Origin of the sequence: Pedobacter sp. KBW01 (genome assembly GCF_003852395.1) — a bacterium.
GTDB lineage: Bacteria > Bacteroidota > Bacteroidia > Sphingobacteriales > Sphingobacteriaceae > Pedobacter.
In genome coordinates this window covers 1-57,671 of record NZ_QAJQ01000010.1, presented here as the reverse complement: position 1 = coordinate 57,671, position 57,671 = coordinate 1, and the positions used below count along the sequence as shown (strand labels likewise).

General features: G+C 41.5%; 41 protein-coding genes and 1 tRNA gene (1 of these 42 running past the window's edge). 14 read left to right on the top strand and 28 right to left on the bottom strand.

The genetic code is table 11. The features are described from left to right. From ccoN to DBR40_RS10925, 6 genes are all read left to right on the top strand, one after another. A protein-coding gene (gene ccoN, locus DBR40_RS10945; protein ID WP_124559787.1) for a cytochrome-c oxidase, cbb3-type subunit I crosses the window boundary here: on the top strand, positions 1-15 show its 3' portion. The gene continues 2,127 nt to the left of window position 1, outside the view; the window shows 15 of its 2,142 coding nt (coding positions 2,128-2,142); its start codon lies off the left edge, out of view; its stop codon occupies positions 13-15. A 2-nt stretch (positions 16-17) separates the two neighbouring features. Continuing rightward, on the top strand, positions 18-173 hold the full coding sequence (locus tag DBR40_RS26865; RefSeq protein WP_166212025.1) for a hypothetical protein: 156 nt from the start codon (positions 18-20) through the stop codon (positions 171-173). Between the two features lie 81 nt (positions 174-254). After that, on the top strand, positions 255-1,166 hold the full coding sequence (locus tag DBR40_RS10940) for a cbb3-type cytochrome c oxidase N-terminal domain-containing protein (RefSeq protein WP_233603856.1): 912 nt from the start codon (positions 255-257) through the stop codon (positions 1,164-1,166). A gap of 5 nt (positions 1,167-1,171) precedes the next feature. Then, positions 1,172-2,539 (top strand): cytochrome c oxidase accessory protein CcoG, encoded by a 1,368-nt coding sequence (gene ccoG, locus DBR40_RS10935; RefSeq protein WP_124559786.1) that lies wholly within the window; start codon positions 1,172-1,174, stop codon positions 2,537-2,539. 11 nt (positions 2,540-2,550) lie between these two features. Then, a complete protein-coding gene (locus tag DBR40_RS10930) occupies positions 2,551-2,979 on the top strand; it encodes a FixH family protein (RefSeq protein ID WP_124559785.1) in 429 nt (142 codons plus the stop codon). Continuing rightward, positions 2,979-3,677, top strand: a complete 699-nt coding sequence (locus DBR40_RS10925; RefSeq protein ID WP_124559784.1) for a sulfite exporter TauE/SafE family protein — start codon at positions 2,979-2,981, stop codon at positions 3,675-3,677. The genes DBR40_RS10930 and DBR40_RS10925 overlap by 1 nt, the downstream gene beginning before the upstream one ends. 101 nt (positions 3,678-3,778) lie before the next feature. On the opposite strand, the gene DBR40_RS10920 is transcribed toward DBR40_RS10925, so the two are convergent. The 5 genes from DBR40_RS10920 to DBR40_RS10900 all read right to left on the bottom strand — a co-directional run bounded on the left by DBR40_RS10920 (position 3,779) and on the right by DBR40_RS10900 (position 7,059). Continuing rightward, entirely contained in the window at positions 3,779-4,282 is a 504-nt protein-coding gene (locus tag DBR40_RS10920) for a DinB family protein (protein WP_124559783.1), read from the bottom strand. Between the two features lie 123 nt (positions 4,283-4,405). After that, positions 4,406-4,774 (bottom strand): nuclear transport factor 2 family protein, encoded by a 369-nt coding sequence (locus DBR40_RS10915; RefSeq protein WP_124559782.1) that lies wholly within the window; start codon positions 4,772-4,774, stop codon positions 4,406-4,408. A gap of 781 nt (positions 4,775-5,555) precedes the next feature. Next, positions 5,556-5,924, bottom strand: coding sequence for a hypothetical protein (locus tag DBR40_RS10910; RefSeq protein WP_124559781.1), 369 nt, complete (start codon positions 5,922-5,924; stop codon positions 5,556-5,558). Positions 5,925-6,037: 113 nt separating this feature from the next. Next, positions 6,038-6,111, bottom strand: a tRNA-Pro gene (locus DBR40_RS10905). A gap of 84 nt (positions 6,112-6,195) precedes the next feature. After that, the gene (locus DBR40_RS10900; RefSeq protein ID WP_124559780.1) at positions 6,196-7,059 is read right to left on the bottom strand and encodes an AraC family transcriptional regulator; all 864 of its coding nucleotides are present in this window, start codon (positions 7,057-7,059) and stop codon (positions 6,196-6,198) included. A gap of 216 nt (positions 7,060-7,275) precedes the next feature. On the opposite strand from DBR40_RS10900, the gene DBR40_RS10895 reads away from it, so the two are divergent. Genes DBR40_RS10895 through DBR40_RS10885 form a run of 3 tightly spaced genes read left to right on the top strand, consistent with a single transcriptional unit; the run spans position 7,276 to position 12,773 of the window. Next, positions 7,276-10,317, top strand: coding sequence for a SusC/RagA family TonB-linked outer membrane protein (locus DBR40_RS10895; protein WP_124559779.1), 3,042 nt, complete (start codon positions 7,276-7,278; stop codon positions 10,315-10,317). 12 nt (positions 10,318-10,329) lie between these two features. After that, the gene (locus DBR40_RS10890; protein ID WP_124559778.1) at positions 10,330-12,198 is read left to right on the top strand and encodes a RagB/SusD family nutrient uptake outer membrane protein; all 1,869 of its coding nucleotides are present in this window, start codon (positions 10,330-10,332) and stop codon (positions 12,196-12,198) included. A gap of 26 nt (positions 12,199-12,224) precedes the next feature. Then, positions 12,225-12,773, top strand: a complete 549-nt coding sequence (locus DBR40_RS10885) for a DUF5018-related domain-containing protein (RefSeq protein WP_199748318.1) — start codon at positions 12,225-12,227, stop codon at positions 12,771-12,773. Between the two features lie 381 nt (positions 12,774-13,154). On the opposite strand, the gene DBR40_RS10880 is transcribed toward DBR40_RS10885, so the two are convergent. The 12 genes from DBR40_RS10880 to DBR40_RS10825 form a co-directional block, all read right to left on the bottom strand. After that, a complete protein-coding gene (locus DBR40_RS10880) occupies positions 13,155-14,807 on the bottom strand; it encodes a sodium:solute symporter family protein (protein WP_124559777.1) in 1,653 nt (550 codons plus the stop codon). 53 nt (positions 14,808-14,860) lie between these two features. After that, a complete protein-coding gene (locus DBR40_RS10875; protein WP_124559776.1) occupies positions 14,861-15,742 on the bottom strand; it encodes an SMP-30/gluconolactonase/LRE family protein in 882 nt (293 codons plus the stop codon). 61 nt (positions 15,743-15,803) lie between these two features. Beyond that, complete coding sequence (locus DBR40_RS10870; protein WP_124559775.1) at positions 15,804-16,592, bottom strand: SDR family NAD(P)-dependent oxidoreductase; 789 nt, start codon at positions 16,590-16,592, stop codon at positions 15,804-15,806. An 8-nt stretch (positions 16,593-16,600) separates the two neighbouring features. Beyond that, complete coding sequence (locus DBR40_RS10865; RefSeq protein ID WP_124559774.1) at positions 16,601-17,767, bottom strand: mandelate racemase/muconate lactonizing enzyme family protein; 1,167 nt, start codon at positions 17,765-17,767, stop codon at positions 16,601-16,603. Between the two features lie 358 nt (positions 17,768-18,125). After that, entirely contained in the window at positions 18,126-21,053 is a 2,928-nt protein-coding gene (locus tag DBR40_RS10860; protein WP_124559773.1) for a glycoside hydrolase family 2 TIM barrel-domain containing protein, read from the bottom strand. A gap of 137 nt (positions 21,054-21,190) precedes the next feature. Next, positions 21,191-24,109 carry a glycoside hydrolase family 2 TIM barrel-domain containing protein gene (locus tag DBR40_RS10855; protein ID WP_124559772.1) on the bottom strand — a complete coding sequence of 973 codons (2,919 nt, stop codon included), beginning with the start codon at positions 24,107-24,109 and terminating at the stop codon, positions 21,191-21,193. Between the two features lie 30 nt (positions 24,110-24,139). Then, the gene (locus tag DBR40_RS10850; RefSeq protein ID WP_199748317.1) at positions 24,140-24,838 is read right to left on the bottom strand and encodes an RraA family protein; all 699 of its coding nucleotides are present in this window, start codon (positions 24,836-24,838) and stop codon (positions 24,140-24,142) included. A 279-nt stretch (positions 24,839-25,117) separates the two neighbouring features. Then, entirely contained in the window at positions 25,118-26,770 is a 1,653-nt protein-coding gene (locus DBR40_RS10845) for a RagB/SusD family nutrient uptake outer membrane protein (protein ID WP_158674026.1), read from the bottom strand. 13 nt (positions 26,771-26,783) lie between these two features. After that, complete coding sequence (locus tag DBR40_RS10840; protein ID WP_124559769.1) at positions 26,784-30,248, bottom strand: TonB-dependent receptor; 3,465 nt, start codon at positions 30,246-30,248, stop codon at positions 26,784-26,786. 163 nt (positions 30,249-30,411) lie between these two features. After that, a complete protein-coding gene (locus tag DBR40_RS10835; protein ID WP_124559768.1) occupies positions 30,412-31,557 on the bottom strand; it encodes a FecR family protein in 1,146 nt (381 codons plus the stop codon). 667 nt (positions 31,558-32,224) lie between these two features. Continuing rightward, positions 32,225-32,815, bottom strand: coding sequence for an RNA polymerase sigma-70 factor (locus tag DBR40_RS10830; RefSeq protein WP_124559767.1), 591 nt, complete (start codon positions 32,813-32,815; stop codon positions 32,225-32,227). 181 nt (positions 32,816-32,996) lie between these two features. Further along, entirely contained in the window at positions 32,997-36,113 is a 3,117-nt protein-coding gene (locus DBR40_RS10825) for a DUF5107 domain-containing protein (protein ID WP_124559766.1), read from the bottom strand. 505 nt (positions 36,114-36,618) lie between these two features. Here DBR40_RS10825 and DBR40_RS10820 point away from each other — a divergent pair. Beyond that, positions 36,619-36,891 carry a DUF4242 domain-containing protein gene (locus DBR40_RS10820; RefSeq protein WP_124559765.1) on the top strand — a complete coding sequence of 91 codons (273 nt, stop codon included), beginning with the start codon at positions 36,619-36,621 and terminating at the stop codon, positions 36,889-36,891. Positions 36,892-37,132: 241 nt separating this feature from the next. Here the strand turns inward: DBR40_RS10820 and DBR40_RS10815 are convergent, their stop codons facing one another. The 4 genes from DBR40_RS10815 to DBR40_RS10800 form a co-directional block, all read right to left on the bottom strand. Continuing rightward, positions 37,133-39,454, bottom strand: coding sequence for an FdhF/YdeP family oxidoreductase (locus DBR40_RS10815; protein ID WP_124559764.1), 2,322 nt, complete (start codon positions 39,452-39,454; stop codon positions 37,133-37,135). Beyond that, positions 39,451-39,807 carry a DUF7009 family protein gene (locus DBR40_RS10810; RefSeq protein ID WP_124559763.1) on the bottom strand — a complete coding sequence of 119 codons (357 nt, stop codon included), beginning with the start codon at positions 39,805-39,807 and terminating at the stop codon, positions 39,451-39,453. The genes DBR40_RS10815 and DBR40_RS10810 overlap by 4 nt, the downstream gene beginning before the upstream one ends. Before the next feature lie 7 nt (positions 39,808-39,814). Next, a complete protein-coding gene (gene fdhD, locus DBR40_RS10805) occupies positions 39,815-40,690 on the bottom strand; it encodes a formate dehydrogenase accessory sulfurtransferase FdhD (protein WP_124559762.1) in 876 nt (291 codons plus the stop codon). 283 nt (positions 40,691-40,973) lie between these two features. Next, complete coding sequence (locus tag DBR40_RS10800; protein ID WP_124559761.1) at positions 40,974-41,399, bottom strand: DUF1801 domain-containing protein; 426 nt, start codon at positions 41,397-41,399, stop codon at positions 40,974-40,976. A gap of 553 nt (positions 41,400-41,952) precedes the next feature. Here DBR40_RS10800 and DBR40_RS10795 point away from each other — a divergent pair. The 3 genes from DBR40_RS10795 (at position 41,953) to DBR40_RS10785 (ending at position 46,019) form a co-directional block, all read left to right on the top strand. Then, entirely contained in the window at positions 41,953-43,140 is a 1,188-nt protein-coding gene (locus DBR40_RS10795) for an FAD-dependent oxidoreductase (RefSeq protein WP_124559760.1), read from the top strand. A gap of 12 nt (positions 43,141-43,152) precedes the next feature. Continuing rightward, entirely contained in the window at positions 43,153-44,916 is a 1,764-nt protein-coding gene (locus DBR40_RS10790; protein WP_124559759.1) for a flavin monoamine oxidase family protein, read from the top strand. A 602-nt stretch (positions 44,917-45,518) separates the two neighbouring features. Then, on the top strand, positions 45,519-46,019 hold the full coding sequence (locus DBR40_RS10785; RefSeq protein WP_124559758.1) for a CinA family protein: 501 nt from the start codon (positions 45,519-45,521) through the stop codon (positions 46,017-46,019). A 234-nt stretch (positions 46,020-46,253) separates the two neighbouring features. Here the strand turns inward: DBR40_RS10785 and DBR40_RS10780 are convergent, their stop codons facing one another. The 4 genes from DBR40_RS10780 to DBR40_RS10765 all read right to left on the bottom strand — a co-directional run bounded on the left by DBR40_RS10780 (position 46,254) and on the right by DBR40_RS10765 (position 49,460). Next, positions 46,254-47,240, bottom strand: coding sequence for an arginase (locus DBR40_RS10780; RefSeq protein WP_124559757.1), 987 nt, complete (start codon positions 47,238-47,240; stop codon positions 46,254-46,256). A 279-nt stretch (positions 47,241-47,519) separates the two neighbouring features. Then, complete coding sequence (locus tag DBR40_RS10775; RefSeq protein ID WP_124559756.1) at positions 47,520-48,023, bottom strand: GNAT family N-acetyltransferase; 504 nt, start codon at positions 48,021-48,023, stop codon at positions 47,520-47,522. A gap of 1 nt (position 48,024) precedes the next feature. Further along, on the bottom strand, positions 48,025-48,939 hold the full coding sequence (locus DBR40_RS10770; protein WP_124559755.1) for a DMT family transporter: 915 nt from the start codon (positions 48,937-48,939) through the stop codon (positions 48,025-48,027). Between the two features lie 2 nt (positions 48,940-48,941). Continuing rightward, positions 48,942-49,460 carry a GNAT family N-acetyltransferase gene (locus DBR40_RS10765; RefSeq protein WP_124559754.1) on the bottom strand — a complete coding sequence of 173 codons (519 nt, stop codon included), beginning with the start codon at positions 49,458-49,460 and terminating at the stop codon, positions 48,942-48,944. A gap of 108 nt (positions 49,461-49,568) precedes the next feature. Between DBR40_RS10765 and DBR40_RS10760 the strand changes: the two genes are divergently transcribed. Then, entirely contained in the window at positions 49,569-50,456 is an 888-nt protein-coding gene (locus tag DBR40_RS10760; RefSeq protein ID WP_124559753.1) for a LysR family transcriptional regulator, read from the top strand. Between the two features lie 513 nt (positions 50,457-50,969). Here DBR40_RS10760 and DBR40_RS10755 read toward each other — a convergent pair. From DBR40_RS10755 to DBR40_RS10745, 3 genes are all read right to left on the bottom strand, one after another. Next, a complete protein-coding gene (locus DBR40_RS10755; RefSeq protein WP_124559752.1) occupies positions 50,970-51,482 on the bottom strand; it encodes a hypothetical protein in 513 nt (170 codons plus the stop codon). A gap of 57 nt (positions 51,483-51,539) precedes the next feature. After that, a complete protein-coding gene (locus DBR40_RS10750; protein ID WP_124559751.1) occupies positions 51,540-52,427 on the bottom strand; it encodes a PorP/SprF family type IX secretion system membrane protein in 888 nt (295 codons plus the stop codon). Between the two features lie 57 nt (positions 52,428-52,484). Next, a partial coding sequence (locus tag DBR40_RS10745; RefSeq protein WP_148090177.1) for a YDG domain-containing protein occupies positions 52,485-57,671 on the bottom strand: 5,187 nt, incomplete at its 5' end.

The following is a 57,671-nucleotide window of genomic DNA, read 5'->3' as shown; positions in this document are numbered from 1 at the left end:
CCTTCAAACCAATAGCCATGTTCGAACAACTTAAAAACCTATCAGGCCGCGAATATTACCTGATCAGTTCGCTGCTATTATTTATGGTCTTTTTTATCATCGTGAGTATTTACCTCATTAAGCTGAGCAAGAAACACATCAGCAACATGAGCCAGCTACCTTTAAACGATTAGGAGCCCGATTATTAGCCATTATTACCGGAGGTTACACCACAAAAGCCTGTAACCTTCGCAACATAAATACAAAACATACGGATGAAAAAATTTAACATCACCCTCCTATTGATATTACCCGCAATAACGGCGCTGGCAGCTGATGAGCAAGTGGCGCCGGTTGAAGTGAGTTCGGGTCCAAATTTATTAGGCCTCAGTCAGGCCGAAACACTGCTGCTGATTATGCTTTTATTTGTATTGGTATTGCTCGTTGTATCCATTACCTTATTAAATGCTTTTAAGGTGATGTACCGTGAGCAGCTTAACCCTACTCCTTACCATGCCCCTGTAAAAGAAGCTGCGCTCGATTACGACAGTTGGCTGAAAACCAAAAAGCACAAGCCTTCTATATGGAGCAAAATACTGGGTTTAAAACCCATCGAAGAAGAAAAACATATCGTTATCGAACATGCCTACGATGGTATTCATGAGCTTAACAACCCTGTTCCGGCCTGGTTTAACTTTTTGTTTTACGGCACCATTTTGTTTGGTATTGGCTATCTTTTCTACTATTACATTGGGGGTTATGGTTTAAACCAGGATCAGCTGTATCAGGCAGAAATGACCCGTTCGACTGAAGAAAAAGCCATTTACCTTCAAAAATCGGCCAATGCTGTTGATGAAAACTCGGTAAAAGCCGACAACTCAGCGCCTGTAATCGAATCGGGTAAAACCATTTTCACTGCAAATTGTGCAGTTTGCCATGGTCCGGCCGGAGGTGGCTTAATTGGCCCTAACCTAACCGACGAATTCTGGCTGCATGGTGGTGGAATCAACAATGTTTTTAAAACCATCAAATACGGTGTTCCGGCAAAAGGAATGATAAGCTGGGAAAAAACGCTTACACCGAAACAGATCAGCGAAGTAGCCAATTATATTTTATCGCTCGAAGGCAGCAAACCGGCAGGAGCCAAAGCAGCCCAAGGTGAAAAATATGAACCCGCAACGAAATAAGAAAGATGCCGCAAAAAAACAAGACCGATCAGCAAGGCAAAGGCCGTAATTTTCTTTATCCAAAGAAACCTTCGGGCAAGTTATACACCTACCGTAAGTGGGTAAGTTATGTACTCTTGCTTTGCCTGTTCAGTTTTCCGTTTTTACAGTTTAAAGGCGAACAGCTGGTGCTGCTCAACTTCATTACCCGCAAATTTGTATTCTTCGGCCTCATTTTCACCCCACAGGATTTTTATCTCTTCGCCTTTGCGATGCTGATTTTTATTCTTTTTGTGATCTGCTTTACCGTTGTACTGGGCAGGCTTTGGTGCGGCTGGGCTTGTCCGCAAACCATATTTATGGAGATGGTTTTCCGCCGTATCGAATACTGGGTTGAAGGCGATGCCATACGCCAGAAAAAACTGGATGCACAAGCCTGGAATGCAGAAAAGGTTTTCAAAAAATCAGTCAAGCACCTGTTGTTTCTGCTTATTTCTTTTGCCATTGCCAATACCTTTCTGGCCTACCTTATCGGGAGCAATGTGCTGTATAAAATTATTACCGAACCGGTATCGGCACATATTTCGGGTTTCATTTCCATCTGTTTGTTTACTGCCATTTTCTACATCGTTTTTGCTTATGTGCGCGAAATTGTTTGTACAGTTATTTGTCCTTATGGCCGTTTGCAAGGTGTTTTGCTCGATAACCAGAGCTTAATTGTAGCATACGATGAAACACGCGGCGAACCCCGTGGCAAGCTGTTAAAGGATAACAGTAATTTAAAAGGCGATTGTGTAGATTGTAGCCTCTGTGTACAGGTTTGTCCTACTGGCATCGATATTCGCAAGGGTACACAACTCGAATGTATCAATTGCACGGCCTGTATTGATGCCTGCGATGAGGTAATGATCAAAATTAACAAACCCAAACGCCTTATTGGCTTTTACAACAGCGATTTCATTAAAACACGCACACCTTTCAAAGCTGGTTTAAAAGCTTATGGTTATGCCGCTGTACTGTTTGTAGCCGTGATCTTGTTTTCATCGCTCATTTACAACAGGCAAAATGTAGAAACCACGGTATTAAGGGCAAGCGGTACTTTGTATCAAACCCGTGCCGATGGCAGCATCAGCAATCTTTACAATGCCGAATTGATTAACAAAACCAACCGCGATATCAGCTTTAGCTTTAAATCGGCCAATAAAACCGATAGTATTTTGTTTATCCAAAGCGAAACCCTACTGCCTAAAGAAGGAACGGTACAATTAACTTTTTTCCTGATCAGAAAACCGGGACAGATTAAAAGCTACAAAACTGAGGTGGCTTTTGAGGTAGTAGCCGATAAAAAAACAATCAGCACCGCAGCTACCAGCTTTTTTGCCAATCCAAATTAAACAAAAACGATATGAACTGGGGAAATAAAATTATGCTCACCATGGCCGCATTTATAGTTTTTATACTGGCTTTGGGTGCTTACATGCTCAGCAAACAGGGGAATGATACACTGGTAGAAAGCAACTATTACGAAAAAGGGCTCCGTTACGAAGAAGAATACCGTTTAAAAGCGAACACCTTTTCCGATCATGCCGAACCAGTAATCACTGTAAATCCCAGTCAGGTAATTATCCGGTTAAAAGACAGTGCCAGCTACGCACTGGTATTAATGCGGCCCTCCAACGCTAAAGCCGATAAAAAACAGGTGGGCAATACCATTGGTAATGATCACCTCATTTTACTGGAACGGAAACCTGCGGATAAGGGCCTGTGGTACCTCGATTTAAAATGGGAAAGCAAGCACAAACATTACCAGTATAAAAAAAGTATCGCCCTGTAATGAACAACCTGCCACTTGCATTTTTAATGGGCTTACTCGGAAGCCTGCATTGTGCCGTAATGTGCGGCCCGCTGATGCTTTCTATGCCCCTCGAAAAGAAAAGCAGCTGGCAAGCGGCCTGGGGCTTGTTGCTATACCAATTAGGCAGGTTTTTTACCTATTCAGTGATGGGAGCTATTGCTGGCTGGCTCGGCAGCACCTTTAATCTGGTAGCTAACCAAAAAGCACTCAGCATTAGCATCGGTTTGCTATTAATTGTGTTTACCCTTTTGCAAATGCGGGCAGCTTACAGCCAAAAGCTCAGCGCAGTTCAGTTTAAACTAATTCATCCCATTGCCAAATTGATGGGCAAACTCATGGGCCTACCCTTCTGGCAATTTATGGCGGGTATGCTCAATGGTATTATTCCCTGCGGTATGGTTTACCTAGCTTTGGCTACGGCTGTTAACGGCGCATCGGTAAGTAGTGGTTTGCAGTTTATGTTCCTTTTTGGTTTAGGCACTTCGCCTTTATTGATGATGATTTCGCTGGGCGGTATTTACCTTAAAAAATACATCAGGTTTAATACCAAAAGGCTTATCCCCTGGTTTATGTTCTTTATGGGGGTATTGCTTTTGCTCCGTTCCGCTGAGCTGGGTATCCCTTTTATTTCGCCCAACATGGGCACACACTTTAACGGAACGGTACTTTGTCGTTAATCAGTTAAAAGATTTAAAAAGAAAGAGGCTGTCTCATTTTTTTTTGACAGCCTCGAATAGCGTTTTTTTTTTTTGCAAATATCAGTCTTGTTTCACCAAATTTAGAACGCTTGCGATTCTTCGTAGTTAGGGCCATACAGCGCTGGCACTTTATTTCCCGTTGCCCTGAGATGTGAGATCATCTCTCCCCGATGATGGTACAAATGATTATAAAGAAATCCTCTGATTACCTGAATCTTCGGCATTGCTGGCATAAGTGGACTACCTCCTGCCGACATTGTCCAAGTATTCATATACTTAGATTCATCTGAGTTTTCGATTACGGTCTTTGCCCTGGCAACATTTTCTTCAAACTTAGCCAGGATATTAGCGGCTTTACTGATATCACCTTTATCATACTTATAAGAGCCCATATCAAAATCGTCCAGATCAAATGTAGGCCCATACCAGTTGTACACTTCGGCAATATGCGAGGCCAGCTGACCTACCGACCAAAGGTGTGGTTGCGGACGGTATTCCAATGCACTGTCTGGAATTATTGATAATAACTTTCTGGTGTTTTCAGCTTCATGCATAAACTCACCAATTAATGCTTGTTTCATCATTTTTATAATGTTTTGTTGTATATAAAAATAAGGAATATTTTGGATTGAGCTTGATTTTTGAGCATACAAAAGATCAAAATATTTGCATGGCCGGATCTGCTCAGAAACCGACATGCTGCGTTTTTACTCTACATGTAGTGGCACACTGGTTACTGCGATTACCTTCCAATCCCGCTCATATAATTTCCAAATCCTGGTGAACTTCAGCTTGCTTTCAAACGGCTGGTTCAGATAGCTACCCTCGATTTCTTTTGTAACTAACACAACAGCGGTATCTCCGAACGTATGCAACTGCTGATCTGAAACCGCTAAACTGGTAATTTTTAAATCCTGGCTAATATGCGGAGCCAAATCTTCTTTTTTGGAAAGCGTTACCCCCTGGTGATTAACAAATACCAGTTGATCGTGAAGTAATTCATCTAATACTTCCACATCACTACTTAAGATGGCGGCAACAAGCTGTTCTTCTAACTTTAGAATTTTACTTTCCATAGCTGTTTTTTCTGCTAAAGATATGAAAGCGCTAATCAAAATACCTGTTTTACACCTACAGCTAAAAAAAATCTTTTCACCACCTTAGACAACTAAGAACACTTTAGCAAACTGTCACGCTTAGGGTCAATTTATTTCATAAAAATCAATATGAATAACAGCCCATTCAGGGTCGTCATTACGAGCGTAGTGCAACGTAGCCGAGAAATCTGTCTCTATAGATTTCTCCGTTTCGCTACCGGTGAAAAACCGGCTGGCTTCAGTCGAAATGACGATTCTTCTGTTGGGTCTGTCAATGATAGCGAAGCATCTCTAAAAGATTAAATACCATCCCCTTAAATGCCCTCAGGTATCTAAGGTGGCCTTAACGTGGAGTAAATGTGGAATAAAGGTGGGGTGCTGTGATGTTTTTTTTGGACTCTTAATCAGATCGATTAAATTGGGTCATCATCCCTTTGTTTAAACCAATATACAAAAATTATAGCTATCCAAAATGGAATTATTAAAATTGATGGGCAACTGGGCGATCTTGTTTTTACAAACGCGGAAGTAAGGATATTATAAGGCAAAGGCTACCCATACTGGCGCAAGTATTATTGCCACTTGCTTAAGAAATGGCCTGAATGTGCCTTTGTTAAGGCAATAAATCTGCTTTACACCTCCAACAACAATTTTTTTTCACCACCTTAGACAACTAAGACACCTTAGCAAACCATCATGCTGAGCAAAGCTAAGGATCTCTAAAAAACAAATAGAGTCGGGATTAATGCCCCTAACGAGATTATACTTTGAATCTAAGCGAAGAAACAGCTTCATCCCATGATACCTCAGGTAATTCAAATAAAGCCAAAGGAATTTGATCTTGGAACTTAAATTTACAAATTGTCGCCCACCCCATTGGTATACAATCAAAAGGTTTTAAATATTGTTCTGTTACATTTGTTAATTCAATTTGTCCTTCAAAGACAATTTGATTGCTCATATTTTCGATTCGATTAAAAATAGTTCCTAATGGAATCTCATATTCTGAATAAAGGCAATAAAGAATAACTTCTAACTTATTTAATACATCAAACTTTAAGACCTCTCTTAGTAAAGAGAAATCAGATGATGGAAACCTACCTGTAATTATAATATTTTCTCTTCCCATTATTCTATTTACAACTTAGAAACCTGCTTTTATTGCGATCCCCCCACTGAGGAACACACAATTTACTCAAAAACAAAAAAGCCTCTAAATTAATTTAAAGGCTTTTAATTATGTCGGGATGAGAAGATTCGAACTTCCGACCTCCAGCACCCCATGCTGGCGCGATACCTGGCTACGCTACATCCCGTTGATCAATTTGATCTGAAAAACGAACAAAGATAACATCCGGAACGAAAATCTCAAGAGCAGTCTCCAGATATTTTATTTTTTTTTATTTCCGCAGCATATTCCGGTATTCGGAAGGTTTCATTCCCTTTATCGTCTTAAAAAACTTATTAAAATTAGTGGGGTTGTTAAAGCCACTGGCATAACATACATCGGTTATGCTGTTATCTTCTGATTGTAAGAGCTTGCAGGCATGGCCAATCCTGATTTCGTTAATAAACTGGGTGAGCGATTTTTGCGCCCGCATTTTAAAAAAACGGCAAAAAGAATTGGGTGTCATGTTGCATAATTCGGCCACCTCTTCGAGATGAATATCGTTATGAAAATTTTTCATTAAAAACTGGTAAACCTTATTAATGCGGTTATTATCTTTTTCATCGTAATGGTTCTTAAAGGCTGCGCTCGAAAGGAATCTGTAATCTTTCGATTTAGCCAGTATTTTAATGATTTCGATTACCGAAATAATATTCCCAAAACCATCATTATTAGCGAGGCCCAGTAAAATTGGTTTTACCTTGTAAGTGGTTTCCTCATCAAAAACCATTCCCCGTGCAGCTCTCGAAGCAAGGTCTTCTACCTGTCGCAAAACCTCCTGATCATCGGTTAAGGTGTCGAAGAAATCGGCATTGAAATAAACAACAACCGATTTGACTGTTTTATCGTCCATATCTTCGTAACTCTTATCGTTCTGCCAAATGTGTGGCAGGTTTGGCCCCATCAATACCAAGTCATCATCTTCGAAATTCCCGATATGATCGCCAACAATCCGTTTGCCCTGACTCCGCTCAATCCACACCAATTCGCACAAATCGTGGAAATGGAAGGATGATATAAGCCGGTTATTATCAATATGTTTAATATGGATAGATTTCTCTCCTGAATGGTTGACATTAATCAGTTCAGATTTCATAAAATTTTCGAATTAAGCCCTTACAAGTAAACTAAATTAATGATAAATAGCAAAATACACCTATTCGAGGTAAAAAAGTTTAGGTTTTTACAATTATAGTTTTACAAAAGGAATTGGGGCGCCCGTACTTTTAGTATTAGTAAACTTTCGATTCTCTGGTATAAACTGTACTAGAGCTATCGGAGTTTTTTTTAACCAAAAAACAATATAAACTGTATGAAGAAAATTTTCCTAATTTGTTTTATTGTATTTCTATCCTCCGCGGTGTTTTCGCAAGATAAAATGCTTGTAAAAGGAACCGTAAGAAATACGAAGCAAGAACCGCTCACAGGCGTTAATGTGGGGGTAATCGGGCAGAACATTGTCGTAACAACCGATAATGAGGGCCATTTCATTATTCAAATCCCGAAACCAACGGGTGCAAGGCTAAGATTTAGTCTTGTCGGCTTTGCTACAATAGAAGTAGCAGCAAATGATCCCAAAGGACTTAACATTACATTAAGCGAAGATGAAAAAAATGCTTTGAATGATGTTGTAGTGGTAGGGTTCGGAACTACTAACGTTCGAAAAAATTCTACGGCTGTATCAACATTAAACCCCGAAAACGTAAAAACTTTGCCGGTTGGAGACATGGGAACTGCTTTACAAGGAAGAATTCCAGGTGTTATTGTTCAGCAAGGAAGTGCCGAGCCTGGCCAAAACGGCGCAAGTATATCGATCAGAGGTAATGGCGAGCCAATGTATGTTATAGATGGTTTTATTTCTACACGAGCACGTTTTCTAACCTTAAATAAAGCTGATATAAACTCCTTAACTGTACTTAAGGATGGCGCCTCGACTGCGGTTTACGGTATGAACGCGGGTAATGGAGTTATTGTAATTACCACTAAACAAGGACAAGCCGGTAAGCTGGAAATTGACTATCAGGCAAATTTTGCGTTCAATATGCTTTCATACCCTACGAAACGGTTTGATGCTTACCAACATGCTGTAGCCATTAATAACCTTAACCAGGCCTTGGGGCAAGGAACTTATTCTTTTAAAACCCAGGCAGAGTTAGAAGATATTAAACAACATTTATCTGATTACACCAACTGGGAAAACGCGTTACTACGCAAATTTGCTCCTCAGGCAGAACATTCCATTACTATAAATGGTGGTACTGAGAAGTTGAGATTTTCAGGAAGCTTGAATAAACTGGGGCAACAAGGCATTTATAAATTTAACTCCTTAGATTATGATCGTTACAACTATAGATCGAACGTAGGTACAACATTTGATAAAATTGGTTTAACTTTTGATTTTAATATCAATGGTACACTAACCGACGAAAAATATCCACCGGCAGGGGCTGGAACAATATTTTCACGTTTAAGAGATAGAAATCCTTTTGAAAAGCCATTTACTGCAGCTGGCAATATTTCCAATCAATTTGATAATCCGGCACTTCAGCTACTCAGTCCAGGATATATTAAATTAAGAACTGTTTACAATCAATTGGGTGCACAATTAACCTGGACAGTGCCCGGAGTGAGTGGTTTAAGTTTCGGCTTCAACGGAAATTACAATATTGAATCGCTAGACCGGGTTGACTGGATCCAAACAGCTACATATTTTGATGAGGCTGGTAATGCAACAAAGGAAATACCGGCAAACATTGGTGTTAACAGATCTTCGTATCTGACAAGCAGGTTCGATGTTAACGTAAGAGCAGATTACAAAAAAACCTTATTTGCAAAACATAATATTGAGGCTACAGTAGTTCAAACGCAGCAGCACACCTACAGCAATACACTTGGTGCGGGTACAAGAGGTTTTACAGTTACCGAAATTAAACAAATTCAGAAAGGAGATGCCTCATTAATTACGGCATCGAACACAGAAGGTGAACAAGCATGGATGGGCTATGTTGGCCGTTTCCATTATGATTACGATAGAAAATACCTTATTGAATTTGCTGGTCGTTATGATGGATCTGACAATTTCCCTAATGGCAAAAGATGGGGATTCTTTCCATCCGTATCTGCAGGATGGGCAATTTCTGAAGAAGGTTTCTTCAAAAAAATAAAAGATGGTAATGTGCTTAATTTCTTAAAATTAAGGGCTTCTTATGGTCAGGTGGGTATAAATGGTGCAGATCATGCTGCCTATGCTTACCTACCAACCTACAACTATAACACAAATGCTTATGTAGTTGATGGCCAGTTACAAAACACGGTTAGTCCTGGTCCTACCCCGAGTGTCAACATCACCTGGTTCGATAGAACAAAATATGATGCGGGTTTAGATTTCTTTATGTTTAAGAATAAACTCGAAGGTTCTGTCGATTATTTCTTTGAAAAAACTAAAGGTTACCTCGCTTCTGCAGCTTTCCGTTATACCGATCCCATTGGATATGCTTTACCGCTTGTAGTATCGCAGGCTGAAGATAGAATTGAAGGCATTGATGGAAGTTTAAGGTATAAAACTAATATTGGTCGCGTTAATTTCAATGCTGGTTTCAATTTCACTTATTACAGATCTTTTGCTTTTAAAACCAACGAAGATAGTGTTACACTTGCCAACCCACGTATACGGGCACAAGGAAACGAGAAATTTTATGTTGGAACGGGCTATGTTGGCGCTAAATTTTATACCAATGCACAAGACATACTCAACAGTCCAAAGCGTATCACTTCAAGAGATCTTCAACCCGGAGATTTACAATATGAAGATGTAAATGGCGACGGAAAAATAGACGGACAAGATCAAAAAAGATTTGGACATAACACTTCTCCAACTTTTGTTTACGGAATAGATTTGGGTGCAAACTATAAAGGCTTATCTGTTGCAGCAACCATTCAAGGTACGGGTTCAAGAGAAACCTATATGGGAAGTGCGGCAATGGGTGCTGAAGGTGAAAGACGTTTGGATTTTCAATTCCAATCTGACGTTTGGACACCCACCAATCCTAACGCTACATTTCCAAGAGCAGGAAATGCATCTTTAAACGATAACAACAACTATGCATCATCTGATTTCTGGGCTAGAAATTCTACCTATGTGAGGTTAAAATCTGTCACTTTATCCTATGATTTTAAACACGCCGTTCTTAACAAACAAAATTGGATCCGCAACCTGTCTTTATTTGTATCGGGCATGAATTTGTTCGCTTTTGGCCCCTCAGTAAAATACGGCGACCCTGAAGCAAACAGTTTTGATGGCTACGCATATCCGATGATGAGAACATATTCAACAGGCTTTCAACTAGGTTTTTAAATCTATATAAAAATGAAAAAAAATATTATAATCTGGGTTTTAGGGGTTGCAGCTTTGCTTCCACTATCGTGTAAAAAGTTTCTCGATACCCAACCTTACGATAAAATAACAGGAGAACAAACCTGGGCAAGTGAAAATTTAACCACCGCTTTTATTTATCAGATATATGCAGATGTGCTAGGCAATAATACCTGGTTATCTGCTTACAGCACGGGTAACGCAGCCCGGTCAGAAAGTTCAACAAAAAATGCAATGACCGGAACATTAAATAGTGCTTATTGGTCAAAAGACCGTGCAGATTTGATGACAAAAAACGATAATTATGGCTGGTTGAGCTATAGTGTTTTGTGGAAAATACATACGGCAATGAAAAACATTCAGGCCAGTAATTCATTTGGAGCAGATTATAAAAAACGGGCATTGGCAGAGCTGTATTTTCTACGCGCAGCACACTATTTTATGTTCGCTAAACAATATGGTGGCTTACAAATAATTGATCGCGAATTATCTGAAGAAGACAATTTACAGATTCCAAGAAAAACAACAAAGGAAACCTACGATTTCATCATTAGTGATTTGGATAAAGCAGCTACCGATCTACCTGCGGTAAGTCAACGTGGAAGAGCTTCCTCAATGGCTGCCAACGCCTTATTAATGCGCGTTAGCCTACAGGCAGCAGCTTATGTAGATGGTGGAACTGCAAACAGTACCTATTATGATAAGGTTATTTCAGCCGGTACAGCACTAGGTTTAAATGCAACTGGTAGTCAGTTGAGTCCGTATTTTGATATGTTTAGAAAGTATGAAACTGCCATTGCCTCAAGAGAAATTATTTTATCATTTGAGCGGAATAAAATCAACTCTTCGTTATACGATACCCCAATGCAATATCAGGGCTGTTGGTCTACGGGCAAATTTTCTACTTACGCAAAAACAAACTTTCCTATTTCGGTTACCATGAATTTTTGGGGAATGGATGGCGGAGCCTGGCCAACACAAGATTTGGTTGATGATTATTTAGTTAAAGATATAGACGGAACGATTAAACCATGGCAAAATGCTAGCTATGTAAACACCGGCAGTAGCGTAGACGAAAAAATGTATTTTACTGCTACCAAAAAGAGAGATTTAAGATTTTATTCTTCTATTCTATATGATGGTTGTACCTATTTTAACGATCAGGTTAAAGTATATTTTAGAAGAGATGGTAATGTTAGCAACGCCAACAGTAAAATAAACGAAGGTTCTCAGGCAGAGTATGGTTACGTAGCTGGAAACACAGAGAATTATAACTCTTCTACTGGGTATGGCATGTTGAAATACTTTTATACCCATGTTTTAAGTGTGCCAAGTCCTGGCGATCAAAAATTAGATTATTGTTATAGCGTACTGAGATATGGAGAGGCCTATTTAAATATGGCAGAGGCCTATTTAATGAAAGGTGATTTAATAAATGCTAAAAAATATATGGTTCCGACGATGGTTAAACATGGTGGATTTGATGAGGCACAAGCCAACGCCTATTTGGCTCCCTTATCGGGCAATGTTTGGGGAAATACTTTATTTGAGGCATATAAAAGAGAAAGAAATGTAGAAATGGTATACGAAAACAATGATCGCTACTGGTCTTTGTTGAGATGGGGCATGCGTACCAGTGGTGGTGTTAAAAACGGAGAATATGCAACCGGAGGCTATATTATACCCGATTTAACAGGTCCGCTGCGAGGTATTCGAATTGCCCGAGATGGCAACAGCTATAGCTTTTTTACTGATAACAATGTGGTTGGTGAAGCTAAATTTACTGCCAAACGTTATTTATTGCCAATAAATGAAACATTCAGGTTAAAATCTGGTGTTGCACAAAATCCAGGATGGGATTGATTTTGAAACAAATTAATGAGAAAAAGATGAAAAAGATTATAAAATCGTTTTTAAGTATAATTGCACTTGTAGTTATTTCAGTATCTACCGGATGTCTAAAGCGTGGGATGGAAGATTTAAAAAATTCCAATCAAAATACATTGTCTACAGTAGATTACACCTACAGATTTTTATATGATGATGTGATAAAAGAAGGAACTCCTAATCAGGAAAACTTAAAGGATCGCGTTTGCGAAGTTGTATTTAAAAAAGTAAGTACACCAATAACTGTTAACGGCAAAACTGGTTTTAGTACAATACTTACCTATGATGCAAATTCGGTACTGAAAGCCGGCCCTACCGGTAAGGTAACCAAAGCAGATTTGTATGCAAAGTTTCAAACTTTAATAGCAAACGACCAATTGAATAAGTTATGGGTCTACATTACTGTTCCAGACGCATCTATGGTAACGCCTTTGGAAGATGCTCCAAAACTTGGAACACCTGCAGATTTCTCAAAAGATCGTTATTACCGTGTTACTGCTGCAGATGGCTCTTCAAAAGATTATGTGATAAGAACAATTAAAGGTTTCTAAGAGGAACTTTTACAGTCCCTAAAAAAGACACTTTTAAACGCTAGTATTTTAAAAAACTATATCCAGCGAAAAATAAAAGCCTTATAGACTTAGATAGTTAGTTAGTGAACGGGGCCCAGCAGTGGATACTGCCTGGGCCCTTTTAGTATAAGTGAAATACTTTTTAATAATCCCATATTGCAGTTTTACGCTACAGAACTATCTTTTACTACAACAGAAGTGCCTTTGAGTATCTCCGGGTGTATTAGCAAGGTACGGAACGACATTTTAGTTCTTCGGAGTGTATTTTTTCTACTTCCGAAGTACTTTTAAATAGCAGCTGGGAGAGTTTTAAGTTATGGGCCTATTTAACGGATGTTAATAACCAATAACTTATGCGAATTAAAAGAAGAGTATATTAAAAAACAAGGTAATGGCAAGCACAATCATGCCCAGATATAGCGGATTAGTATACCAGGTTTTGCTTTTTAAATCTTGTTTAGGTGTTAAACTATACACCAGGCCAACCAGTTCTTTTTCATCTTTTGCTTTGGTAAATAAGCTGATGGCAATGGTAAACAACATACACACAATAAAGGAGATTGATGCAATGGTAAAGGCTTGCCCGGTTGCGGAATAAAAATCGAACGCATGAAACAGCCAGCCTCCTTTGCCCTCGGCAACTGATAAACCATGGGTTACAGCCGCAGCAACTGTACCTAATAGCAAGCCCCAGAATGCGCCATGGCCAGTGCTACGTTTCCAGAACATGCCTAAAAAGAAAGTGGCAAATAACGGCGCATTAACGAAACTGAATACGAGCTGCAACAAATCCATAATACTATTAAAGCCCCGGGCTACGTAAGCTGTGGCAATAGAAATCAGGATGCCGGCAATAGTAGTAGCCTTGCCTACCATTAAATAGTGCCGGTCTGAAGCATTCTTTTTGATGTGTGTTTGGTAGATATCGTAAGTAAATACGGTATTAAAAGCGGTAACGTTACCAGCCATGCCACTCATAAAAGAAGCAATTAAAGCAGTAATGCCCAGGCCAAGTAAACCTGTGGGATAAAGCTTTTGTAAGAGTAAAGGCAGTACCATATTGTAATCTTTATCGCCGTTTACATTTACCGGCAACTCAAAACCGCTGTACTGACCTTGCAGGGCCAGCAAAATAATACCGGGAAGAATTACAATGGCAGGCATTAATATTTTAGGGAAGGCAGCCAAAACAGGTGTACGCTGCGCTTCGTTCAGGTTTCGGGTGGCCATGGCGCGCTGTACTACTAAAAAATCGGTACACCAGTAGCCAAAAGCCAAAACAAAGCCTAAACCAAAAACCATACTAAAGGCATCTACCCCCATCGGGTTGTTGGCCGTGCTATCCAGACCTTTCCAAACATGGAGCTTAGCCGCATCTACATGCTGCAGAATACCGTCAATCCCTCCAGCTTTATCTAAACCGATGTAAACCAATGGCGCTATGCCAATAATGATGAGGAAGAATTGCAGCACTTCATTGTAAATTGCACCTGTTAAACCTCCTGAAAAAGTATAAATTAATACCACACCCGCAGCCAGCCAGATAGACAGGTCGAAATCCCAACCTAAAATCACTTTCATTAACATGGCCAGGGCATACAATGAAACGCCTGATGAGAAAACCGTCATAGCGGCAAAAGTGAGGGCGTTAAAGGTCCTTGTTTTTTCGTCGAAACGTAGTTTTAAATACTCTGGAACACTCCGGGCTTTACTGCCATAGTAAAAAGGCATCATGTATACGCCTAAAAAGATCATGGCCAAAGCAGCGCCCAGCCAGTAAAAGTGCATTGTGTACAAACCATATTTGGCACCATTTGCTGCCATACCCAAAACCTCCTGAGCACCTAAATTAGCAGAGATAAAGGCCAGGCAGGTAATCCACAACGGGATATTGTGCGAGCTGAGCAAAAAATCATTACCCGTTTTTATTTTCTTTTTAAGCACTAAACCGATACCCATTACCAGTATAAAATAAATGGCAATAATCAGGTAATCGAAAAATTCCAGTTTCATATCAAACAGTATTATTTGGTTAGTATTATTTGTTGTTTGGCCAAAGCCAATTGCTATAGATGTGACTTGTAGGGTGCGGCGGGAAGTCCTGTTACGTTTAATTTCACCAAAAACAAGGAGCCACTGTGTGGGTATTGCTTTAATTCTTCTCCATTTAACCCCTCTTTTGCCGTAGTAATCAACATCTGGTTCATCAGTTCGCCGCCAAAAGCACAACTGGTAACATGGGGCGCATTAATTTCGATCTTTCCTATGCAAGTGCCATTATGTGGGTTATACCTGTTTACACAACTGCCACCCCACATGGCCACCCAAAGCATCCCCTCATTATCAATGCACATCCCATCGGCCAGTATATTGGGGCCGGGTATTTCTACCACAACCCTTTCGTTGCTGATGCTACCCGTAGTTAAATCGTAATCGAAAGCTTTAATGTGATACAAAAAGCTGTCTATGTAATATAAAGTGCGGTTATCTGGTGACCAGCAAATACCGTTAGACACGCTAGTGTTTTTTATTTTTTTGACCAGTTTACCATTGTAACGGTAAAGATTTCCGGCATGCTGCCTGGCATTAACATGCATGGTACCAACCCATAGCCTGCCAAGCGCATCGCAGGCACCATCGTTACTCCTGTTTTCTTCATCCTCTTTAAACTTAATCAGACTTTGTGTTTTGCCGGTTTCAAAATCCAATAGGGCAAGCTCGCCTTGTAAGGCCACTAAAAGTTTACTATCGGTAGCCGGAGCCAGCATGCCGGGCATTTTTACTGTTTTATGGGTTATCAATTTCCCATTTAAAGGGTTGCAGGTACCAATTAATTTACCTTTGATATCGATAAACAAAAACTTTTGCCATTCTGCATGCCAACGGGCACCTTCGCCTAAAGTTAAATCGGCCTTGTAAATTAAATCCGGCTTCCAAATCTCCATCATACATTTTATATCTTACATTTCCCCTCTTCCATTTTCCATCTCACCTCTTACATCTTCCACCCTAACTATCCTGCATTAGCGCACTTCTGCCTCCATCAACCAAATAAGTAACCCCCGAGGCAAAAGCAGCATATTCGCTAGCCAAAAACACACACCAACCACCTATTTCTTCTACGGTGCCGATCTTTTTTACAGGGTGAAGGTTTACGGTGCGCTGTCTTTCCTCTTCCGGATTTTCGAAACCATTAAACCATTGCTGGTTACCCGGTGTATCGATAAAACCTGGCGCAATGCCAACGGTTCTGATTCCCGGCCCCCATTCTATAGCCAGGCTCCTAACCAAACCCGTTAGGGCAGTTTTAGCCACACTATAAGGTGCACAGCCCGGTATACTGGCGTAGGCATGGTTGGAGGCCATGATAATAATTACCCCAATATTTTCTGCCAGCAGGGGTTTACAGCTTTTGGCGAGGCGCCAATGTGCGGTTAGGTTTAAATCGAGGTTAAACTGCCAGTCTTTTTCGCTGCTGTTTGCTAAACCGGTAAATACATTTTGCCCTGCGTTGGATACTAAAATATCAAGACGGCCATAGTCGCTGGTAATATCGGCGACCAGATTTTCAATCTCTTCAGCTACTGCCATATCCGCTTTAAAATAATCAGTATGGGCATCGTAAGATTCCATTTCGGCTAAAAACCGCTGGGCTACATCACTCGTTTCGCTTTGCTCGGCACAACCAATTACTGTGCAGCCGGCTTTGGCCATCATTTTGGCAATTCCCAAACCAATACCTGAGGTAACACCGGTTACCAAAGCTATTTTTCCTTTTAAATCTATCGTTAGTGCCATAATATTTATTAAACATAGAAACCTGCCCTGGGTGTTAAAATCCCCGGGTGTTTTTCCATTTCTTCTTCAATTAAATCTACTCCTAAACCTGGTCTGTCGCTCAGTTTTAAATGGCCGTTCTGCACCATATCTGCGATGGGATGTGTAATGATTTCATCGCGCCACAGCACATCGTTAAACATAAATTCCTGTCTGAAAAAATTAGGTACCGAAGCGCAAACCTGCGCCGAAGCCAGTGTAGAGAGTGGTCCGTTAGGGTTATGCGGTGCCAGCAATACATTATAAGCTTCCATCATGGTTGCCATACGTTTCATCTCTGATGGGCCTCCGCAGCGGGTAATATCGGGCATCATTACATCGCAAATGTGTTTTTCCAGCACATCGCGTATACCGTGACGGGTATAATGGCGCTCGCCCACGCAGATAGATACGTTTGCCGGAATCCTATCGCGCATGGCTTTTAAGGTATTGGCATTTTCGGGCCCTGCAGGTTCCTCGTACCAGGTAATATTGAGTTCAGAGAGCCTTTGCGCCATGGTAACGGCTACACGATAATTGAGCATAGCATGGGTTTCGATCATGATATCGAAATCAGGGCCAACCGCATCGCGTACGGCCTTACTTACATTAAATGCCAGATCTTGCTGAGCTACTGTGAGCTGCAGGTTCGACGATAAGTCTTCGCCATATAAATAATTGGTATGTGCAAAGGGATCGAATTTTAAGCCGGTAAAACCTGCTGCTTTAACTTTTTGTGCCTGCTCTGCGTAATCTGCTGCATTATGGCCGCCACCTGTAAACCAGTAATTGGCATACAGTAAAATATCTTTTCTAAAAGCACCACCTAGCAATTCGTAACACGGTACGCCCAGTACTTTTGCCTTTAAATCTAGTAATGCCATATCTATACCACTAATGGCACACATACTGGCACCAAATGGCCCCATCCAGTTTAAATCGCGGTATAGCTTTGTCCAGATAAAATCGGTTTTCATCGGGTCCAGGCCAATAATACGCTCACCAACATGTTTGGTAGCTTCGAAAACAATGGGGCTGCCCGGCCAGTTGGTGGCTTCGCCCACACCGGTGTGGCCGGTATCGGTATATATTTTTAATAATGTCCAGTTGTACTTAACTCCTTCAACCAGCCATACTTTTACATCAGTTATTTTCATTTTTGTGTTTTTATTTTAATCCCTGTTGTGGGATGGTATTATTTGTTCTTTCTAAAAGGTTGTGTCAATATTAGTAACAGCCTCTCCGAGGTCGTCATTTCGAGCAGAGTGCAACGTAGTCGAGAACCACGTTAGTGCTCAGCAAAGCTAAACCTGCCTCTATAGATTTCTCCCCGCCTGTACGGGCAGGCGTTCCGCTGCCGGTGAAAAACCGGCTGGCTTCAGTCGAAATGACGATTCTTCTATTGGGTCTGTCAATGGTAGCCTGTCGAAACGCCTTGTACTGTGTTAAGAAAAGTCCTTCGACAGGCTCAGGATGACAATTCTACGTTTACCACACAACTCAAACATGAACAACCTATTGCAATCTAAATTTAACACTTCCTTTTAGTGTTTTTCCTTTAATACTGATGCGACTATCGGTAAAGGGGCTGCCATAAAACGGCTCTGAACCATTATTCGAGTAATCAGCTATCAATAATTGTATTTTTTCGTCCTGCAGCCAGCTGCGCGATGCTTGCTTGCCATCGGATTGGATAAGCAGACTGTTAAGGCCATTGTTCAATTGAGCCCGAAGAATTTGCTGTTTAGTCGATCTGAAGTCGTTCGATCCCATTTCGTTGGCATCGTCTTTCCAAAGTATGGCACCTGGTCTCCCAAATTCTTCTACAGCGGGCAACCATCTGGCATTTAATTTAGCTGTTCCCTTATCGCGGGCAATATCTTCTGGTGCGTAAATGCTGAACTCGCCTTTACGTTTCCAGTTCAATTCATCGAAAGTTTTAGGCAGCTGAAAAATCATTCCATATTGATAAGGTTTTTCGAGGCTTGTTTTTACTTCGTAATCTACGCGGGTATTGCCATCGCCAGAAAAGGTATAGGTTAAATTGCCTTCACCATTGGTATAGGTAGCTTTTATTCTGAAGATAATGGCTTCGGCAGTTTGATCGACCTTAATTGTATTGGCAAAAATGGTGTACAGGGGATAGTTTTTAACCGGATAAATATTATTCTGATAGGTTTCGCCTGCTACATTGGGTTTGCCCCCATCTTCGCTGTTCATGCTTACCAGGCCAAATACAGGTCCCTGGCTTAAAACTTTTTGACCTTTAACCGTTGCTCCTGATATGATACCGTTAATTTTGTTGATGGTATAATTTACATCGCCCTGAGTGATAAAATAGGCCATTTCATTTTCAGTAAACGATAAAGCAACCTTCCTGCTTTGCTCCTTTTCTTCAACTGGTTTTAAAACAATCAGTTCTTCATTTATAATGTTACCTGATGGATCTTTAAATGAAATATAAACTTCTTTTGTATCGGCTTTTACAGGCACCTGCAATGTGCCTTCGCCATGTGGTTTAATGGCCGAGCTTAACCGAATCGGCTCACCATCAACCTTTGCATTAATTTCTACATCGCTCAGTGAGATAAAATCGTGACGGTTTTCTATCTGCAATACCAATTTACCATTTTTAACCACCGGTTGAAAAACGTTTTTAACTACAACAGTTGCATAAGCCTTTTTCATGCCCCAGTATTCGGGTTTCAATCTACGCCAGGCATCAATTGGCCCCCAGGGTCCATAGCCTACAATATTGCCATCGGGCAGGTGAAAAGTATCATCGATACCGCTCCATATGGCACCACCTAAATTTCCCTTGTGCACATACATGCTATCGTACATTTTAACCAACGACGGACCGAAACTAGCCCTTACACCCGGGTCGGTTAGCAACTCGCGGCGGTTATAGGTACTTAAATGGGCATATTCGCCAAATAAAGTTGGCCTTTTCATGGTATCGGTAGCTTTCGGCCCGTTAATGCCCGGGTAGTGGTAATTGGCAATATCAACCTTGTTACCTCCATTGTTAAAACCTCCCCAGCATTGATCGTGGAATGAAATGGGGCGCGTAGGATCTAATTTTTTGGCCTCGCGGTAAACTTTATCCCATAAAGGGCTCCAGTAACTTTCGTTACCCAGGCTCCATATAATTACGGAAGGGTGGTTTTTAGCTGCCTGCATTTTTTCGATGTTAGCGGCCAGCATGTAGGGGTAGAATTTTTCGTCTTTATAATTCCACAATTTCCAGATGGGCGAAGCCCCGTGCTGAATCCAGGTTAAAGAGCTTTCGTTCTCTACAAATAAACCTATACTATCGGCTATGGCTAAAAACCTTTCGCTAGGCGGGTAATGCGAGGTGCGGATGTAATTGCAATTGGCCTTTTTAAATAATTCGGCATCTTTTAATTCCAGCTCATCGCTTATGGCGCGGCCGGTTAGCGGATGTACCGAATGACGGTTTACCCCCCTTAATTTTACAGGCTGTCCGTTTACCATTAACTGGTTTCCGTTTACCCTAACTTCTCTGAAGCCTACTTTTTGCCGGTTGGTTTGAACAGGCTTTCCGTCTATCAACAATACTGTTTGCAAATTGTAAAGGTATGGCCGGTCGGTATTCCACTTTAACGGATCTTTAACAGTAAAACTGCTTTCTGGTAATTTTTGTGCTGTTGCAGCACCAACCTGTTGTGCTGCTGTTGTTTTAAAGAGCACAACTTTGCCGTTTTGATCGGTTAAAGTGTAGGCCAGTTGTATCGAACTATTTCGCTGGCTTTTGTTATCGATAGTGGTATTTAGTATTAAAGTAGCATCTGTGAATTTTTCGTTTAAAGTGGTAACTACGGTGAGGTCAGAAATATTTATTTCTGGCAGGGCAAACAAAGTTACATTACGCAAAATACCACCAACAGTATGTACGGCATATTGCGAAGTACAGGCTAAAATATCGCTGATGGTATTGGCCTGCACCTCGACCTGCAGTAAATTTTCGCCATTTTTAAGGGCATCGGTAATATCTATTTCGAATGGAACAAAACTACCTTCGTGTTCGGCTAATTGTTTTCCATTTACTTTAACTATAGCATGCGAACTTACGCCGTCAAAACGTAATTTAATGCGGTTACCTTGCAAGTTTTTGGGTACTGAAAAAGTTTTGGTATAGGTTGCTGTTTCTCCGGTATTTACGGTGTAGCCTTGCATTACCCACTCTCCCGGCACTTTTATGGCCGAAGTTTTCGCCCTCTGGCCTGGAGCAAAAAGCCACTCTCCATTTAATGAAATAGCTGGTTTGCTATTGCCTTGTGTAACTGAAGGTATGGGCGATAAAGTACTGGCTATGCCACTGTTTTGTGCCAGAAGTGGTAAAACTGCACTATATATCAAAGCAAGCGTAAGTAACATTTTACGCCTTGTTCTATGGTTGTTAATTTTATTTAGGGTCATGATTGTTTAATTCTATTATTTAGTCGTCTTTTCGACTGGAGCGTAGCGGAATGGAGAAATCTTAGCAATTATTCATAAACAAAGATTTCTCCCCACCTGCACAGGCAGGCACTCTGGTCGAAATGACGGTAAACTTCCTATCTCAACTGAAGTATAACACTATCCTGTATTACATCGCCCACTTTTAGCGGCCGATCCATTTTTTCGGCGTGCCCTCTAAAAAACCTTTCGGCTCCCATGTTGCTATAGCCAGCTACCAGGGCTTTAATACCCACCGATTCTTTCCATGCCCTGACGTGCTGCTGTCCGTTAGCTGTTATTTTAAAAGAAGATGTTCCATTACTTAGAGCTGCTTTGTTAATATACATTTTTGTTGAACGGAAATCGTTGGTACCCAAATCATTTCTATCTAAACTCCATGGTGAAGCTGGTAATTTATTCGGACCAGCAGGTCCAGAAATTTCATTGACTGAGTTTAACCATGCTTTACCCACAGGCCTGCCAATATGATCGGCCGGGTAATAATCCCATTGGGCATTCCTGTTCCAATCCAATTCCTGAAAGCGCTCTGGCAAACCGAAAACCAGGCCCCACTGACGTGGATTAATCTCTTTTTGAATGGTGTACTTATAATCGATTTTGACGGTCCCATTGGCTGAAAAAACATAATTAGTGGTACCACTGGCTTCGCTGTAAGCATCGGTAACACTCAGTGTAAAACTATTTTTAGCTTTAAGCAGCTTAATATCTTTTACAATGCGGTTTTTACATACGCTGGTAAAGGGATCGAATTGCTGGCTTTCGCCTGTCATTTGTGTCCCTCTGCCCTCACCTGTTAGTGGTAAAACCATGAGCCTGGTGCCTGTATTCCAAACCGTTTTACCATTTTGGCTAACCTGTTCTACATCGCCACTGGCTAAATTGAACTGCACCTTTACTGTACCATTTTTGGCAGTTACAGTATTAGCGGTTTGGCTGTAGCTCCACTGTTCACTCACTGTTTTTTGTGCTGAAGTTAGATCGGTGATGGTGGGTACAACTGCGAACTCATAAATATCAATCAGTACACCGCGTGGATCGTAGACCTCAACGTTCATTTTATCGGCCGGAGCTGGTTTTTTAGGTACTGCAACATTGGCTGTTGTTTTACCATTCCTTTTTAAATCGGCTGTAATTAAACCACTTTCGCCTGCTAAACTCCAAACTATTTTACACTCGTTCAGGTTACTAAAGAGTAATCTGTTTTCAAGTTCGACGACAATTTTACCATCATTCCAGTTCTCGGCGAGTTTAATTTTTACCGGCGAATAGATTTTTTTCATGTGCCAGTATTCTGGTTTTGGTCTTCTCCAGCCATCAAGCGGTCCCCAGGTACCATAACCAACGGTTTTACCATTGGGTAAAAAGAAAGTATCGTCAATACCCGCCCAAATGGCTCCACCTAAAACTGCATCAGTACGGTACATGTTTTCCCACATGCTTTCGAAACCAATTCCCCAGGCATCGCGCACGCCTGGATCGGTGACCAACTCCAAACGGTTGTAGGCATTTAAGTGTACATACTCATCAAAAACAATTGGGCGTTTGTAATTGCGGTAAGTTTGTGACCCTGTTGGTCCGGGATAATGGTGATTGGTAATTTCGAGGTCGCCCTCGTCGGCATCGGGTCCGTATTGGCTAAAGTTGCGTGGACGCGTTGGGTCGAATGCTTTAATCAGCTTAGCGGTTTCTTTGAAATACTCTTTGTATTTGCCGCTTTCGTTACCCATCGACCAGATTAATACTGAAGGGTTTGACCTGAAATAATTTACCATATCAACAGTCTGATCGACCATCAGGGTTTGGTAAATTTCAGTACCCGCCAGCACCGTAGTATTTTCGGCCCAGCAAAAAGGTGCTTCTACTTCTAAAAACATCCCCAGGCGGTTGCAGGCATCAATCAGTTCTTCGGCTGGTGGATAATGCGAGGTACGGAAATAGTTTACATTGCCCTCCCTGAAAAGCTCCACATCTTTCTCCCACATGTTTTCGCCTACTGAGCGGCCGCGTAAAGGCATGGTTTCGTGGTGACAGATACCACGCAGTTTAATGGGCATATTGTTTACAAAAACCCGGTTGCCCCTCACTTCTATCTGACGGAAACCGATGCTCCTGGTAATTACATCTTCGGTTTTACCATCCTGTAAAATACTCAATTTTACCACATACAAATTGGGGTGTTCGGTATCCCATTTGGCTGGTTTTGCCACATCGAAACTGATATTTTGTTGCAGGTATTCACCTTTAGCAATGGTTTGATTAAGCATAATTGTTTTTTCGGTAACCAACGTTGTTCCGTCTGCTTTAAACAGCGAAGCTTTGAGGCTCAGGTTGTTTGTTTTTCCATCTTGTTCGTTGGCAATAATTACATCAGTGCTGAGCGTGGCATTTTCGTAGTTTTTATCCAAAATGGTTTTAACATCGGCATAGGCAAAATTTACAGGTGCCAGGGCCATTACATACACTTTTCGTGAAATGCCTCCCAAGGGATGTACTGCATAGGTAGATGCGCTGGCCAATGAATCGGCTTTGCTTTCTGATTTTACTTTTACCAATAACTCATTGCTGGCTCCCCATTTTACCACGTTGTTAATATCGATTTCGAAAGGTGTAAAACCTCCTAAATGCGATACGGTTTTCTTGCCGTTAACCCAAATTTCGGCATCACTGTACACGGCATCAAAACGAAGTTTAATGCGTTTGTTTTTCCAGCTCGCAGGCACTTCGAATGTTCTCTGATAACCGGCATAAACTGAGTTTTTTACTTCAAAGCCCTGCATTACCCATTCGCCGGGTACCTGAATATTTTTATCTAAAGGTTGTGCATTGATATCAGCCGAAAACTTCCAGGTACCATCCAAAGCAATTTTATCAGGCTGTTTTGAGGCAGCAGGCGAAATCCGGTTGATTTTTATTAGCTGTTGATCGGAGCTTGTATAACTTATTTTTTGAATCTGGGCCTGCACCACACCTCCCAGCATCGTTAAAACGGTAAATATTTTATAAAATAGTTTCATTTGTGTGTGTTTGTTATGATTAAAATATATTTACATAATACCGTATTTATCGAATGCTTCTTTGGCACTCATGCCTTCCAAAATCTTTTTCTGCACCATTTTTTCTCCCCTTGCTTTTTCAAGTGCACGTACCATCACCTCAACTTCGTGTTGTTTGGGCACAATACAAACCCCATCTATATCGCCAACCACGATATCGCCGGGATTAACTAAAACTCCTTTAATTTCAATCGGTACCCTAAAATCGATTACCTTGCCCCGGGGTGCCTGGTCTTGTGCATAATTGCCGTAAGAAAAAGAGGGAAAATTCAGGTGCAATATTCCCCTGGTATCTCTCGAATAGCCATCCACCACTGCTCCTGCAGCACCTAAAATCTGTGCACGCGTACTCATGAGCTCGCCCCACAAGGCATAGTTTGGCGATGCTCCTGAACAAATGTAAACCTCATCTTTTTTCAGGTCATCGAGCGCCTCAAGCATTAAACCAAATGGCTTTTTAAGGATCGGATTACTGCTTTCAAATGCCGCACATTCCAGCACATCTGCCTCGAGCACGGTCATCGCCCTGCCTGCAACAAACATATCGGCACGTAAAGGTTGTATTTGTGGTGGCAAAAACTGGTGTAGAAGGCCCATCTTATCCATTATGTCGCCAATTACCGCAGTATAAAGTTCTGTTCTTATAATTTCAAAAAGCTCGTCGTCATTTTGCCATTCCATAGTATTCATTGTTATCAGCTTATTGTGTATCGGGATGTTGTATTTGTTTATGATTCAAAAATGGATAATTGGCAAAAAAAACCTTTAAGCATAGTTACCTACTTCTTAAACTTTTTTACCATAACTAAAGCCGCAAAAGGAATAAAAAAGACAAAATAATTCACTTAGCAATTGAATCGCAGCCGATGATTTATTGAATCATCATATAAATTTATGCAAAAAAATAGCGACCAGGATAAGCCTGGCCGCTATAATCATTGTGTGTGCATAAGTAGATGCATTTTATTTTTAATATCCGCTGTTTTGCTTTAAAACACCTCTAGATAGATCTATCTGGGATTGCGGAACAGGCATTAAATACAATTTATCAGTCCAGGTTCTAACCTGTATAGGTTTAACGGCATCGCTGATACTAAAAATAGATTTCATTACCTGTGGTGCAATTTTCCATCTTCTGATGTCCATGTAACGTTGTCCTTCTATGGCTAGCTCTACACGTCTTTCGTTTCTGATCAAATCTCTTAACGTTGTCTGGGTAGCATATTTAGTTCTGTCTACCACTGGCATACCAGCACGGGTTCTGATCTGATCTAAAGCATCGTATACTGAGCCATCAGGACCTGTTAATTCGTTCTTAGCTTCTGCATAGGTTAATAAAACCTCCGCGTAACGGATCAGGATGTTATTAGCGTGGTTATCGATCTGGTCGCGGTAAATTTTTGGATCAACCATTTTTCGTACACTGTAGCCTGTTAAAGCGGTATTACCCGCGCCTTCTGTCCATTTAAAGGCATAGCCATCTTCAATCGCATTCCATGGGTTTCCGTCAAATAAAATACTGGCATAAAAACGGGGATCCCTGTTTCTATATTCGTTTTTAAATGCCGGATCTTTGGCTTTATACCATGCTGCACGTTGCGCTGGCGTAGGTGGCGTAATTAAATCGCCTGTTTTATAACTTGGATAGCTGTTTACCAATTCTTGTGTTGGCGCAATAGAACCCCAGCCTCCTAAATCAGCAGAAGGTAACAGTGTATTTAAAGCATTAGGATCCTGTTGCGGAATGCGCTGTCTGTCTAAAATCACTTCCGAATTGCCTTCGTTTACCTGTTGAAACAAGGCTTCGTAGCTACGCAAACCTAAACGGAATTTTTTCTCATCATCGGCATTAGCAAAATCTACCCACACACTATAATCATCTTTTGCGTTAAGGGCATCTTCGGCAGTTACTTTAAACAAACTGTAACCGAGGGTCATTACCTGGCTTGCTGCATCGGCAGCCAATTGCCACTGACCTTCGTATAAGTGTGCACGTGCTTTTAAAGCCAGGGCAGCACCTTTGGTAATACGGCCTTTTTCGTTTGGTTTACCACCGCCATAGCTTTGTGGTAAAATTTTAGCAATGGCATCCAGCTCATCTACTACAAATTTTAATACTTGCGCTTTTGGTGTGCGCGGTATATTTTCTTCACCAAGCACAACAGTTTTAGTTTGTAATGGCACATCACCAAACTTGCAGATCAACCAGAAATAGGCGTTGGCCCTGATAAAACGAACCTCAGCTTTATAACGATCAAGCAAAGCCTTGTCAATAACGGTTACCTTATCGGCATTATCTAAAAAGTAATTGGCTCGACCTATTGCTGTAAAACCCCAGCCTGCATCTAAAGTAGAGTTTACATTACCTGATGATACGTCTGTTGCCGAACCTTCCCACGGATATTGTGCATGCGCGTTATCTGCAGCTGCATCATCGTATACCATATCATCGCCTGGCAACTGGTTGTAAACACCGTTTACAGCTAAGTAAACATCATTTGCATTTTTCCAGAAAGTAGCTTCCGACACCTGATTAAGGGGTGGCCTTTCTAAGAAATCCTTCTTACAAGAAACAAAAACACTTAATAAGAGTACACTTGTAACTATATATATCTTTTTCATTTTTCTAATCATTTTATAATCCAGCACTTAAACCAAACGACCATGTTTTAATACCCGGGTAACCTCCACGGCCTGAAGCAGATTCGGGATCGTAATCACCCAAACGTTTATCGGCCATGATGGTGAAAGGATTATTGGTTGTTCCGTAAATTCTAAGTTTAGATAAACCAATTTTTTTCACCGCATTTTGAGGTAAAGTATAGCCTAAAGTAATGCCCCTTACCCTGAAGTAAGAACCGCTAAACAGGTAAAATGATGAAAGCTGATTGATATTGTGACCTGCATCTGCAGTTAATAAAGTCCTTGGAAAATCAGCATTTGGATCAGGATTTTCTTTTGTCCAACGATTTAGCAACTGTACTTTGGCATTTGCACCGTTAAAAAAAGGTGTTGAAGCTTCCTGTCCCAAAGAGGTTTTAACTTTGGCTACACCATAAGTAAGGATATTAAAATCGAACCCCTTGTAAGATGCGCTTAAATTAAAGCCATAATTAACAAAAGGTACATCGTTACCAATGATTGTGCGGTCGGCTGCATTAATTACATTATCACCATTTAAATCTCTGTATTTAATATCACCTGCTTTGGTACGTGCATCCTGAAAGGCATGTGCTTTAACTTCATCATCGCTAACAAAAAGTCCGTCTGCCTGGTAGCCATAAAAAGATCCAAGCGATTCGCCAACTCTTTGAATAAACTGACCATCAAAGCGATCATTGTTGTTGTCGCCAATTTTGGTGATTTTACTTTTAATTAATGATAAATTACCGCCTACGCTAAATGTAAAATCTTTACCAATACGGTTATTATGGGTAACAGCCAGCTCAAATCCGGTATTACGGGTGCTTGCTGCGTTAGTAAAAGGTACTGTTAAAGGATAAGTAGCCAATGCTGCATTACGCAATAACAGATCTTTAGTATCTTTAATGTAGTAATCGGCAGTGATGTCTAATTTACCTTTAAACAAGGTAATATCTGCACCGAAATCGGTCATGTATACTTTTTCCCAAGTGGTAGTTGGCCATGATCCATCAGCCTGCCAGATCCCGTCTTGTGCGGTACCTTCAAAGCTATACTGGAAGCCAGCATTTAAGCGGTTAAAATAGTTACCAACAGCAACTACGTCCTGGTTACCCAATGAACCATAAGAACCGCGAAGCTTGAAATTATCAACCCAGGTGATGTTTTTCATAAAGTCCTCTTTTGAAACTACCCAGCCTGCAGAAAATGAAGGGAAGAAGGCCCTACGAACATCATCACGGAAACGTGAAGAATAATCGATACGGGCATTTACCTCTAACAGGTATTTATCGTCAAAAGCATAGTTAAAACGGCCAAACATTGAGCGCATAGACCACTCTTCGGCAGCAGTTCTGTTGGCTAAACCAAAAACACCTGCAATAATATCATCGCCATTGTTATCTGATAGCATATCTTCACCGTTACCTGAACCATTAATAATGGTACTTAAATCGTTATTAGGAAAATTTCTGCGGCCAAGAAATGCACTTCTAAGCACATTACTTTCTTGCGATGCACCTACAGTTACCTTACCATAATGTTTACCAAAAGTACGCTCGTAATCTGCTGTACCTTGTACCAACAATTCTTTTCTTTTAACCCAGTACTCTCTTAAATCGTTCTGTGTACCTTGTCCGGCTGGTAATGCAATCGGATTACCGGTTAAAAAGTTATTGATCGGAGTCATGGTATTGTTAAAAGCCGTACTGTTGTTATTGGTAAACTTTAACGAAACCAATCCATTAATAGAAAGGCCTTTTAATGGTGTTAATGTAGCGTTGGCAGCAGTTTGCAACAAATTATTACGGTTACTGCCTTTTGATGATTCGGCGATCATACGCGCCTGGTTACGGTATGGAATCGAGCTGCTGGCTACCGTTCCGTTATTTACCGAACCCCATTGGCCATTACTTTGGCGAAAAACACTAGTTGGCAAAGAACGGTTTAGCTCAGTCCACGATAAATTGCCTAAACGATCGAAAGCCTGGTTAATGAAAGAGATGTTAGTACCTACCTTTAAAATATTCTCTACTACTTTGGTTTCAGTGTTTAGCTTTGCACTAAAACGGTCCTGGTCTTTATTTGGAATTAATGATTCCTGAGTTAGATAATTTAAGCCTAAATAACTGCTGGTGGTTTTACCAGGTGCATTGATATTTAAATTCACATCACTTTGTGGCGCACTTGATCTTAAAACTTCTTTATACCAATCGGTATTTGGATATAAATCGGGTTGAGAACCATTTCTGTATAATTCTATTTGTGCCGGAGTGTACATTGGGCTACGACCAACATTGGTTAAAGCCTCGTTGTAAAGCGTAGTATAATCAACCGATCCTAAATATTTAGAGATGCGGGTGGGCGACTGCCAGCCATAATTAGCATTTAACTCGATACTTACTTTATCGCCTCCACCACGTTTAGTGGTAACCATAATTACACCATTGGCTGCTCTCGAACCGTATAGGGCTGCAGATGAGGCATCTTTTAGCACAGACATGCCAGAAATATCGTTTGGATTTAAGATGGCAAACTCCTGCGAACTGGCCGGGATACCATCAATAATGTAAAGTGGTGTACCTGCTCCAGCTAAACTACTTCTACCCCTGATATTTACAGCGGTACCTCCTGTGGCACTGGCACTCACATCGCCAGGGCGTTGTAAAATGGTTAAACCCGGTGAAATACCTTGTAAAGCATTTTGAATAGAAGTTACCGGACGCTCTTTTAGCTGTTTAGGAGTAATGGTAGCAATAGCACCTGTTAAACTTGATTTTTTCTGCGTACCATAAGCAACTACCACTACATCATTTAAATCGTTGGTTTGTGGCACTAAAGAGATTTTTAAACTAGCTACTGCTTTTACTTCCTGGGTTTTATACCCCATGTAAGAAATAATTAATATGGCGTCATCTGCCACACCAACCAGTTTAAAATTTCCGTTTTCATCACTCGCAGCACCTTGTTCTTTACCTTTTACTTTGATGCTGGCTCCAGGTATCCCCTTGCCTATTTCATCTAAAATGGTACCAATAACATCAATTACCTTATTTACGGGCGTTTCCTGTGCTGTTTTATTGGCAGGAACCACATTTGCAGGTCTCTCTTTCACCACAATGGTGTTGGCCTGTATAGAATATGTTAAGGGCTGATCTTTAAAACACTGGTTTAAAGCTTCGGCCAGCGAAACATCCTTAACTTCAATATTTACAGCTTTTGATTTTTTTAAATCGCTCTGGATGAAAAACACATTAAAACCGCTTTGGCTTTTAATGGCTTTGAGCACTTTTTGTAAGGATGCATTTTTCTCGTTAAGCGTAATGTTCTTTTGTGCAAAACTGCTCGCATTAACGTGTAAAAAAGCTACAAAAAGAAATAGAATGGTTAGCTTCATGGATAACAGAATTTTATGCTTTATACTGCCCGCGCGGTATAAATTAAAATCGTAAATTTTCATACATTTGTTAGGTTTTGGGTTGATATAAATGCCTTTAGCTGTTGCTATTGCATTTACAATGTTTTAACTATTTGGTTATCGTTGGGACATTTTTTTAATCTAAAGCTTTAAGCGGGTTTCGATTGCAGTCGAAATCCGTTTTTTCAGATTAAAATTTAGGGTATTACTTTATAATTTTAATCCTCCTTCCTTCTATCTTAAATTTAAACTTATCTGTTGATTCTAATATTTTTAATGTTTCCTGCAGGTTGTTGTGTTTAGAAAAAGAACCACCAAAATAAATGCCGTCGAAATTGCCAACATATTCGATTTCTACATCGTACCAACGGGCTAATTTCTGCATAGCTTCTTTAATGCCCTCGTTGTTGAACATAAAGAAACCGTTTTTCCAGGCAATGTACTCTTCTACATCAACCTTGTTAATTTCGAAATCTGAACCATGAAAAATGGCTTGTTGACCTGGCTTTAATACTCCGGTAGCCAATGGGCTAAAGTTTTTAACGGCTACACCACCTTCTACCAGTGTAGTTTTAATTTCGGGCTCATCGGCATAAGCACTCACGTTAAAGTGAGTTCCCAATACGCTGATTTCCTGTTTGGCGGTGGTTAGTTTAAAGGGTTTATTTTTGTTTTTGGCTACTTCAAAATAACCTTCACCGGTTAACGTTACCGTACGGTATTTACCGGTAAAAGCAGTAGGATATTTTAACGATGACAAAGCATTTAACCAAACTTTGGTTCCATCGGGTAGCGTAACCTGATATTGACCGCCGGCTGGGGTACTGATGGTATTGTAACCTGTTGCCTGCTTACCCGTTTTAGTTTCAACTATGGTATAAACCAGCTGACCATCGGCCGTTTTGGTAATTTTAATACCCTCCTGATTGGCAACTGTACCGTTAACGGCCTCGTCTAAATTAATTTTAGTGCCGTTTGCTAAGGTTAAAAAGGCTTTATTACCACCGGGTTTAATTAGAGCAGCCACTTTATTGGTGTTTTTATCAGAAAACCGCTCACTTAACCAATACCCGCCGAAGCCCAACACCGCAACTATTGATGCCGCAACTGCCCAACGGTAAAAATTCAGGCGAGGTTTTGTCTGCTCTTGTGTATTAATCTGCAGGTTAATGTTATTCAGAATCTTTTCGCCTATTAAGCTATGCTCAGCTTCATCAAATTGCGCTTCATGCTGTAATTTATTTTGCGCCAATTGTTCATTGTACCACGATTCGAGCTCGAGGCGTTCTTCTCCACTGGCAGTACCGGCTATATATTTTTCTGTTAAACGTGTTAATGCTGCTTTTTTCAATTTGCTGTGGTTTGGGTGTATGTACCTAAAACGAGGGGTATCCCCCAAAAGAAATTTAATTATTTTATAAGAAGCTATTTAACAGCGCTTTATTTTTAGTGGGTTTTCTGAAAAAGAACCATATAAGTCATAGAAGGAAATATAAGTTTATGTTTTAGAGGGTTATTTTGGTGTCTTTCTGGTTGCGGACAATATATTACAACGTTAGACACCTGAGTTCACCTGAGGTATTTTGTACGATATATTATTAGAAGCTGGTTAAAAAGGAATAAAAAATTCACAAATCTAATTTCAGAAAATTAACCATATAAGTCATAGTAAGGAAATATAAGCTTAGGTTTTAGAGGGTTATTTTGGTATCTTTTGGTTACGGACAATACATTACAACCTTAGACACGTAAGTTCACCTGAGGTATTTTATACGATATACTATTAGAAGCTGGTTAAAAAGGAATAAAAAATTCACAGGTCTATCAGGTGGGTGGGGACACCCACCTCTAGCGAAAGATGGTAAATTTCAAAAACAGCTGTCTTAAATACGCTTAAATGTCTTATATGGTGAAAACAACTTAGGCATAAGCATTAAGATTCCCACTTTCGTGGGAATGACGATCCAGAAAGTTTAAATGTCTTAAATGGTAAAATAAAATGTTAATAGATTTAAAGCTTATTTACCCCAGATACCGCTCAGCAACAATACCGCCCAAAATAAAAACTCGCCCATATCGGTACGCAGGCGGCGCAGTGCAATGGTAATCTGGTTTTCGACGGTTTTAGGTGAGATGTTTAAACGTGCGGCTATTTCTTTAACACTGAGGTGCTCTTTCCGGCTCAGGATAAAAATTTCTTTACATTTTTGCGGCAGCTGTTCAATGCTTTCATCTAAACGTTGTGTTATTTCCTTTTCGGCAAAAGCATTTTCTGCATTATGGGCACTCACCAGCAAATCGGTATCGTGCAGTAAATCGGTGCGTAGTTTCCCATCCCTTATGGCTTTAAACACCTGAAAACGGACAGCAGTAAACAAATAATTGTTTAGGTTATCAACCAAAGTGTACTCGCGTTTTAACCACAGACTTACAAATATTTCCTGAACAATATCTTCTGATGCTTCCTTATTGCGTAAAATATGATAGGCTGATAAATATAGCTTGCTCCAGTACCTGCTGTAAATTTTCTCGAACGCAGTCCGGTCGTTGCTTTGCATATCGCTCACAAGCAAACTATCAGGCCATAGTTCCAGGTTATCGGGTTTCATTTTTTATAAGGAATAGCTTTTACAATGCTAAGCAAAAAATTTAAGGGTTCAATTTATATATTTTTTATCACTATTGTCTGACTAAAAAGACTTCAAACCTTCGCACATGCAAAATTCGGTATTAAAAGCCACAGATTTGCAGATTTGGTGTAATCTCTAATCAGAAATATCCTTTAGTGTGCTATTTTAACATTCTAATTTGCTCTATTAAACGTACTCCTGAATCAGTTGTATCGGCTTTAACGCCTTGCGCATGCAGAAATACCTGCTGGCACCATTTTATAATTGCATCTTTAGGGTATTGTTTTACCTGTTGATTTAGCCAGGCCCTGGCTTCTTGTTTTTGTCCAAGTTTTTCCATGGCCCAGGCGGTTAACAATTGGTTTGCAGCGGTAAAATTGCTCACTGTATTTTCTATCTTCGGTTTAAAGCCGGTAACCTGCTGCAAGGCGGTTTGTGCAGCCTGTTGGTTGCCCATTTTCTGATAACACAGGTAATCCATCCAGTTTTCCAAACGTTCGTCTATATTTTCGGCATAAGGCCTGCCTACGCCTAAATTTTGAGGCCATTTTTTAGCATCACTAATCAGGCTTAGTGCCTGTTTGTAATGTTTAAGTTTTATTTCATTAATGGCCTGCATCAGTTTCGCCTCCCGGTATAATTCGCGACCAATAGTAGCGCCTTCGAAAGGCAGGATCTGAATCTGATCGAGCAGTTGGGCACAATCGGCGTAACGCTTATTCAGTAATAAAGCTTTGGCATACAGCATCCCCATGATATAGTTTTCAGTATGCGCCTGGTAAAAAGGTTCGATTGTTTTTAAAGCCTCGCTGTTTTGATTATGGCGAAGGTAATATTCGCCCAACAGTTTGGTATAACGCCAGTCTGCCTGATCTAAACTTTGAGCTCTTTTAAGATCAGTCAGTTCTGAAGCATCGATATGCATGGCAGCACGTGCGGCATAAAACGGAGCAAAATCGGGTGTATTGCCACAGGCTTTAAACAATTCTTTGCTTGCAGTTAACTGGTTTCGGTTTTGGTATAAAAGTGCCAGGTAATATTTGGGTTTCCAGCTGTTAAGCTGTTTATTCGCCCAAAGCAATATGGCCTCATCTTCTGAGCGGAAAGGAAAAACAAAAGCTGCAGAAGCCTGATCGGCTTTGGCTAAAGCGGAAGCAAAAGACTGTCCTTTTTTATTTTGCAAAAATGCCAGCCAAAAATTTACCAAAGCATTATCGGGTGCCAGTTGAAGTGCTTGTTCGCTTTCGTCGAAACGGCCCATCTGATAATAATTAACAGCCAATTCAAGATAGCTTTCGGTAGGTTGCTCATTGCGGATAGCAGCTGTAAAACGGCTCTTATTTTCTGCCGATGGCTGGATCAGGTACTTTTCAAAACGGGCGAAATCGTTAAGCGGATCGAAAACCAAAATGGTATCCAAAACTGCTTTGGCATCATTGATTTTATTTTGATGGCGGTAAGCGATTGCCTGCACCTGTAATGCTCCTATTTCGTAGCGGTTAAAGTCGATGGCTTTAGTGGCATAATTTAAGGCTTTGTCCCAGTTTTTTTCGGCCAAATATAACTTACTCAGTTCGCGGTAAGCCGGACTTCTGAATGCCATGGTTAAACTGGCCAGATCAAAACCATCCTTCGCATCGGTAGTGTTTCCGAGTTGATTATTAACAATGCCATAATAATAATTCGCCGCCCCATCATGCGTATCAACACTCAAAGCTGTTTTTGCAAATACTAAGGCTTCTCTATAGCGCATATTGCGGTACATCAGTTCGGTCATTTGAACCAATGCGGGCACAAAACCTGGCGTTTTACCTAAAGCAGCGCTTAATTTCTCTTCGGCCTTTGCATACATTTTCTGATCCATAAAGGCTTTGCCCTGCAGGTATAATCCATAGCCCGAGTTCCAGTCAAAATCTTTGGACGAATCGAGCGGACGGCTTAGTACATCTGCATCAGGTTTAGAGTCGTACTGCAATTTATCGCCCCCCAGTGTAACCCATAAATTGTTAACCGGGCCAACCAGCTTTACAGAATCGGCAAAAGTTTGCAGAGGTTTTAATTTTACCTGTTTCGTGTACAACACCTTTTCGCCTTGTTTTACCGCAAGGGTATCGGTTAGTGTTTGCACCGGATTTAAATAAATTTTTAACCAGCCTTTTTCATATTTCACGTTCAGGGCCGCATATTGGTTGGCTTTTACAAAACCTTTTGTTTTTAATACCGGATACCAGTATTCGGTCCAGGTATCGGCTGCGCCGGGTGTAAAACTTTTGTGTTTAAAGGGCGTAAAAGTGCTTTTTTCGGCTGTTTGATTAAACAACCTGCCCGATTGGATTTCAGAGTACTGCCCGTCGGTATCCGTCAGCAGTTTTTCCCAAATCATACCCTGATCGGCAAGGCCCCAGATCCAGATCTTTTTTCCGGCTTTATCATCATGACTGCCGTAACGGGCCATACCAAAATCATCATCATGCCAGTAGGCACCAAAAAAATCGGTGTATTTACCAAAAACATGGTACGATTTGTAGCCGCCAAAATTATTCTGTTCGTAAAAAGAAATATCCTTACCATTCTCTTTATTAATTGGCCAGTCGCTGTGCTCGCCCTCATGGCCAAGGTAATGTGTACCGGGATAAATGTACTGCAGGTTTCCTTTTACTTTTATTCCTGCATTCATCCAGTGGTAATAAGGTTGATTTAAAGGTGTGGCATTATACCAGAACGATTTGGTTGTAAAGTAAGCACGGTCTTTCGGAAGATTGATTTCCATTGTCCAATTGGTTCGGGTTAACAAATCGAGTACACCAATTACACAACTTACACTGCCATCGCTGTTTTTGCGCGTAACATAATCTACCGGTGTTACCGTATTGGGCGTATGCCCCATAATACCATAGTTGGGTTCTATCCCCCCGCTTGTCCATGGGCCACGCATGGCAATATCCCTGAACTTTACCACATGGTTATCGTAAATAAACGAGCGGCCTGTCGATTTTTCGATAGCCGACCAGATTTTGCCGCCAATTTCGGGCAATATGGTTAGTTTAATATAATCATTTTCGAGTGTTACTACTTTCCATTCTTTTTGTACAGCCTTATCGGTAAATCCATCGTAACGGAAATATGGGTAAATGTGCGTAAAGGCAGGTATGGGGTTTGGATCGGAAAAGGGATAGGTGGTAAATACCTGCTTATCTTCTTTAAAACTGGCATTACTTTGCGCATATGTGCCGATTACAGCAATACAGATCGAAAACGTAAGGAGTAATTTCTTCATTTTGAAAATAGATTTATTGTTTAAAAACAGTACGCTTTGCTGTTCGGTTAAAACCAGTGACGGTAATTTCGTCGGGCTGATTTAGGCCTGTCCACTTAATTGCGAAGCTGTTTTGGCTGGTATTATTTTCAGTAAAATTTGGTTAGATGAGTCCGAAGATAAAAATTTCTGAAGAACCACAAGGAATGGAAATAAATTCGTGTGGATGACATTGCCGGTTTAACCTTTCCGTCTTTATTTTTTTGCAGTTTGTAGGAGCAAATTGTAAAGTAAAATGAGCAGTATTGATTGATTGGCAACCAGATATTATTTGTAAATTTAATTAAGCATCAATTGTCAATTCCTCCATTTTCCGCCAATCGGCGAGTTTAAGTGCCAATCAGCACCAGAATACCAGTCAAGATCGTACCACTAAAGCATCTCAAAATTGGAGGCCAGATACCAATAAAAACGGGGCGTTGCCGAAAAGCCAGATGAGTAGGAATAAATTCTAAACTATTTTATTATGCCCAGATATGTAATTGAACGGGAAATTCCCGGCGCAGGAAAATTAACCGCTCAGGAACTGAAAACCATTTCGAAAGCATCGTGCGGCGTGTTAAGCAAAATGGGGCCACAAATCCAGTGGGTAAACAGCTATGTAACCGACGATAAAATTTACTGTGTTTACAATGCACCAAATGAAGAGATGGTACGAGAGCATGCACATTTAGGTGGATTTCCGGCCAATTCGATTAAAAAAGTTGCTGCTGTTATAGATCCGATTACGGCTGAGTAGTTGATATGATTAGCCCAGGCATTAAGACTCCCGCATGCGGGGGAATGACGATCTCCTTAAAAAGAAAACACGGCAGTAATTTACCTCCTTAGACACCTCAGTGCACCTGAGAAAAGGAAAATAAAAGAGAGTTAATTACCTTTAATAGCCAAGCATTAGGATTCCTGCATGCGCGGGAATGACGATTCCTCCGTTAAAAAGAAAACGGATCGTGGGCGCAGCCTTGCCATCCTTCCAATCGCTAAGTCAACTCTGCCTGGTGTAGCCTGATCTGAATGCGAACAAATTTAGAAGCCGGCATATTCGATTCTTTCACCACATTATTGATAGAAATCAGCACATTGGCTTCGGGAAAATAGGTTACAGCATTACCCTGCGGAACGGCATAGGGAACAACCAGAAAAAGCCGGGCTACCCGCTCAATACCATCATCGAAGTTAAAGAGATCAACTTTATCTTCGGCTTTAAATCCCTGCCTGTCCATATCCTGCTGATTCATAAATACTACCCTCCGCTCATTTTTAATGCCCCGGTAACGATCTTCCAGACCGTAAATGGTGGTATTAAACTGATCGTGTGTTCGGGTGGTGGCCATCAGGTATTCATTTTCGGCCAAAATGTTTAATGGAACACCCGAAAGGGTAAATGCGGCCTTATCTCCTGCTATTCCGGTGATAAACTTTCCATCGCGGGCAGCATTGGGTAAATAAAAACCTCCTTTTTGCCTGATGCGTTCGTTATAATTTTCAAAACCGGGTATACACTTTTCAATTACATCGCGAATTTTATCATAATCATCTGCGTAGGCTTTCCAGTCTACCACCGATCTTTCGCCCAACGTTTCCATGGCCATCCTGCAAACAATATGCGTTTCGTTCAATAACTGATCGGAAACAGGCATTAGTATTCCTTTTGAAGACTGCACAATCCCCATCGAGCTTTCTGTACTGATAAACTGAGCTACCCCGTTAATCATATCAATATCGCTGCGCGAGAGTGTAGGCAGAATCAATGCTTCTTCTCCGTGCACCAAATGACTCCGGTTCAGCTTGGTAGAAACATGTACCGATAGCCTGAGCTTACGCAAAGCCTCGGCTGTAAAAGTGGTGTCGGGCGTAGCCGATAAAAAGTTGCCGCCCATGGCAAAAAGCAATTTAACGTCCTGTTTGTGCATGGCCTTAATGGCACTTACCACATTATAACCGTGGGCTCTGGGTGGTTCGAAACCAAAAACATCCCTGATCCTATCCAGTTGCTGCTGCGTTGGCCTTTCGTTAATGAGCATGGTACGGTTTCCCTGTACGTTGCTGTGTCCCCTTACCGGACATACTCCTGCTCCTGGCTTGCCAATGCTTCCTTTCAGCAGCAGGATGTTTACAATTTCGCGAATCATATCCACCCCATTGGGTTGTTGGGTAAGCCCCATGCCCCAGGCAAATATAATCCGTTTTTTATGGGCCAGTATTTCTACTGCTGCTTCAATTTCGGCCACAGATAATCCGGCAGCTGCAGCAAGTTCATCGAGTTGGTAATTTTCAAACTGCGCAAGATAAGCCCCGGCTCCACTGGTTTTCTCATTAATAAATTCATGGTCGAAAACCAGACCGGGTGTAAGTGCTTCTTCGCGTGCCAGCAGCAGGCCTATCGCTTTCAGCAAGGCCATATCGCCATTTATTTTTACAGGCAGGTAAAGATCCGAGTAATGTTCGCCAATGCCCAATATGCCGTTCAGGGCTTGTGGATTACGGAACCCCATCAGCCCGGCCTCTGGCAGCGGGTTAATGGCAATAATTTTTGCACCGTTGTTTTTTCCTTTTTGCAAGGCAGTCATCATACGTGGTGCATTGGTTCCGGGATTATGGCCAATCACCACAATCACCTCTGCCTGATAAAAATCATCGAGTTTTACCGTCCCTTTTCCGATGCCAATGGTTGGTAAGAGTGCCGTACCCGAGGTTTCGTGGCACATGTTAGAACAATCGGGCATATTGTTGGTACCAAATTCTTTTGCAAAAAGCTGGTATAGGAATGAGGTTTCATTACTGGTACGTCCGGAGGTGTAAAAAATAGCCTCGTTTGGAGAATCGAGTGCATTTAAATGCGCAGCTATTTTTTTAAAGGCAGCATCCCAGCTAATGGGCTGATAATGTGCGCCTCCTTTTGGTAAAAACATGGGCGAAGTAAGCCGTCCCTTTTTCCCTATTTCAAAATCGGTTAACTGTGCCAGGTCTACAACCGAATTTTCGGCAAAGAATGCTTCGGTAACTTTTTTCGAAGTAGCTTCTTCAGCCAGTGCTTTTGCGCCGTTTTCGCAATATTCACCAATTGGCGAACGTTCATCATCCGGATCGGGCCATGCACAACTGGGACAATCGAAGCCACCATTCTGGTTCATGCTAAATAAAGCGCGCGTACCGCGAAATGGAATTCCTTCCTCTATCAGGTCGCCGAAAGCAGCCATCACCCCGGGAATTCCCGCAGCCCAGGTTTTGGCCGGCGTATATTTCAGGTTCAGTAATTTCTCCGGATTTTCGGGATTGGGCACTACTTTTAGCTTTTTCATTTGTTCTGACTCAAAAGTGGGTTGGGATATTGATCGCGCTGGTCTTCTTCTACATTGTCTAAACAGGTAAAATCTTTCTCGAGCAAAATACTGAGTGCACCTGACGTTCCTTTGTAACCAACCTTATCTGTCGATTTCCATTCGGCGAGCCAGGCTTCCGGAAACCTGAGGTTAATTTCATCACCAATAAAGGTAGCCGAAAGGGCATCATCGGCCGTACAGCTAATGCTATAAATGAGCTTACGGTTACCAAAATCTACGGTTTCAGACAAATTGCTTTGGGCAGAAAGGCCTTCTACTTCGGGACGCGTTAACCTGTATCTGATAAAATTGCCTTTAATTCGTATTTTCATGTCTGTATTATTTAATGCGCTGGGCGCCTGTATAAATGTTAAAATTTCTGCCCCTAAGGAAACCGATTAGGGTAATATTGCATTCGATGGCCAGCTCAACAGCCAGGCTGGATGGTGCACCAATGGCCGCAATAGTGGCGATGCCTGCCATGGCTGCCTTTTGTACCAATTCAAAGCTTGCCCTGCCGCTAAGCAATAAAATATGCTCCCTAAGCGGTAACAAACCTTCGGTAAAGGCCTTTCCAATCAACTTATCGAGGGCATTATGCCGCCCTACATCTTCTTTTAAATCAAGCAGCTCCCCCTGGCTATTAAAAAGGCTGCAGGCATGCAGTCCGCCTGTTGCCGAAAACAAATCTTGCTGACTTTGCATGATAGCGGGCAACTGCAAAAGGATCTCACCATCGATACAGCCCTGGTAAATGGTTGCTGCTGCGAAAGGCTGCCGGGTACGAATGGCTGCAATAGAAGATTTTCCGCAAACACCACAACTGGATGTGGTGTAAAAATTGCGTTCGCTAGCCGATAAATCCGGGATCTCGCAAGATTTTAGTTCCAGTGTTATGATATTCTCACGACCTTCGCCGCATACAAATACTTCCGATTTTTGCAATTCTGCATCGCAGTTTATAATTCCCTCGGTAAACAGGAAACCTTTGGCCAGTTCCTCGTCATTTCCGGGTGTGCGCATGGTTACAGAAATACTGTTTAACACCTGCTGTCCCCCTTTGCTACCTGTAAGCCTGATTTCCAAGGGTTCTTCGATAGCCAGCAGATCGTGATGTTCGTACCCCACCCCATCTTGTACCTTTTTAATGGCTACATTTCCGGTATAGGCAGTTTGAGGTGCGCTTTGAAGGGAAACATCAGAAAGTGATTTCATGTTAGCTTAATTTGTGGTAAAAAACTGGCATTAGCTACTGGAAAGCTTTATTTTATGGCTACCATTGCTTTTTACTAAGGTAGATATTCTCCATTGATTTTTCTAAACACCTAGCGGTGTAAGGAGGTTAAAAATAAGGTTTCGTTGTAAATAATTCACCACCTTAGACAGGCTCAGGATGACAACCGTGTTGAGTTGGGAGTGGTGAGTTTGGAGTTTGGACTGGCTTAAACTATGGGTTTGGCACTAATGAACAAATGACTAATGAACCAAAATACTAACCTTAAGCAGGAAATTTTTCCTGTAAACGCGCGATGGTTTCGCTCATCATTTTCTTTAACACTTCGATATCAATATCGGCCAGCTTATTAACGTAAATACAGCCTTTACCCGTTTTAAACTTACCTAATTCTTTAAGCAAAGCTTCGTTTACAGGGGTCCCCATGTAAACGTATAGGGAAATGGCTGCTTTCCGTGGCGAAAAACCAACCAGAGGCCAGTCGCCCTCCTGTTTGCTCCGCTCCGATTTGTAATGATAAGTGCCAAAACCAATCATACTGGCGCCCCACATTTTAGCTTCGTAACCTGTATAATCTTCCATAATTTTTAACAGCTCGAAACCATCTTTGCGCCTTTGTTCGGTTTCGGCAAACGTATTGATAAAATCGGTTACACTTGCATCGTTGAGGGTGGTTTTAATAGCAGCCATATAAAGTGATTTTTTTTACGAGTATAAACAAAATTATAAGCAATAAGTGGTAATTCAATGACCAATGTTTAATTCCCCCCTTTGACTACGCTCAGGGTGACAAGCGCGGTGAGTTGGGAGCGTTGAGTTTGGAGTTGGGACAGGGTTAAACTATGGGTTGGCACTAATGAACAAATGACGAATGAACCAGTGAACCAACTAACAAATTACTTACAATTGAGTATAAAAAATTTGTAGTTTATTATTTAGTTTTGAGATAACCAAACACTTACAGATTTATTTATTTTAGGTCCCCATAAACTAAATTAGCTCAAAATGTCCCACTTCAGTCCCCAACCCTTACTTCCCGTTAGCAGTGCTAGCCGGTACAGTGATCTTGTTCGGATTTCCTGCTCTGCCATAACCAATTTGTTGGCATAAGGAAGCTAACTTTAATTTTTAACGGTTCAATACAAACCAGATCATCCATAGCTGGTTACCGGGATTGAGGCTTAGGCTCTTCATTTTCAATTGCTTTCAAACATATTCTAAAAAAGAATAAAACATACAACTTATGACTACAGAAAATTACGACGTAATTGTTATCGGTGGTGGGGCTATTGGCCTGGCTACCGCCTACCAGCTAGGTAAACGAAAGGCTAAAACCCTGGTACTCGAGCAGTTTACCTTCGTTAACCAACTTGGAAGCTCAGCAGGCGTATCGCGCCAGTTCCGCATTCCCTACCCTGACGAGTACATGGTACAAATGGCTCTAGATGCCCAACCCTATTGGGATGAGCTGGAAAGAGAAACCGGCACCTCGCTACTGGATAAGGTAGGCACATTATGGTTTGGCGACCCGGCAGTACACTCAACCGAAGGTAACATTGCCGAGGCCGAAGAAGCACTGAAAGCTTTAAACGTTCCATACACCACTTTAACGGCCAAAGAAATTGAAGAAAAATACTACTTCAAGAACCTGCCCGAAACTTATACAGGACTTTTTCAACCCGATGGCGCGAGCATTAATTTTAAAGCTACTATTGAAACGCTGTTAAGTTTGTGCCAGAAACAGGAAACAGTCGAACTGAAAGAAAACTCTCCTGTACTCAAAATCAATCAGATGGGAAAACTTTTCGAAATTGAAACACCTAACGGCATTTACATTACCGAAAAGCTATCCATTATTCCCGGTCCATACATTAACAGTGTAATTAACCTGCTCGATTTTAAGATCGAAGCTACGTACTGGAATATGTCGTCGGCTTACTTTAAAAAAACCGATCCTACCATACAATACCCTACCTGGTTTGTGTTTCAAAATGCAGATAACCAAAACGGCAACCAGTTTTATGGTTTCCCCTCGGTAGACTGGGATCACCCTGAATATATTCGCGTAGCACCCGATTTCGTAATTACGCCTTTAAATGAACCAAACGAAAGGACTTTAATTCCAAATCAGCAAGAGCTGGGTTATACGGCCGAATGGGTAAAAGATCACATGACAGGCTTAAGCACAGAGCCCGAATATACCTCAACCTGCTTAATTGCGCTGAGTACCATCCCTAACAAAGAACTGTTAATTGATTTTGCACCGAGCTATGTGCCCAATCATAAAAATATTGTGTTATACGCCACAGGTTGGGCCGCAAAGTTTACCCCTTTTCTGGGTAAAATTATGTCTGATCTGGTACTGGACGGATACACCGATTTCGACATTACTCCTTTCCAACTGGGACAAAAATTCTTTAAAGCACTCTAAAACTACCTCATTATGAACAAAAACACACCTTTAAACACGGGCATGCAGCCCGATTTAAAAACTGAAGTCGCCATTATTGGTGCCGGCACATCGGGTTTGTACACAGCTTACCGTTTGGTAACCGATCAAAAATACAATGCCAGCCAGGTTCAGATTTTTGACATGAACGATAAACTGGGCGGCAGACTTGAATCGGTAATTATGCCAGGTATGAATTTCTGGGGCGAGCTTGGTGGTATGCGTTACCTCACTTCGCAGCAAATTGTAACCACTTTAATTGAGGGTTATCCGCTTAGCGAAAAAGATCCGGCCAAACGTACACCTGTACTTAAAGATAAAATGACACCCGTTCCCTTTCCGATGGGCAATCCTTCTGAATTGTTATTCTACCTACGTAAGCAACATTTTAAGCAGGATGCCTGGAATGTGGCGCAACGCTATGGCGAAAAGCTAACTACCCGGTACTACCTCAATGACGATGATTTGGGTTTCAGCTCTGATCAGCTGTTCAATAAAATTATTTACGATGTGCTAATGGCCGATCCATGGGTAGCCAAAACCTATGGCGACAAGATTATTAAAGGTACTGGTATTTATGATTATTCTTTTGAGTTAACAAGTCGCGATTGGGATAACATTAAACCGAAACTGGTGTACAATTTCCCTAACTCACCTTACGATAAACGTTTGGTGAACGATCTGGGTTTCTGGAATTTAATTAAAGATCAGGTTTCGCAAGAGGGTTACGAATTTTTAGCCAATGCAGGCGGTTATTATTCAAATACCATTAACTGGAATTCGGCCGAAGCTTTTCCGTACATGGTTGGAGATTTCTCGGCCGGCACCATTTACAAAACCATCGAAGAGGGTTATGATAGCATTGCATATGCGGTAGCCAATGCCTATACCGATCATGATGGCGCTTGTATATGGGCGAAAAATAAGCTGCTCACTTTTACCAAAACGCATCCGTTCATCCACACGCATAAATACGAGCTTACTTTCTTAAACATCGAAACCAATACCAAATGGAAAGTGTATGCCAACACCCTTGTACTGGCCATGCCCCGGAAATCGCTGGAACTCTTAGATCAGGATAATTTCTTTTTCGATATTAACGAAAATTCGGTACTGAACAACAATATCCGTTCGGTAATTATGGAACCGGCCTTTAAAATATTAATGGGCTTTACTTACCCATGGTGGAAAGACCTTGGCATTGATTCGGGTCACTCGATTACCGATTTACCAATGCGCCAATGCTATTATTTTGGTACCGATCTGCAAACCAATAACTCGATGTTGCTGGGCAGCTATGGCGATATGGAAACGGAAACTTTCTGGAAAGCACTTACCGATGATAAATTGCTTTTCAAAGTAAAACCGGCCAAATCGGCTTCGCTGAAAGAACTGCACCAACTGGATAGTGTGCAGGCTACCAAACTGATGGTTGATGAGTTGATGAGCCAGTTGCGCGAACTGCACGGCGCGCAGGTAACCATTCCCGAGCCTTATGTAACCTATTTCAGAGATTGGACCGACGAGCCTTTTGGCGCAGGCTACCATGCGTGGAAAGCGGGCTACTCGGTTGAAAATGTAATGCCTTATATGCGCAAACCGGTAGCAGATGAGCAGATTCACATTATTGGTGAGGCTTATTCTGATCAGCAAGGCTGGGTTGAGGGTGCTTTCTGTGTAGCCGAGCTGATGTTACAGGATTATTTCGGCCTCAAACGCCCGGTTTGGTTAGATAAGGATTATTATTTGGGTTGGTAATGGAGGGGAATGATCAAGGAGCAATAACCAAGTACCAATAATCAAAAACCAAATACCAATGATCAAAAAACAATAATCAAGTACCAATAATCGAGAAGGTGTTCAGCGTTTGATGTTGAGCGCCTTCTTCTGCTTAACAGCTTTTTTTTTTAATTTCCTTATCCATCTAATTGCTATCCTTTGTCCTACCGATTGATGCGATAACCATCTGATTTGTTTTATAAGTCTGGCAGCCTACAAATAAAAATACAGTAGGCACATAAAATATTTTTTTCTTATTTATATAATTTAATAATGCAAAGCTTATGAAAGCTTTGCATTATTAAATAGGATATGATAAACCTGATGATTAAAAAATATAAAAACCAGGCTTGGTCATGGCTTAAAAATATTTTGTGACAAATTTTCATGTGCCTAAAAAACTGTCACAAAAATTTTGGGCACAAAAGTGTGTGCAAGATTTAAAAAAAGTAAAAATTGGCCACAATAAAAACGTACACCATGCCGCTTAAAAACTATGGCTTAGTACAAATGAACGAATGACGAATGAACCAACGAGTGAATGAACTAAATAATCAATATCTTAACCAAAATCTAATATTATGATCTCCATACCACGCATTGCCAATTTCAACAACTTATTAAGAGAGAAGGGACTTACCTTAATTTGTGCTGAAAGCATTACCGCAGGCTTATTATCAAGTACTATCGCTTCAGTTTCTGGCGCCTCATCTATATTAAAAGGCAGTATTGTAACTTACGATGCTACGGTAAAAACGAAAGTACTGGGAGTTGATGAACAAATTATAGCAGATCATACAGCCGAATCTGAAGAAACAACTTTTGCCATGTGCGTGGGTTTAAGAAAACTATATCCCGATACCGCTATTGCGGTTGCCGTTACAGGCGTGGCCTCACTACCTACAACCGAATATTTTATAGATAAAGAGGTTGGTCAAATTTATGTTTCTATCTGGTATAAAGCATTTCATCATTTCGAAACGGTAATTAGGGCCAATGAAACTGATGATCAGCGAAATGAAATCCGCGAAAAAGCAGTGGAATTTATTTTAGGAAAAATTGAGGAGATTGTGGGTGTTTAAGGGGCTGGGCAAATTATTCTAACCGCAAAGCACGCAGAGAGGAAGGTGCAGAGGGCGCTAAGTAAGATATAATGAATAATATCAGTACATCTGTGGCTGTTTTAAACCAAATCATAAAGCCAATTCATGATTGATTGATTGATTGATTGATTGATTGATACCATGCTTAATAATCTTAACTTCTCCTATGATAAATAATTAAACCATTAAGCAATTAACTTAAAAGTGATGTGATTAGATAAAGGTATCACTTAAACGACCAGTTACAGCTTCAAGCACTTCGAATGCAGTTTCGGCCATTTTATTGCCTTTGTTATCGAGTAAAGGGTTAACCTCGGCCACTTCTAAACAAGCAACCTTGCCAGAATCGATTATCTGGTTAATAATTTCGATTATCTCGTACTGGTCGAACCCTTTGGCAACGGGTGTACCTGTACCATAAGAAATCAGATCGCAATCCATGCTGTCTACATCAAACGAAATATAAATGAGCTTGCAGGCAGAGAGTTTCGTTAGGGCTTCTTCTACACAGGTAGCCAGGCCACGGTACCGTACTTCTTCTGCCCGGTAATTGCGAATCCCTTCTTGCTGCATTAACCAGTCTTCGGCCTGCTCGGTATCGCGCACTCCGAAATATACCAGATGTTCGGGTTTAAGTTTAGGAGCTGGAGTACCAATGGCTTTCATACGGCCCCAATGAGTTAGGGTTTCGCCGCTTATTTCATTAATGTGCCACGCAGGATTATCGTTAGCCAGGGCAGCAGCAAGTGGCATGCCGTGAATGTTACCCGAAGGCGAAGTGTAGGGCGAATGCAGATCGGCATGTGCATCGATCCATACCACCCCCAGGGTTTGATCGGGGTAAGCAGCTTTTATACCACTTATAGTGCCTAGGGCAGAAGAATGATCGCCTGAAAACACGAGTGGAAAATGGCCATGGGTCAGGGTTTGTGCTACTGTTTCGGCCAGTCGCGTGCATTGCTGCAACACCTGACCAATACGTTTGGCAAAGGCATTACGGTCTTTATCGTAAATAGATTCGTTGTGGGTTTCTTCATCAACAAAAGGAAAGCTGTTAAAATAATCGCTACCCTTGTTAATGGCTGCAATTTCGATGGCATCGATCCCCATATCCGAACCGCGTGTGCCGGCACCAATGTCTGACCGGTTTTTAACGAGTTTAATGGTACGTGCTTCGGGGTTAATCAACTTGTTCTCCATTTATGAATATCTGGTTATGGCTGCAAAGTAAGTAAAATGAGTTGGAAAGCGAAGTGAGAATTGGAAGTTAAAATAAGACAGTTGCTTTTTTATTTTAAGTGCAATTTTAACCGTAAAGCACACAGAGAAAAAGCGCCGAGGCACCAAAGCGTATGGTTTATGACAAATCCACTAGTAAAACGATCCGTGTATTCTGAGAATCCGTGGCTATTTTAACTAAGTAAAATATAACTAATAACATCTGTGCATCCGTGGCTATTTGCTAACGAAATTATACTCCTATGCTGTAATTCTTTTGCCCAATATGGTCAGGCTTTTTTCTACGCCATCTAAAACGGCGATATCAGGAAGTTGCCCCCATTGCTCGAAACCAAATTGCTGAAACAGGCGCAAGCTGGGTGTATTGTGCGAGAATATAAAACCAATGAGGGTCTTGATGCCGTAATTGGGCGCCTGGCTTATGCAGTACTCTAAAATCCTTTTACCAAGACCTTTACCCCTGCTTTCAGTATCGATGTAAATGCTGATCTCGACAGTGGCCTGGTAAGCTGGCCTGCCGTAAAAAGATTGAAAGCTTACCCAAGCCAGCGTACAGTTTTGAGTATCTTCTACTACCCATAGCGGCCTGGTGCTATCGTGCTCATTAAACCATTGTTCGCGACTGGCTACCGATACGGGCTCAGTATCTGCAGTTGCCAATCTGGTAGGTACGGTAGTGTTATAAATTTCTACAATTCGGGGCAAATCGTTTCGGGTTGCAGTCCTGAATTTTAATGCGTCCATATTAGTTTTTGTTTAAATGGGTTGTAAGGGTTTTACCTGCCGTCCTAAACATATTTCTAAAAACTTTTAACTTAAGCTCGGAGATGCCCATGCCAGCAAAGATAAACAGTCCGCCAATTAAAAGCTGCCAGGTAATTACTTCGCCAATGAGATAAGCTGCCGCAAGTGCTCCGAATATGGGTTCTAAAAGATAAATTACCGACACCCTTTCGGCACTGATGTATTGCTGTGCCATGTTGGATACGGAATACATGTAAGCAGTTGAAAAAAGCGAACAGAAAATAACGCCAAACCAAAAGGTATTGTCGGCTGGCAACAAGCTTTCTGATGTACTCCAGGCAACCGCCACAAAAGTAAGCAGCGCACAAGTGGCAAACATGGGTACAATGGTAGCCACAATATCTATCCTGGCCGATTCTTCTTCAACCCTGATCAGGTAGTAGGCAAAAGCGATGGCACCGCCAATGGTAAACATATCGCCTGCATTAACTGAAAAACCATTTTTAACAGAAATAATAAACAACCCTACTAACGAAAGGCTTGCAGCAATCCAGATTTTAAGGTTGGGCACCTTTCTATACATGGCCATTTTTAACATGGGTACAATCACCACACAGGTTCCGGCCAAAAATGCAGATTGCGAAGCCGAAGTGAGTTTAATACCCAAAGTTTGCAAGCCAATCCCAAGCATCAGCGGAATGGCCAGTAAGGCTCCTGAAACAATGCTTTTATAATTAAGATGCTTTAACTTTTTGCGAAAAACAATCGACAGGACAAGCGTTGCCCCCACAAAACGATAAAGTAAAAAAAGTTGTGGTGAATGATTGCTAATCGATAATTTAGTTACCGAAAAAGATATACCCCAAAAAGCGGTGCCTATAACGAGTAATACCAGGAAAATATTTTTTTTGCCCATGTCTATAATTGTTTTTTCATCATCAGATCGGTCTGCTCATCGTTGCCTAACCGAAAAACATGTGAGTTAAATACTTCGAAACCCGCTTTGCTGTAAAAACGGAGCGCCCGCTGGTTATTTTCCCACACACCCAGCCAAATGTTTTTACATTGAAGCGCTTCGGCTACCTCGAAGGCTTTATTTAACAGGGCCTGCCCAACCTTTTGACCATGAAAAGCCGACAGCACATATATCCTTTCAATTTCGAGCGCTTCTTCCAGTTCTTGCTCGGTCTGCGCATCACCCGTATTCAGTTTTAAATAACCAACTACATTTCCTTCAGAAAAAGCAAAGTAAAACTGAGAGTTGGGGTGCTCAAGTTCTGCCATCAGTTTATCATACGAAAAACTCGAATCGAGGTAGGCTTTCATATTAGCTTCGCTGGTGGTATCGGCAAAGGCTTCTAAAAAGATTTGCCGGCTAATGGATTGCAATGTTAAAATAGCTGACGGGCCGACCTGTTGTATGGTTAATTGATGCATTTTTATGTTGTTTGCTGGCTTGTAAAGCAGATTGATAATACAAAGATAAGTCGCTTAATAATTCAATAAAATGCTATTTTATCATTTATTAATGCATAAATTGCAATAATGGATCTACAGCAAATCAAATATTTTTTAATCCTAGCCGATGAACTTCATTTCTGGAAAACGGCTGCAAAGATGAACATTACGCAATCGGCATTGAGCCGACAGATACAGGCTTTGGAGCAGGAACTGGATATCCAGCTGTTTATCCGTAATAAGCGCAATGTAAAGCTTACAGCAGCAGGCAAGTTTTTGAAGGAGAAATGGACGAAACAGTTCAACGAGATAAGCCATATCCATAAGTTTGCGAGTCAAATTCAGCTGGGCGAATATGGTACCATCAGGATTGCACACCCCGATTCTATTTCGGGTTCGCTGATCCCACAAATTACTTCGCGGATAAATGAGGAGTTTCCTAAACTGCAGATTGAACTGGTGCAGGTGATGTATGAGAACCAGCATGAATTTTTGGCCAACTATAAGCTCGATGTGGTGATAACCCGTGATAAGAATACAATAGATGGGATTAGCGCAAAAAAAATCTATACCGATCACCTCGCGCTGGTTGTACCGGAAGATCACCCGCTTAAAAGTGTTGATGAGCTGAATCGTGAAATACTGGCTGCTGAAAAATTTATTTTGCCCGTTAAGGATGAGGGTAGCAGCTATAACCACATCATTAAAAATGTGTTTAAATCTTTCGGCATACAGCCCAATGTTTACCTGCACTCTGAATTTGGTTCTACTATTATCGCATTGGTGCGCCGGAAACTGGGTGTAGCTATTTTGCCCGATTCGTATATCCATCATGCCATACCAGGCATCAGGTACATTCAGTTACCCTACCCAACCGATCTTTACCTGAACTGGCGAAGCGATGATGAGAACCCGATTATAGCCAATATTATTAAGCTGTTGTTGGAGATCGAGTTGATGCCGGAGGCGTTTTAACCGCAAGGTATGCGCGTGTTATGCCGTGCATCCGTGGCTGTTTTAACCGCAAAGAACGCTGAGGAAAAGCGCAGAGGGCACTGAGATTACAGTAACCACAAATACAATTGTATCTGAGTTGGGAGTAATAAGTTTGGAGTTAGGACTGGCTAAACCTATGGGTTGGCCTAATGAACCAATACTTAGGGTAAGTGGCATACAGCCCTTCGACTGCGCTAACATTGACAAACCCAATAGAAAATCGTCATTTCGACTGAAGCAGCCGGTTTTTCACCGGTAGCGGAACGGAGAAATCTATAGAGACAGATCTAGCTTCGCTGAGCACTAACGTGGTTCTCGGCTGCGTTGCACTCCGCCCGAATGACAACCCCAGAAGGGCTGTTACTAATATTGATTTTTATGAAATAAATTAATCCTCAGGGTCAAAATCGTGTTTAAGTTGCGCCTAATGAGGTTGAATCGGGAATGGATTAAACTATGGGTTAGCCTAATGACAAATGAACCAGTAAACCTTTAGTTAGGCCTGTTTTCGCATAGCCAGCTTTGCATATAGGGAAAAGGCTGGGTTTGATTTTTTTCGGCTTGTATTTTATCGAAAGTCATGCCGCACCATTGTAATAGCGGTACGCCCATAAAAGAACCTTGTTGAAAATTTTCAATGATATTTCTTCCACCTGATTTATACCCATCGTCATGAAACACCACTATCGGATCGATATTAAGGTGAATACAAGCTGCGTAAGACCAGGCAATAGCCATCATCTCGCCGCCCTGGTGGAGATCTGAAGGTGCTAAATCATCGCTCATCTCCTGCCTGATTGCGGGTGGCATGCAAGCCAGGTGCCCGGCTTCATGCAAAATATCGCCTGGATAAAGCAGTTTATTGGTATCGATAACTAAGGTTCCTTCGCTGAGCTTCAACCCCGGAAGAAAGGTTTGACCGTTAATTTCAGTAAGCTTATAAACCAAACCGATCCTATCTAAAAAAGAAAGGATCGGTGAGATTTCTGATAAAAAGGATTTCATGCTGAAACATTCGACAGATAAGGTTATTTCCCCTACCCTGATTTTGCATTTTAAGTTTTATCTAAAGTTGTATTTCAATCCGAGTTCGAATTCGCCGTTTGCATAATTCTGTATATCCGAAGTGTTGGTGGTATACATGGCCAATATCGATAAGCGGTTTTGGTAAGTAGTACCCACCCCTGTGCTGAAACTATTACTGGTGTGATAAATACCGGTAAACAAAAGTTTATTGCCCCAAAACTGTGCATTTAAACCAAGATCAACAATATCGCGGTAGTTATCAATACCTCTGTAGCTTACTTTTGGCTCGATAACACTCAGCACTTTATCTGGATTAAGAAATTTGTAGCTTACCGATGCAAAATAAGAAGCACGGTCTACCACTGTTCTTTCATCGTCGCGTTTCAAAAAGCGCTTCAGGTTTAATACCGATCCCTGAACGTTGAAATGCTGACTGCGGTAAGCTATACCGAAATCGCCATCAAAATACAGTTTGCGCTGGTTAAAATTAGTTAAAGAAATATCGCTCTGGTTTCCTTTAATCTTTGTCATATCGATCCACTCGTTCATGATGCCTGCTGAGAGACCAAAATCAAGATAATCGGATCCGTTGTTAAGTGGCAGGTGGTAAGCATATGTACCTTTAAAACTGGTACGTTGAATTACACCGATATTCTCATTATAAAATGATGCACCTACACCAACCTTATTGTTATTGGCGCCATAAGCTGCCGTTACCGACTGCATGGCCGGAGCCCCCTCTATTGCTGTCCATTGTGCCTTATAAGCTGCAGCAGCTTCCCAGCCCTTTTCAATACCTGCCATGGCCGGATTGCTAAGGTAAAGGTTTTGGTAATACATACTGCCCATAGGGTTGAGCTGAGCAAAGGCCGGGATGCTGAGACCGAACATCACCAATGTGATAAGCATTTTCCTTGTTTTCATCTTTATACTTTTTTATGCCATAACCAGCGGTTTAAACTGGTTATGGCAGGTTAAATCTTAGTTATTACCTACAATTGTGATGTATCCTTTTCTTACTCCGACACCCGGACCAAAGTCGATGATATAGTAGTAAGCGCCTTCAGGAACCAAAGATCCTTTTAAGGTACCACCCCAACTGTTGTCATACCCTTTCATTTCAAATATCGACTTACCGGCGCGATCGAAAATGCGTACGGTGTTGTTTGGATACATGTCAATATTTTCAACAACCCAGGTATCGTTTTTACCATCACCGTTTGGTGTAAGTACGTTCATGATATTCAACACCTGGTAATCGGCCCTTACCTCGAGGGTAAAGGTTTTGGTGCTGCTACGTCCGTACTGGTTAAAACCGGTAACTGTATAAGTAGTATTTTGAGTAGGCCTAACGGTAAGTAAAGCATTGTTTTGGCCACTAAGGATACCATTGGCATTTGACCACTGATAAGTTAATGCGCCTGTTGCAGTAAGTACGGCAACTTCACCTTTACTAATGCTGTTACCTTTGTTGCTGGTAATGGTAATTACCGGTGGCGGGTTCTCGATTACGGTAAACGACTGCACCACATTGGTTGCTGCCTGGTAATCGGCGTTTCCGGCCTGACTGGCGGTGATGTTAATTACACCTGCTTTCAGGATCTCAACCTGGTTACCATTAATAATCCGCGCTACTGCCGGGTTACTGCTGGTATAAGTTACCGTTAAGCCAGAGCTGGCTGTTGCGGTTAAGGTAAAGGTACCATCGGTATCTAATTTATTGGCTAAAGCTGCAAACGTAATGGTTTGTGCAGTTGGATTAACCGTTAGTGTACCTGCAACATAAGTAATGTTATAGTTTGCTGCTGCTGCACCACTTGCTGTAATAGGATAATTACCTGCTGATGATGTTGTAGTAGCGGTTGTACTTAACACTACCGGACTTGTTAATACCGCTGAAGTTTCGGTACCCACAAAACCACTGTAACTTGCTGTAAGTGCAGGGTTAGCTGCGCCAAAGTTTTTGTTTTTATTATCGGCTGTAATTACCAGCGTTTTTCTGGTGATTTGAAGATTAGCTGGCGTGTAAGTAATACTGTAATTGCTACCTGCGCTAAGTGTATTTTGCGCGATCGCATAAGTACCTACTACTTCACCTGCTGCCCTGCTTAATGCACCTGTAACGTTATCGCCTGTTGCTAATGCACCTGCAGCTAAAGCATAGGTTAATGCAGGGTCTGCTTCGCCATAAACTTTTGTCTTAGCATCGGCAGTAACCGTAATTGGTTTTACATCGATGTTTGCAGTTGTAGTAGCTACACCGGCCAAAGTATAGTTGGCAGCTTTGGTACCCGATAACAGTAAACCTGCACCTGTAACCACTTTTGCTGTACCTACATTTTTATCGGCAAAGGTAGCGCTTCCACCGGTTAAGCTTACATCGGCTACATCTCCGGCCAGTACTCCTGTTAAGGTTCTCGTTAAAATAGTAGCTGTGGTATTACCATCGTAAATCTTGTTGCTGGCAGTAATGCTACCGTTAACGGTTTTCGCAGTAATGGCTGCTGTTGTGGTTGCTACACTGGTTAGGCTATAGTTAGCTGCTTTCGCACCTGTAATTGCCATGCCTGCAGCGGTTACAGTTTTACCATTAGCTACGTTTGCATCGGCAAAACTTGCAGTACCACCTGTTAAGGTTACATCGGCAACATCGGCTGTTAAAACACCTGTTAAGCTTCTGGTTAATACGGTGGCAGTAGTGTTACCATCGTAAACTTTATTACCGGCAGTAAATGATCCGGTGATATTTCTAACTCCAATGTTAGCCGTTGTGGTGGCTACTCCGGTTAGGCTATAGTTAGCAGATTTTGAACCGGCTAAAACCATTCCTGTTGAAGTTACCGTTTTACCTGTACCAATATTGGCATCGGCAAAACTAGCTGTACCACCGGTTAAGGTTACATCGGCCACATCTGCTGTAATTACTCCAGTTAATGTTCTGGTTAAAATGCTAGCCGTGGTGTTACCATCATAAGCTTTATTATCAGCCGTAAATGTACCTGCGATATTTTTTGCTGTAATGTTAGCGCTTGTAGTGCCTACTCCTGTTAAATTGTAGTTGGCAGCTTTGGTTCCAGTTAAAGTTAAACCTGTAGCGGATACCGTTTTGGCTACACCAACATTTGCATTGGCAAAGTTTGCTGTTCCACCGGTTAAAGTAACATCGGCCACATCGCCTGCCAATACACCGGTTAAGGTTCTGGTTAGGATATTTGCAGTAGTATTACCATCGTAGATTTTGCTATCGGCGGTAAAGTTACCGGCAATATCTTTAGTGGTAATATCGGCAGTTGTGGTAGCAACCGAAGCTAAAGTATAGTTAGCAGCTTTGGCACCGGTTATGGTCATGCCTACGGCTGTAACGGTTTTACCTGCACCTTTATTGGCGTCGGCAAAGCTTGCCGTACCACCTGTTAAGGTAACATCAGCGGCATCGGCTACTAATACTCCTGTTAAGGTTCTGGTTAATACTGTGGCGTTGGTATTGCCATCGTACACTTTATTATCCGCAGTAAAGTTACCTGTAATGGTTAAACCAGTAATGTTAGCGGTAGCAGTAGCTACTCCGGTTAGGTTGTAATTACCAGCTTTTGTACCTGATAAATTCATACCCGTTGCGGTTACGGTTTTACCTGTACCAATGTTAGCATTGGCAAAGTTTGCTGTTCCACCGGTTAAAGTAACATCAGCAACATCTCCGGCCAATACTCCCGTTAGGGTTCTGGTTAAGATATTCGCGGTGGTATTGCCATCGTACACTTTGTTACCGGCAGTAAAGTTACCTGCAATGTCTTTTGCAGTAATATCGGCTGTGGTAGTACCTACTGATGCTAAAGTATAGTTAGCTGATTTAGCTCCTGTTAGCGTTAAACCCGTTGCGGTAACCATTTTACCTATGCCTTTGTTGGCATCGGCAAAAGTTGCTATTCCACCTGTTAAGGTTACATCGGCAACATCGGCAGCTAATACGCCTGTTAATGTTCTACCCGAAATAGTAGCAATGTTATTGCCATTGTACACCTTATTATCAGCTGTAATATTACCTGTAATGGCCAGGCCTGTAATATTCGCCGTGGTAGTGGCTACTCCGGTTAGGTTGTAATTACCAGCTCTTGTTCCTGTAATGGTCATGCCTGCAGCAGTAACCGTTTTACCTGTACCTACACTGGCTGTTGCAAAACTTGCGGTGCCACCTGTAAGGTTAACATCAGCAATGTCTGCTACTAATACACCTGTTAATGTTCTGGTTAATACAGTTGCTGTAGTATTACCGTCGTACACTTTGCTGTCGGCTGTAAAATTACCGCTGATATTTTTAGCCGTAATGTTTGCAGTAGTTGCATTTACAGTAGTGATATTGTAATTGCCTCCTTTAGCTCCTGCCAATACTAAACCTGATGCATTTACAGATTTACCAGTACCTACATTTTCGTTATTGAATGTTGCAGTACCTCCGTTAACGGTTACATCTGCTAAATCAGCAGCCAGTACACCTGTTAAGGTTCTGGTTAAAATGTTGGCTGTAGTATTACCATCGTACACTTTACTATCGGCTGTAAAGCTTGCAGTAAGGTCTTTAGTTGTAATATCGGCCGTAGCAGTATTAACTGTACCCAGGGTATAGTTGGCTGCTTTGGTTCCGCCAAGCGTCATTCCGGTTGCGGTAACGGTTTTAGCTGTTCCTTTATCGGCATCGGCAAAAGTTGCTGAGCCACCTGTTAAGGTAACATCGGCTGCATCAGCTGCCAATACACCGGTTAAGGTTCTGGTTAAAATCGTTGCAGTGGTGTTACCATCGTACACTTTATTACCTGCCGTAAAGTTACCCGTTAAGGCCAGGCCGGTAATATTGGCTGTGGTGGTAGCCACTCCGGTTAAATTATAGTTTTCAGCTTTGGTTCCATCAAGGGTCATGCCTGTTGAAGTAACTGTTTTTCCTGCGCCTACAGTTGCTGTAGCGAAGGTAGCTGTACCACCAATTAATGTTACATCAGCAACATCAGCTGGTACTACGCCTATTAAGCTTCTGGTTAAGATACCTGCTGTGGTATTACCATCGTAAGCTTTATTGGCAGCAGTGAAAGTTCCGCTGATATCTTTTGCTGTAATATTCGCTGTAGTAGTATTTACGGCAAATAAAGTATAGTTACCTGCTTTAGCACCTGTTAATACCATGCCGGTTGAGGTAACTGTTTTACCGTTTCCGGTATTGATGCCACCAAAGGTTGCTGTTCCACCTGTTAAGGTTACATCGGCAAGATCGGCTGCTAATACTCCTGTTAAAGATCTGGTAAGGATCGTTGCACTATTGTTACCATCGTACACTTTATTATCGGCTGTAAAACTACCTGTTAAGGCCAAGCCTGTAATGTTAGCAGTAGTTGTTGCAACAGACGATAAGGTATAGTTACCTGCTTTGGTACCACCTAAAGTCATACCCGCTGCAGTAACGGTTTTGCCAGTGCCTACATCGGCTGTACCGAAAGTAGCTGTACCACCTGTTAGGTTAACATCGGCCGCATCGGCTGGTAATACTCCGGTTAAGGTTCTGGTTAATACACTTGCGGTGGTATTGCCATCGTAAGTTTTGTTATCGGCAGTAAATGCACCGGTTAAAGCTAAGCCGGTAATGTTGGCTGTAGTAGTAGCAACACCTGTTAAGTTGTAGTTTGCTGCTTTGGTGCCTGTTAAGGTTAAGCCAGTTGCTGTAACAGTTTTACCTGTACCAGCATTTTCGTTATTGAAAGTAGCAGTTCCGCCTGTAGGCGTTACATCTGCCGCATCGGCCAGTAACACACCTATTAATGTTCTGGTTAAAATGCTTGCGGTATTGTTACCATCATAAGCTTTATTACCCGCAGTAAAATTACCAGTGATATCTTTAACGGTAATGTTAGCTGTTGTGGTATTGATCGTTGATAAAGTATAGTTACCTGCTTTGGTACCACCAAGGGTCATACCTGTTCCGGTAACCGTTTTACCATTGGCAACACTTTCATTGTTAAAAGTTGCTGAACCACCGGTCAATGTAACATCAGCAGCATCTCCTGGAAGTACACCAGTTAAGGTTCTGGTTAATATACTTGCATTGTTAGTACCATCGTAAGTTTTGTTATCGGCAGTAATATTACCGGTAAGTACTAAGCCTGTAATATCGGCAGTGGCCGA

What these genes read in the sequence shown, in the direction of transcription:
- DBR40_RS26865 (WP_166212025.1), top strand. Translation starts at nt 18, where the DNA reads ATGTTCGAACAACTTAAAAACCTATCAGGCCGCGAATATTACCTGATC.
- DBR40_RS10940 (WP_233603856.1), top strand. Translation starts at nt 255, where the DNA reads ATGAAAAAATTTAACATCACCCTCCTATTGATATTACCCGCAATAACG.
- ccoG (WP_124559786.1), top strand. Translation starts at nt 1,172, where the DNA reads ATGCCGCAAAAAAACAAGACCGATCAGCAAGGCAAAGGCCGTAATTTT.
- DBR40_RS10930 (WP_124559785.1), top strand. Translation starts at nt 2,551, where the DNA reads ATGAACTGGGGAAATAAAATTATGCTCACCATGGCCGCATTTATAGTT.
- DBR40_RS10925 (WP_124559784.1), top strand. Translation starts at nt 2,979, where the DNA reads ATGAACAACCTGCCACTTGCATTTTTAATGGGCTTACTCGGAAGCCTG.
- DBR40_RS10920 (WP_124559783.1), bottom strand. Translation starts at nt 4,282, where the DNA reads ATGATGAAACAAGCATTAATTGGTGAGTTTATGCATGAAGCTGAAAAC.
- DBR40_RS10915 (WP_124559782.1), bottom strand. Translation starts at nt 4,774, where the DNA reads ATGGAAAGTAAAATTCTAAAGTTAGAAGAACAGCTTGTTGCCGCCATC.
- DBR40_RS10910 (WP_124559781.1), bottom strand. Translation starts at nt 5,924, where the DNA reads ATGGGAAGAGAAAATATTATAATTACAGGTAGGTTTCCATCATCTGAT.
- DBR40_RS10900 (WP_124559780.1), bottom strand. Translation starts at nt 7,059, where the DNA reads ATGAAATCTGAACTGATTAATGTCAACCATTCAGGAGAGAAATCTATC.
- DBR40_RS10895 (WP_124559779.1), top strand. Translation starts at nt 7,276, where the DNA reads ATGAAGAAAATTTTCCTAATTTGTTTTATTGTATTTCTATCCTCCGCG.
- DBR40_RS10890 (WP_124559778.1), top strand. Translation starts at nt 10,330, where the DNA reads ATGAAAAAAAATATTATAATCTGGGTTTTAGGGGTTGCAGCTTTGCTT.
- DBR40_RS10885 (WP_199748318.1), top strand. Translation starts at nt 12,225, where the DNA reads ATGAAAAAGATTATAAAATCGTTTTTAAGTATAATTGCACTTGTAGTT.
- DBR40_RS10880 (WP_124559777.1), bottom strand. Translation starts at nt 14,807, where the DNA reads ATGAAACTGGAATTTTTCGATTACCTGATTATTGCCATTTATTTTATA.
- DBR40_RS10875 (WP_124559776.1), bottom strand. Translation starts at nt 15,742, where the DNA reads ATGATGGAGATTTGGAAGCCGGATTTAATTTACAAGGCCGATTTAACT.
- DBR40_RS10870 (WP_124559775.1), bottom strand. Translation starts at nt 16,592, where the DNA reads ATGGCACTAACGATAGATTTAAAAGGAAAAATAGCTTTGGTAACCGGT.
- DBR40_RS10865 (WP_124559774.1), bottom strand. Translation starts at nt 17,767, where the DNA reads ATGAAAATAACTGATGTAAAAGTATGGCTGGTTGAAGGAGTTAAGTAC.
- DBR40_RS10860 (WP_124559773.1), bottom strand. Translation starts at nt 21,053, where the DNA reads ATGACCCTAAATAAAATTAACAACCATAGAACAAGGCGTAAAATGTTA.
- DBR40_RS10855 (WP_124559772.1), bottom strand. Translation starts at nt 24,109, where the DNA reads ATGAAACTATTTTATAAAATATTTACCGTTTTAACGATGCTGGGAGGT.
- DBR40_RS10850 (WP_199748317.1), bottom strand. Translation starts at nt 24,838, where the DNA reads ATGAATACTATGGAATGGCAAAATGACGACGAGCTTTTTGAAATTATA.
- DBR40_RS10845 (WP_158674026.1), bottom strand. Translation starts at nt 26,770, where the DNA reads ATGAAAAAGATATATATAGTTACAAGTGTACTCTTATTAAGTGTTTTT.
- DBR40_RS10840 (WP_124559769.1), bottom strand. Translation starts at nt 30,248, where the DNA reads ATGAAAATTTACGATTTTAATTTATACCGCGCGGGCAGTATAAAGCAT.
- DBR40_RS10830 (WP_124559767.1), bottom strand. Translation starts at nt 32,815, where the DNA reads ATGAAACCCGATAACCTGGAACTATGGCCTGATAGTTTGCTTGTGAGC.
- DBR40_RS10825 (WP_124559766.1), bottom strand. Translation starts at nt 36,113, where the DNA reads ATGAAGAAATTACTCCTTACGTTTTCGATCTGTATTGCTGTAATCGGC.
- DBR40_RS10820 (WP_124559765.1), top strand. Translation starts at nt 36,619, where the DNA reads ATGCCCAGATATGTAATTGAACGGGAAATTCCCGGCGCAGGAAAATTA.
- DBR40_RS10815 (WP_124559764.1), bottom strand. Translation starts at nt 39,454, where the DNA reads ATGAAAAAGCTAAAAGTAGTGCCCAATCCCGAAAATCCGGAGAAATTA.
- DBR40_RS10810 (WP_124559763.1), bottom strand. Translation starts at nt 39,807, where the DNA reads ATGAAAATACGAATTAAAGGCAATTTTATCAGATACAGGTTAACGCGT.
- fdhD (WP_124559762.1), bottom strand. Translation starts at nt 40,690, where the DNA reads ATGAAATCACTTTCTGATGTTTCCCTTCAAAGCGCACCTCAAACTGCC.
- DBR40_RS10800 (WP_124559761.1), bottom strand. Translation starts at nt 41,399, where the DNA reads ATGGCTGCTATTAAAACCACCCTCAACGATGCAAGTGTAACCGATTTT.
- DBR40_RS10795 (WP_124559760.1), top strand. Translation starts at nt 41,953, where the DNA reads ATGACTACAGAAAATTACGACGTAATTGTTATCGGTGGTGGGGCTATT.
- DBR40_RS10790 (WP_124559759.1), top strand. Translation starts at nt 43,153, where the DNA reads ATGAACAAAAACACACCTTTAAACACGGGCATGCAGCCCGATTTAAAA.
- DBR40_RS10785 (WP_124559758.1), top strand. Translation starts at nt 45,519, where the DNA reads ATGATCTCCATACCACGCATTGCCAATTTCAACAACTTATTAAGAGAG.
- DBR40_RS10780 (WP_124559757.1), bottom strand. Translation starts at nt 47,240, where the DNA reads ATGGAGAACAAGTTGATTAACCCCGAAGCACGTACCATTAAACTCGTT.
- DBR40_RS10775 (WP_124559756.1), bottom strand. Translation starts at nt 48,023, where the DNA reads ATGGACGCATTAAAATTCAGGACTGCAACCCGAAACGATTTGCCCCGA.
- DBR40_RS10770 (WP_124559755.1), bottom strand. Translation starts at nt 48,939, where the DNA reads ATGGGCAAAAAAAATATTTTCCTGGTATTACTCGTTATAGGCACCGCT.
- DBR40_RS10765 (WP_124559754.1), bottom strand. Translation starts at nt 49,460, where the DNA reads ATGCATCAATTAACCATACAACAGGTCGGCCCGTCAGCTATTTTAACA.
- DBR40_RS10760 (WP_124559753.1), top strand. Translation starts at nt 49,569, where the DNA reads ATGGATCTACAGCAAATCAAATATTTTTTAATCCTAGCCGATGAACTT.
- DBR40_RS10755 (WP_124559752.1), bottom strand. Translation starts at nt 51,482, where the DNA reads ATGAAATCCTTTTTATCAGAAATCTCACCGATCCTTTCTTTTTTAGAT.
- DBR40_RS10750 (WP_124559751.1), bottom strand. Translation starts at nt 52,427, where the DNA reads ATGAAAACAAGGAAAATGCTTATCACATTGGTGATGTTCGGTCTCAGC.